Origin of the sequence: Methylobacterium sp. yr668, from assembly GCF_900116245.1 — a bacterium.
GTDB lineage: Bacteria > Pseudomonadota > Alphaproteobacteria > Rhizobiales > Beijerinckiaceae > Methylobacterium.
In genome coordinates this window covers 1-53,828 of the sequence record NZ_FOZY01000012.1, presented here as the reverse complement: position 1 = coordinate 53,828, position 53,828 = coordinate 1, and the positions used below count along the sequence as shown (strand labels likewise).

General features: G+C 70.7%; 60 protein-coding genes (1 of these 60 running past the window's edge). 19 read left to right on the top strand and 41 right to left on the bottom strand.

Translation table 11 applies throughout. The features are described 5' to 3' along the window. The 3 genes from secD to BM419_RS16485 all read right to left on the bottom strand — a co-directional run. A protein-coding gene (secD, locus tag BM419_RS16495; protein ID WP_091927054.1) for a protein translocase subunit SecD crosses the window boundary here: on the bottom strand, nt 1-1,421 show its 5' portion. 184 nt of this gene lie to the left of the window's left edge; only the first 1,421 of its 1,605 coding nucleotides appear in the window; the start codon lies at nt 1,419-1,421; the stop codon falls past the left edge of the window. A 56-nt stretch (nt 1,422-1,477) separates the two neighbouring features. Continuing rightward, the gene (gene yajC / locus BM419_RS16490) at nt 1,478-1,810 is read right to left on the bottom strand and encodes a preprotein translocase subunit YajC (RefSeq protein WP_020094208.1); all 333 of its coding nucleotides are present in this window, start codon (nt 1,808-1,810) and stop codon (nt 1,478-1,480) included. 131 nt (nt 1,811-1,941) lie between these two features. Then, nucleotides 1,942-2,823 carry an alpha/beta fold hydrolase gene (locus BM419_RS16485; RefSeq protein ID WP_091927053.1) on the bottom strand — a complete coding sequence of 294 codons (882 nt, stop codon included), beginning with the start codon at nt 2,821-2,823 and terminating at the stop codon, nt 1,942-1,944. Between the two features lie 126 nt (nt 2,824-2,949). On the opposite strand from BM419_RS16485, the gene BM419_RS16480 reads away from it, so the two are divergent. Further along, nucleotides 2,950-3,342, top strand: coding sequence for a YidB family protein (locus BM419_RS16480; RefSeq protein WP_091927052.1), 393 nt, complete (start codon nt 2,950-2,952; stop codon nt 3,340-3,342). Between the two features lie 9 nt (nt 3,343-3,351). Here the strand turns inward: BM419_RS16480 and BM419_RS16475 are convergent, their stop codons facing one another. After that, a complete protein-coding gene (locus BM419_RS16475) occupies nt 3,352-3,624 on the bottom strand; it encodes a hypothetical protein (RefSeq protein WP_091927051.1) in 273 nt (90 codons plus the stop codon). A gap of 163 nt (nt 3,625-3,787) precedes the next feature. Here BM419_RS16475 and BM419_RS16470 point away from each other — a divergent pair, with 163 nt between their 5' ends. Beyond that, nucleotides 3,788-4,129, top strand: coding sequence for a YidB family protein (locus BM419_RS16470; protein ID WP_091681175.1), 342 nt, complete (start codon nt 3,788-3,790; stop codon nt 4,127-4,129). A gap of 137 nt (nt 4,130-4,266) precedes the next feature. Here BM419_RS16470 and BM419_RS16465 read toward each other — a convergent pair whose 3' ends face one another. Then, nucleotides 4,267-5,760: a peptidoglycan DD-metalloendopeptidase family protein gene (locus BM419_RS16465; protein WP_091927050.1), complete on the bottom strand. Its 1,494-nt coding sequence runs from the start codon at nt 5,758-5,760 to the stop codon at nt 4,267-4,269. A gap of 191 nt (nt 5,761-5,951) precedes the next feature. Between BM419_RS16465 and BM419_RS16460 the strand changes: the two genes are divergently transcribed. Next, nucleotides 5,952-6,491: a GNAT family N-acetyltransferase gene (locus BM419_RS16460; RefSeq protein ID WP_091927049.1), complete on the top strand. Its 540-nt coding sequence runs from the start codon at nt 5,952-5,954 to the stop codon at nt 6,489-6,491. A 108-nt stretch (nt 6,492-6,599) separates the two neighbouring features. On the opposite strand, the gene BM419_RS16455 is transcribed toward BM419_RS16460, so the two are convergent. The 5 genes from BM419_RS16455 to BM419_RS16435 form a co-directional block, all read right to left on the bottom strand. Beyond that, nucleotides 6,600-7,877, bottom strand: coding sequence for a porin (locus BM419_RS16455; RefSeq protein ID WP_020094215.1), 1,278 nt, complete (start codon nt 7,875-7,877; stop codon nt 6,600-6,602). A gap of 223 nt (nt 7,878-8,100) precedes the next feature. Next, entirely contained in the window at nt 8,101-8,949 is an 849-nt protein-coding gene (gene rlmJ / locus BM419_RS16450) for a 23S rRNA (adenine(2030)-N(6))-methyltransferase RlmJ (protein ID WP_091927048.1), read from the bottom strand. A gap of 66 nt (nt 8,950-9,015) precedes the next feature. Further along, the gene (locus tag BM419_RS16445) at nt 9,016-9,690 is read right to left on the bottom strand and encodes a ribonuclease T2 family protein (RefSeq protein WP_091927047.1); all 675 of its coding nucleotides are present in this window, start codon (nt 9,688-9,690) and stop codon (nt 9,016-9,018) included. Between the two features lie 2 nt (nt 9,691-9,692). Next, the gene (locus BM419_RS16440; protein ID WP_020094218.1) at nt 9,693-10,154 is read right to left on the bottom strand and encodes a hypothetical protein; all 462 of its coding nucleotides are present in this window, start codon (nt 10,152-10,154) and stop codon (nt 9,693-9,695) included. Nucleotides 10,155-10,339: 185 nt separating this feature from the next. Continuing rightward, nucleotides 10,340-11,335, bottom strand: coding sequence for an extensin-like domain-containing protein (locus BM419_RS16435; protein WP_091681218.1), 996 nt, complete (start codon nt 11,333-11,335; stop codon nt 10,340-10,342). 111 nt (nt 11,336-11,446) lie between these two features. Between BM419_RS16435 and BM419_RS16430 the strand changes: the two genes are divergently transcribed. Next, nucleotides 11,447-12,679, top strand: a complete 1,233-nt coding sequence (locus tag BM419_RS16430; RefSeq protein WP_091927046.1) for an amidase — start codon at nt 11,447-11,449, stop codon at nt 12,677-12,679. Between the two features lie 42 nt (nt 12,680-12,721). On the opposite strand, the gene BM419_RS16425 is transcribed toward BM419_RS16430, so the two are convergent. Both BM419_RS16425 and BM419_RS16420 read right to left on the bottom strand, forming a co-directional pair. Continuing rightward, nucleotides 12,722-13,867: an AI-2E family transporter gene (locus BM419_RS16425; RefSeq protein ID WP_175556317.1), complete on the bottom strand. Its 1,146-nt coding sequence runs from the start codon at nt 13,865-13,867 to the stop codon at nt 12,722-12,724. 317 nt (nt 13,868-14,184) lie between these two features. Then, nucleotides 14,185-14,652 (bottom strand): molybdenum cofactor biosynthesis protein MoaE, encoded by a 468-nt coding sequence (locus tag BM419_RS16420; protein ID WP_020094223.1) that lies wholly within the window; start codon nt 14,650-14,652, stop codon nt 14,185-14,187. 167 nt (nt 14,653-14,819) lie between these two features. Between BM419_RS16420 and BM419_RS16415 the strand changes: the two genes are divergently transcribed. Further along, nucleotides 14,820-15,839 carry a gamma carbonic anhydrase family protein gene (locus BM419_RS16415; protein WP_091927045.1) on the top strand — a complete coding sequence of 340 codons (1,020 nt, stop codon included), beginning with the start codon at nt 14,820-14,822 and terminating at the stop codon, nt 15,837-15,839. Between the two features lie 10 nt (nt 15,840-15,849). On the opposite strand, the gene BM419_RS16410 is transcribed toward BM419_RS16415, so the two are convergent. The 10 genes from BM419_RS16410 to BM419_RS16365 all read right to left on the bottom strand — a co-directional run bounded on the left by BM419_RS16410 (nt 15,850) and on the right by BM419_RS16365 (nt 25,314). Then, entirely contained in the window at nt 15,850-16,578 is a 729-nt protein-coding gene (locus BM419_RS16410) for an amino acid ABC transporter ATP-binding protein (protein WP_091927120.1), read from the bottom strand. A gap of 152 nt (nt 16,579-16,730) precedes the next feature. Then, complete coding sequence (locus tag BM419_RS16405) at nt 16,731-17,423, bottom strand: amino acid ABC transporter permease (RefSeq protein WP_056533906.1); 693 nt, start codon at nt 17,421-17,423, stop codon at nt 16,731-16,733. Between the two features lie 56 nt (nt 17,424-17,479). Then, nucleotides 17,480-18,202, bottom strand: a complete 723-nt coding sequence (locus BM419_RS16400) for an amino acid ABC transporter permease (RefSeq protein WP_059409257.1) — start codon at nt 18,200-18,202, stop codon at nt 17,480-17,482. Nucleotides 18,203-18,291: 89 nt separating this feature from the next. Continuing rightward, nucleotides 18,292-19,215, bottom strand: coding sequence for an amino acid ABC transporter substrate-binding protein (locus BM419_RS16395; RefSeq protein ID WP_020094228.1), 924 nt, complete (start codon nt 19,213-19,215; stop codon nt 18,292-18,294). Nucleotides 19,216-19,606: 391 nt separating this feature from the next. Next, on the bottom strand, nt 19,607-20,728 hold the full coding sequence (locus BM419_RS16390; RefSeq protein WP_091927044.1) for a branched-chain amino acid ABC transporter substrate-binding protein: 1,122 nt from the start codon (nt 20,726-20,728) through the stop codon (nt 19,607-19,609). Between the two features lie 49 nt (nt 20,729-20,777). Beyond that, the gene (locus BM419_RS16385; protein WP_026605095.1) at nt 20,778-21,146 is read right to left on the bottom strand and encodes a DUF6867 family protein; all 369 of its coding nucleotides are present in this window, start codon (nt 21,144-21,146) and stop codon (nt 20,778-20,780) included. A 172-nt stretch (nt 21,147-21,318) separates the two neighbouring features. Beyond that, entirely contained in the window at nt 21,319-22,116 is a 798-nt protein-coding gene (locus tag BM419_RS16380; protein ID WP_091927043.1) for an ABC transporter ATP-binding protein, read from the bottom strand. After that, nucleotides 22,113-23,003, bottom strand: a complete 891-nt coding sequence (locus BM419_RS16375) for an ABC transporter ATP-binding protein (protein WP_020094232.1) — start codon at nt 23,001-23,003, stop codon at nt 22,113-22,115. The genes BM419_RS16380 and BM419_RS16375 overlap by 4 nt, the downstream gene beginning before the upstream one ends. Then, nucleotides 23,003-24,397, bottom strand: coding sequence for a high-affinity branched-chain amino acid ABC transporter permease LivM (gene livM, locus BM419_RS16370; protein WP_056533896.1), 1,395 nt, complete (start codon nt 24,395-24,397; stop codon nt 23,003-23,005). The genes BM419_RS16375 and livM overlap by 1 nt, the downstream gene beginning before the upstream one ends. Then, nucleotides 24,397-25,314: a branched-chain amino acid ABC transporter permease gene (locus BM419_RS16365; protein ID WP_020094234.1), complete on the bottom strand. Its 918-nt coding sequence runs from the start codon at nt 25,312-25,314 to the stop codon at nt 24,397-24,399. Before BM419_RS16365 ends, livM begins: the two co-directional genes overlap by 1 nt. Nucleotides 25,315-25,556: 242 nt before the next feature. Between BM419_RS16365 and BM419_RS16360 the strand changes: the two genes are divergently transcribed. From BM419_RS16360 to BM419_RS16340, 5 genes are all read left to right on the top strand, one after another. Further along, nucleotides 25,557-26,837, top strand: a complete 1,281-nt coding sequence (locus BM419_RS16360; RefSeq protein WP_026605096.1) for a dicarboxylate/amino acid:cation symporter — start codon at nt 25,557-25,559, stop codon at nt 26,835-26,837. 124 nt (nt 26,838-26,961) lie between these two features. Next, nucleotides 26,962-27,867 (top strand): amino acid ABC transporter substrate-binding protein, encoded by a 906-nt coding sequence (locus BM419_RS16355; protein ID WP_091927042.1) that lies wholly within the window; start codon nt 26,962-26,964, stop codon nt 27,865-27,867. 111 nt (nt 27,868-27,978) lie between these two features. Further along, a complete protein-coding gene (locus BM419_RS16350; RefSeq protein WP_091927041.1) occupies nt 27,979-28,653 on the top strand; it encodes a DUF1007 family protein in 675 nt (224 codons plus the stop codon). Further along, nucleotides 28,644-29,636: a nickel/cobalt transporter gene (locus BM419_RS16345; RefSeq protein ID WP_091927040.1), complete on the top strand. Its 993-nt coding sequence runs from the start codon at nt 28,644-28,646 to the stop codon at nt 29,634-29,636. The genes BM419_RS16350 and BM419_RS16345 overlap by 10 nt, the downstream gene beginning before the upstream one ends. 61 nt (nt 29,637-29,697) lie before the next feature. After that, the gene (locus tag BM419_RS16340; RefSeq protein WP_091927039.1) at nt 29,698-30,414 is read left to right on the top strand and encodes a hypothetical protein; all 717 of its coding nucleotides are present in this window, start codon (nt 29,698-29,700) and stop codon (nt 30,412-30,414) included. On the opposite strand, the gene BM419_RS16335 is transcribed toward BM419_RS16340, so the two are convergent. Both BM419_RS16335 and BM419_RS16330 read right to left on the bottom strand, forming a co-directional pair. Beyond that, nucleotides 30,415-31,002, bottom strand: coding sequence for a histidine phosphatase family protein (locus BM419_RS16335; protein ID WP_091927038.1), 588 nt, complete (start codon nt 31,000-31,002; stop codon nt 30,415-30,417). Nucleotides 31,003-31,046: 44 nt separating this feature from the next. Then, the gene (locus tag BM419_RS16330; protein ID WP_020094241.1) at nt 31,047-31,442 is read right to left on the bottom strand and encodes a VOC family protein; all 396 of its coding nucleotides are present in this window, start codon (nt 31,440-31,442) and stop codon (nt 31,047-31,049) included. Between the two features lie 399 nt (nt 31,443-31,841). On the opposite strand from BM419_RS16330, the gene BM419_RS16325 reads away from it, so the two are divergent. Further along, complete coding sequence (locus BM419_RS16325) at nt 31,842-33,533, top strand: methyl-accepting chemotaxis protein (protein WP_091927037.1); 1,692 nt, start codon at nt 31,842-31,844, stop codon at nt 33,531-33,533. Between the two features lie 6 nt (nt 33,534-33,539). Here BM419_RS16325 and recF read toward each other — a convergent pair whose 3' ends face one another. Then, nucleotides 33,540-34,694, bottom strand: coding sequence for a DNA replication/repair protein RecF (recF, locus tag BM419_RS16320; RefSeq protein ID WP_091927036.1), 1,155 nt, complete (start codon nt 34,692-34,694; stop codon nt 33,540-33,542). A gap of 220 nt (nt 34,695-34,914) precedes the next feature. Further along, nucleotides 34,915-36,036, bottom strand: a complete 1,122-nt coding sequence (gene dnaN, locus BM419_RS16315) for a DNA polymerase III subunit beta (protein WP_012319207.1) — start codon at nt 36,034-36,036, stop codon at nt 34,915-34,917. Nucleotides 36,037-36,255: 219 nt separating this feature from the next. On the opposite strand from dnaN, the gene BM419_RS16310 reads away from it, so the two are divergent. After that, nucleotides 36,256-37,584 (top strand): MFS transporter, encoded by a 1,329-nt coding sequence (locus BM419_RS16310; RefSeq protein WP_020094244.1) that lies wholly within the window; start codon nt 36,256-36,258, stop codon nt 37,582-37,584. A gap of 24 nt (nt 37,585-37,608) precedes the next feature. Here the strand turns inward: BM419_RS16310 and BM419_RS16305 are convergent, their stop codons facing one another. Then, entirely contained in the window at nt 37,609-37,845 is a 237-nt protein-coding gene (locus BM419_RS16305; RefSeq protein ID WP_020094245.1) for a hypothetical protein, read from the bottom strand. Nucleotides 37,846-37,958: 113 nt separating this feature from the next. Then, a complete protein-coding gene (locus BM419_RS16300) occupies nt 37,959-39,224 on the bottom strand; it encodes a hypothetical protein (RefSeq protein ID WP_091927035.1) in 1,266 nt (421 codons plus the stop codon). 332 nt (nt 39,225-39,556) lie between these two features. On the opposite strand from BM419_RS16300, the gene flgB reads away from it, so the two are divergent. The 7 genes from flgB (at nt 39,557) to BM419_RS16265 (ending at nt 46,014) form a co-directional block, all read left to right on the top strand. After that, on the top strand, nt 39,557-39,958 hold the full coding sequence (gene flgB, locus BM419_RS16295) for a flagellar basal body rod protein FlgB (RefSeq protein ID WP_056533882.1): 402 nt from the start codon (nt 39,557-39,559) through the stop codon (nt 39,956-39,958). Between the two features lie 65 nt (nt 39,959-40,023). After that, nucleotides 40,024-40,431 carry a flagellar basal body rod protein FlgC gene (gene flgC / locus BM419_RS16290; protein ID WP_020094248.1) on the top strand — a complete coding sequence of 136 codons (408 nt, stop codon included), beginning with the start codon at nt 40,024-40,026 and terminating at the stop codon, nt 40,429-40,431. Nucleotides 40,432-40,475: 44 nt separating this feature from the next. After that, nucleotides 40,476-40,790 carry a flagellar hook-basal body complex protein FliE gene (gene fliE, locus BM419_RS16285; RefSeq protein ID WP_012319201.1) on the top strand — a complete coding sequence of 105 codons (315 nt, stop codon included), beginning with the start codon at nt 40,476-40,478 and terminating at the stop codon, nt 40,788-40,790. 48 nt (nt 40,791-40,838) lie between these two features. Further along, nucleotides 40,839-41,105 (top strand): flagellar biosynthesis protein FliQ, encoded by a 267-nt coding sequence (gene fliQ, locus BM419_RS16280; protein WP_012319200.1) that lies wholly within the window; start codon nt 40,839-40,841, stop codon nt 41,103-41,105. 51 nt (nt 41,106-41,156) lie between these two features. After that, nucleotides 41,157-41,918 (top strand): flagellar biosynthetic protein FliR, encoded by a 762-nt coding sequence (gene fliR, locus BM419_RS16275; RefSeq protein WP_042675345.1) that lies wholly within the window; start codon nt 41,157-41,159, stop codon nt 41,916-41,918. Nucleotides 41,919-41,971: 53 nt separating this feature from the next. Then, on the top strand, nt 41,972-43,039 hold the full coding sequence (flhB, locus tag BM419_RS16270) for a flagellar biosynthesis protein FlhB (RefSeq protein ID WP_091927034.1): 1,068 nt from the start codon (nt 41,972-41,974) through the stop codon (nt 43,037-43,039). A gap of 179 nt (nt 43,040-43,218) precedes the next feature. Beyond that, nucleotides 43,219-46,014: a hybrid sensor histidine kinase/response regulator gene (locus BM419_RS16265; protein WP_091927119.1), complete on the top strand. Its 2,796-nt coding sequence runs from the start codon at nt 43,219-43,221 to the stop codon at nt 46,012-46,014. 123 nt (nt 46,015-46,137) lie between these two features. Here BM419_RS16265 and recA read toward each other — a convergent pair whose 3' ends face one another. The 13 genes from recA to BM419_RS16200 form a co-directional block, all read right to left on the bottom strand. Then, a complete protein-coding gene (recA, locus tag BM419_RS16260) occupies nt 46,138-47,229 on the bottom strand; it encodes a recombinase RecA (RefSeq protein WP_026605101.1) in 1,092 nt (363 codons plus the stop codon). A 486-nt stretch (nt 47,230-47,715) separates the two neighbouring features. Beyond that, nucleotides 47,716-47,979 (bottom strand): 30S ribosomal protein S17, encoded by a 264-nt coding sequence (gene rpsQ / locus BM419_RS16255; protein WP_020094254.1) that lies wholly within the window; start codon nt 47,977-47,979, stop codon nt 47,716-47,718. Between the two features lie 21 nt (nt 47,980-48,000). Beyond that, entirely contained in the window at nt 48,001-48,216 is a 216-nt protein-coding gene (gene rpmC / locus BM419_RS16250) for a 50S ribosomal protein L29 (RefSeq protein WP_020094255.1), read from the bottom strand. A gap of 12 nt (nt 48,217-48,228) precedes the next feature. Beyond that, on the bottom strand, nt 48,229-48,642 hold the full coding sequence (gene rplP, locus BM419_RS16245; protein WP_012319193.1) for a 50S ribosomal protein L16: 414 nt from the start codon (nt 48,640-48,642) through the stop codon (nt 48,229-48,231). An 11-nt stretch (nt 48,643-48,653) separates the two neighbouring features. Next, nucleotides 48,654-49,400 carry a 30S ribosomal protein S3 gene (gene rpsC, locus BM419_RS16240; protein WP_012319192.1) on the bottom strand — a complete coding sequence of 249 codons (747 nt, stop codon included), beginning with the start codon at nt 49,398-49,400 and terminating at the stop codon, nt 48,654-48,656. A 10-nt stretch (nt 49,401-49,410) separates the two neighbouring features. Beyond that, nucleotides 49,411-49,797, bottom strand: coding sequence for a 50S ribosomal protein L22 (gene rplV / locus BM419_RS16235; protein WP_012319191.1), 387 nt, complete (start codon nt 49,795-49,797; stop codon nt 49,411-49,413). A 1-nt stretch (nt 49,798) separates the two neighbouring features. Then, nucleotides 49,799-50,077: a 30S ribosomal protein S19 gene (rpsS, locus tag BM419_RS16230; RefSeq protein ID WP_012319190.1), complete on the bottom strand. Its 279-nt coding sequence runs from the start codon at nt 50,075-50,077 to the stop codon at nt 49,799-49,801. A 5-nt stretch (nt 50,078-50,082) separates the two neighbouring features. After that, nucleotides 50,083-50,919, bottom strand: a complete 837-nt coding sequence (gene rplB / locus BM419_RS16225) for a 50S ribosomal protein L2 (RefSeq protein WP_020094256.1) — start codon at nt 50,917-50,919, stop codon at nt 50,083-50,085. A 25-nt stretch (nt 50,920-50,944) separates the two neighbouring features. Further along, entirely contained in the window at nt 50,945-51,241 is a 297-nt protein-coding gene (locus tag BM419_RS16220; protein WP_020094257.1) for a 50S ribosomal protein L23, read from the bottom strand. Then, nucleotides 51,238-51,858, bottom strand: coding sequence for a 50S ribosomal protein L4 (rplD, locus tag BM419_RS16215; RefSeq protein ID WP_020094258.1), 621 nt, complete (start codon nt 51,856-51,858; stop codon nt 51,238-51,240). Before rplD ends, BM419_RS16220 begins: the two co-directional genes overlap by 4 nt. Further along, nucleotides 51,858-52,583 (bottom strand): 50S ribosomal protein L3, encoded by a 726-nt coding sequence (gene rplC / locus BM419_RS16210; protein ID WP_020094259.1) that lies wholly within the window; start codon nt 52,581-52,583, stop codon nt 51,858-51,860. The genes rplD and rplC overlap by 1 nt, the downstream gene beginning before the upstream one ends. Before the next feature lie 51 nt (nt 52,584-52,634). Then, a complete protein-coding gene (rpsJ, locus tag BM419_RS16205) occupies nt 52,635-52,943 on the bottom strand; it encodes a 30S ribosomal protein S10 (protein ID WP_007569268.1) in 309 nt (102 codons plus the stop codon). Between the two features lie 80 nt (nt 52,944-53,023). After that, a partial coding sequence (locus BM419_RS16200; protein ID WP_091927033.1) for an elongation factor Tu occupies nt 53,024-53,828 on the bottom strand: 805 nt, incomplete at its 5' end.

Below are 53,828 nucleotides of genomic sequence, written 5' to 3'. Positions count from 1 at the left end.
TCGATGATGGTGGCGAAGGCCCGGTCGAAGCCCGCCTGCAGCGCCGAGATCAGCGAGCGGCCGGCCCGCTGCTCCTCGCGCATGCGCTCGTAGATCAGCACGTTCGAATCCACCGCGGTGCCGATGGTGAGCACGATGCCGGCGATGCCCGGGAGCGTCATGGTCGCCTCCAGCACCGACATCAGGCCGAGGATCAGCCCGACGTGGACGATGAGGGCGATGTTGGCGATGAAGCCGAAGGTCCCGTAGGTCGCGAACATGAAGGTCACGACGAGGGCCGCCGCCACCAGGGTCGCGAGCTTGCCGGCCTCGATGGAGTCGCGGCCGAGGCCCGGGCCGACGACGCGGCGCTCGACCACGGTGAACTTCGCGGGCAGCGCGCCGGCGCGCAGCAGGACCGCCAGATCGTTGGCCTGCTGCACGGTGAAGTTGCCGGTGATCTGGCCCGAGCCGCCGGTGATCGCCGAGCGGATCACCGGGGCCGACACGACCTCGTTGTCGAGCACGATCGCCATGCGCCGGCCGATATTCTCCGAGGTCGCCTGTCCGAAGCGCTGCGCGCCGCGCAGGTTGAACTTGAAGCTCACCATCGGCTCGTGGGACTGCTGGTCGAAGGACGGCTGCGCGTCGGTCAGCTCGCCGCCGTCGGCCATGACCCGGCGCTCCACCGGGACCTTGGCGCCCTTCTCGTCCTTGGAGGGCAGCATGTCGACGTCGCCCGAGGGGCTGTCGGCGAGCATGCGGAACTCGAGCTTGGCGGTGGAGCCGAGCAGCTTCTCGAGCCGCTCCGGGTTCTGCTCGCCGGGCACCTGGATCAGGATCCGGTCCGCGCCCTGCTGCTGGATCGACGGCTCGGTGGTTCCGGTCGAGTCGAGGCGGCGCCGGATGACCTCGATGCCCTGGCTCACGGCCCGGCGGGTGCGGTCGGTGATGCCGGCATCGGTGAGGGTCAAGCGGATCACCCCGCCCGGCTGCTCGGCGATGTCGAGGGTGCGGGCCGCCGTCTGGCCGATCGAGGTGGTGATCGGCTGCGACAGCTCCTGGAGCTTCGGCAGGACCTTGGCCCGGGCGGCGGAGTCGTCGATCTTCACCTGCACGCCGCGCGGCAGCAGGCCGATGCCGCCGTCGGCGCGGACGTTCTCCTGCTGGAGCACGCGGCGCACGTCGTCGCGCAGGGCCTTCGCCTGCGAGGCGATCAGCTCGTTCTGGTCCACCTCGAGCAGCAGCTGCGAGCCGCCCTGCAGGTCGAGGCCGAGCACGATCGCGCGCGTCGGAACCACCCAGCTGGGGAACCAGGGGGGCAGGCTGGCGACGAAGCTCTTGCGCTGCTCGGGCGAGAAGAAGCTCGGCACGGCGAGCATCAGCCCCACCAGGATCAGGCCCAGTGTCGCGATGATCTTCGCACGGGAGAAGCGCAGCATCGGCCGTCTTTTTCTCTTTTGGGCCGGCGCGCGGCGCCGGCCGGTTCAACCGGGAATCAGGCGGCCTTCACCGTGCCCTTGGCGCGGACCTCGGAGATCATCGACCGGACCACCCGCACGCGCACGTTCGGGGCGATCTCGACCTCGATCTCGGCCTGGTCGTCCGAAGCCTTGGTCACGCGGCCGACGAGGCCGCCGTTGGTGACGACCGTGTCGTCCCGGCGCACGGACTTGAGCAGCGCTTGGTGGTCCTTGACCCGCTTCTGCTGCGGTCGCAGGATCAGAAAGTACATGATCACGAATATCAGGACGAACGGGACCACCTGAAAGGCGATCTCCGCTCCGCCAGCGGCCGCACCGGCCCCTTGCGCGAAGGCGGGGGTGATCAACGAGCGTCTCCTGCGAATGGCGCGCAGGCCTGCCGCCGGATGTGGCGCCCGCAGACCTGTCGAAAAGCGCGCGGACTATAGCCAGGGGCTTCCCGAAAGCAACGCCGAACCGCCGGGCATCGGCGGCGCGCTCATAGCAGGGCGCGTATCGCCGCCGCGAAGGCGTCCGGCGCCTCCTGGGGAAAGTTGTGGCCGACCCCCGCGACGATCTCACGCCGGTACGGGCCGGTGAAACGGCGGGCGTCGGTATCCGTGGCGGTCGGCGGCCCGACGCCGTCATCGCCGCCGAGCAGGACGATCGACGGCACGGCGATCGCCGGCTGGGCCGCCAGCCGCGCCTCGATCGCCACCAGCGCCGGATCGCTCGGAACGAGGCCGAAGCGGTGTCGGTAGGAATGCACCACCACGTCGACGAAGTCGGGATTGTCGAAGGCGCGGGCGGTCCGCGCGAAAGTCTCCGCGTCGAAGGCCCAGGTCGGCGACCAGAGCTGCCAGAGCAGGCGGCAGAAGGCGTCCCGGTTCTCCGCGAGGCCGGCGCGGCCGCGCTCGCCGTGGAGATAGTACTGATACCAGAGGCGGTGCTCGGTCTCCGGCGCGGCCGGCCGCCCGGCGGCCGGGATGTTCTGGATGTTGTAGCCGACGCCGCAGCTGACGAGGCCCCGGGCCCGGTCCGGCCAGAGCGCCGCCACCACGCAGGCGGCCCGGCCGCCCCAATCGTAGCCGGCGAGCACGGCGCTCCCGACGCCGAGGGCGTCGAGGAAGGCGAGCAGGTCGGCCCCGAGCGCCGCCTGCTCGCCGGAGCGCGGCGTGGCGGCATCCAGGAAGCGCGTCGGCCCATAGCCGCGCAGGTACGGCACGAGACAGCGCACGCCGTCGGCGGCGAGCTGCGCGGCCGCGGCCGCGCAGGCGTGGACGTCGTAGGGGAAGCCGTGGAGCAGCACCGCCGTCGGCCCGCCGGCCGGACCGAGCTCGAGATAGGCGACCTCCAGGACGCCGGCCCGCACGCGCTTCATCGATGGCTCCCGGGTTCGCGATGCCGGGATCCTAGCCGGTTCGCCGCGCAATTGCCGCACGCGCTTGCCGTCGCCGGTTCGCGCCCGACTTCACCCTGCGACGAAGAAGCGCGACGGTGGAGAACCATGGGCCTGCTCGACGGTGCGAAGACCCTGATCGGCGATGTGGTTGCGGCGGCCGACCGGGCCCTCGAGGAGACCGGCAGCGGCAAGCTCGCCCTGTCGCTGGCGAAGTTCTATCCCGGCGGCCTCCCGTCCTTCCTCGACCGCCTGCGGGAGACCGGGCACAGGGAAGCGGTGGCATCCTGGCTCGGCTCGGGCGCGCGGCAGTCGGTGCCGGAGAGCGCCATCGCGGCCTGCCTGCCGCAGGGCGTGACCGAGCGCCTCGCGTACGATCTCGGCGTTCCGGAGGCGCGGGTCCCCACAGTGCTGGCGGAGTTCCTGCCCGCGGCGGTCGCCGACCAGAGCGAGAACGGCACGCTGAAGCCGCAGCCGAATTTCAGCACCCAGGTCCGCTGATCGCCCACCTCACGGGGCGGCGCACTTCATCTGCGGCGGCGCGGTCGCGCAGCTCAGGTGGCAGCTCTGCCTGGCGAAGCAGAACCACGACAGTTCGCCGCTCTTCAGGCAGGAGCCGCCACAATGGCGGTACGTGCCATAGAGCGGCCGAACGAAGACGGCATCCGCCAGAGAGCGCTCCTGAGCAAAGCGCTCCTGCACCGGACGCGTCGCTTCCGCGTCCGGCAGGGCCGCGGAGACGGACGCGACCGCGAGCACGCATGACAGCGCCAGGGATCTCATGAGAGCCGACCGCGGACCGATGTCCCGGCCGGCATTCCGGACCGAAAGCCGATCGCTGTCGACTAAATTGCGGTTCACACCGGCGCGTCGCGGACCACCGGCCTCTCCCGCTTCGCGAAGATTGCTCTAGACTCCCGCCACTGACCATTCGACGGGGGTCCACATGAGTCTGCTCAACACTCTCGGCGGCTCGCTGGGGCAGATCGTGCTGAAGGCATTGCCGGGCGTGATCCAGCAGGTGCTGCCCGGCGGACTGAACGCGCTGCTCGATCAGCTCCGACGCTCCGGCTACGAGAGCCAGGTCAATTCCTGGCTCGGCCGCGGCCCGAACGAGCCGATCACGGCCGAGGATCTGCGCAAGGTCCTCGACAACGAGCAGGTGCGCCAGATGGCGGAGAAGCTCGGCGTTCCGATGGACCAGCTGTTCCCGACCCTGGCGCAGGCCCTGCCCGAGACCGTCGACCGTCACAGCCCCGAGGGGACGCTGCAGGCGCCGAAGGCTTAGGACAGCCGGCGCGGGTCGCGAGCCGGGGCGGCCGGACGGCGGACGACGCGAAACGGCGGCCCCGTCCGGGACCGCCGCCGCATCTTGCCGTCTCGTTCGGTGCCGCGCGGGCCGGCCTCGGCCCCGCGCGGTCCGTCTCAGTTGCTGGCGAGCTGGGACATCGGATCCACGGGCGCGCCGCCCTTGCGGATCTCGAAGTGCAGCTGCGGCGAGGTCACGTTTCCGGAGGCGCCGGACTTCGCGATGGTCTGTCCGCGCTTGACCTTCTCGCCGGGCTTCACGTCGATCTCGCCGTTATGGGCGTAGGCCGAGACGTAGCCGTTGGCGTGGCGCACGAGGACCAGCTTGCCGTAGCCCTTCACGTCGGAGCCGGCATAGGCGACCGTGCCCTCCTCGGCGGCCTTGACCGGGGTCCCCTCCGGCACGGCGATGTTGATGCCCTCGTTGCCGGAGGTGCCGTAGCCGGAGATCACCCGGCCCTTGGCGGGCCAGCGGAAGTTCTCCGTCGCCTCGGCCACGGAGCCGGTGGCGGCGGGCTCGGGCTTGGCCGGCGCGGCAGCGACCGGGGCCGCCTTCGGCGCCTCCTTGGCAGCGACCTTCTCGACCTTCTCGGCGGCGGCGGCCTCCTTGGCGGCCTTCTGGGCAGCTTCCTTGGCGGCCTTCGCCTCGGCGAGCTTCTGGGCGGCCTCCGCCTTCGCGGCGGCCTTCGCCTCGGCCTTGGCCTCCTGAGCCTTCGCCTCGGCCTTCGCCTTGGCCTCGGCCTTCGGATCCGCCTTCTTCTCGTCGGCCTTCTTCTCGTCCGCCTTGGCGACCTGTCCCGGGCGCACGTGCTTCGGCTTCTCGCCCTCCTTCAGGGCAACGTCCTTGCGGGTCTTCGCGTCGGCGACCTTGCGGGCGGCGGCGTCGCGGGCGAGTGCCTCCTTGCGCTCCGCCTCCTTCTCGGCGGCGGCGGCCTTCTGCGCGGCCTCCTTGGCGGCCTTCGCCTCGGCCAGCTTCTGGGCGGCCTCCTTGGCGGCTTCCTTGGCCTCCTCGCGCTTGGTCGCGATCTTGTTCTCGACCTGCTTGGCGTCCTCGCGCTTCTCCTCGGCGGCCCGGGCCGGCCGGGCGGTCATCGGGGACGCGGCGGGGTTCAGCCCGGAGGCGTTGTAGACCGGGATCACGATCTGGCGGCCGGGCGTGATCTGGTTCGCGTTGCTCAGGCCGTTGGCGGCCAGGATCGCCGAAGCGGGCACGCCGAACCGCGTCGACATCTGGTTCAGGCTGTCGTTGCGCGACACGGTGATCTGGGTGCCGCCCTCGGCGCTCCAGCCGACCTTGCCGGTCGATGCGACGCGGGTCGCGGGGGGGGCGGCGTTGGTCTGGACCGGCGTCGCGGCGGCGGACGGCCGCGCGGCGGCGGGGGCGCCGAGCGCCTCCGACTGGATGCGGCCCGTCCGAACCGGCGGGACGGACTTGAGGCTCCCGTCCGGCAGGCTGCCGGTCGCGGAGGGTTCCGAATCGAACGGGTTCGAGAACGGGTTCGTCAGACGCGACGCGTCCGACGAACAGGCGGCAGCCGCACCGCCGATGATGCCGATGAGCGCGACGCGCGACAGCGTCCGCAACATCTGACCCGTACCGCGCACCCGCATCGACGCACCCGTTTGCCTGACGCAACCTGATGCGCCAATGAAGACGGATTCAGGTTAAGCAACCGTTCCCGTTCCGGCGGTCTGCGACCCTGGAGCGAAGGTAGGTGCAAGGTTTTCGCGCGGCCCCGAGGATGATTCCCGCTCGCGGGATCGTCCCTTTTCGTAACCGGCCGGCACCCCACATCGCATCCATGTTTACCATCCGCGGCGCGCGCGACACCCTGGCCGACCTGCCGGCGCTCGAGACGGCGCGCCTCGCGATCGCCGCCCTCCGGCCTGCCGACGCGCCGGCCGTCCGCGCGCTCACCGACGATCCGGCCATCACCGCGGCGGTGGATTTCCTGCCGACGCCGTTCACCCTGCAGGATGCCGAGGACCTGATTCGCAGCTGCGCGCGGGGCCGGGACTGCTTCCTCGGCGCCTGGACGCGGGACGGCGCGCCCGATCCGGCCGGGCGCGCGCTCGTCGGCGTCTTCGGCACCCATCTGCGCGGCGCCGGCACGATCGAGATCGGGTACTGGGTAGGCGGCGCCGCCCGCGGGCGCGGCTACGCCTACGAGGCCGTCTCGGCGATCCTCGATCTCCTCGGGGGGCGCTTCCCGGCGCGCGTCGTCGTGGCGGAGTGCCGCCCCGCCAACGTCGCCTCCTGGGGCCTGCTGGAGAAGCTCGGCTTCCGCGACACCGGCGAGGAAGGCCACCGGCCGGGCCGGCGCCTGCTCAGGCGGGACTGACGCCCGGGATCGGGCCGGCACCGACGTGCGCGGCCACGAGAAAGCCCCCGGACCAGAGGCCGGGGGCTCGAGGACGACCCGTTTCCTGAAGCGGACCGGGCGGTCCGATCAGAAGGTGATGCCGGTCTCGACCATGTAGCGGTCCTGCGAGGTGCGGTTGCCGGTGCGGCCGAAGCCGGTGCCGAGCGTGCCTTCCGCGAGGTTGCCGCGGGTGATCCCGCCGAGCTCGACGTGGGCGTACTCCACCCGGAAGAAGTAGCGGTCGAAGGTGAAGGTCGGTGTGACGGTCACCGAGAAGGCGTTGCTGCCGGCGCCGAAGCCCAGCAGGTTGGTGCCGCCCGACCCGCGGACGCCCGTCTGCTCGGTGTACTCGACGCGGCCGGCCAGGGCGAAGTTGTCGGTGAAGGAGTAGGCCGCCAGCAGCGCCCCGCCGTAGGTCGAGGCCGAGTTGGCGATGCCGACGCGCAGGTCACGCTCGACGTTGGTGAACTGGAAGTACGGCGAGATGATCCACGGACCGTTCGCGTAAGTGTAGTTGATGTTGAAGATGCCGCTGTTCTGCTGGAGGTTCGGCGTCGCGAACTGGTAGCGCGGGCTGCGGTCGAGGGCGTTGGTCCGGCCGAGGTTCAGGCCGCCGTTGACGCCGATCGTGTTGTAGTCGTCGAGCTTGTAGGCGACGTTGCCGGTGAACCACGAGATCTCGTTGGAGAAGAACCCGTCCGTGCCGGCGACCGACACCGAGAGCGGCCCGCTGCTGTAGTTGACCTGCACGCCCTGATTGATGAAGTTCTCCTGCACGAACAGGAGGCCGCGGTTGATGTTCAGGTTCTGGTAGGTGAACAGCAGCTCGGTGCCGATCATGGTGAACATCCGGCCGCCCTGGACCGACCATTCATCGTTGATCTGGATCTTGCCGTAGGCGACCGGGACCGGGCCGAACAGGAGGTCGGTCTGGGTGAAGGTGCTGAGGGTGGGGAAGCCGAGCTGCGGGATCGAGTAGCCGCCGGCCTGGATGTAGAACTGGAACGCGCCCTCGGGCTTCTGGATGATGCCCTGCACGTTCGAGAAGTCGAACCGGGCCGCGCGGTCGCGGTCGTTGGGCGCCGCCGGGGTCGAGAACGACGCGAACGGGTTCGACTGGGTGTAGCCGTAGCCGGTGATGGCGCCGCCCACGTAGAGGTCGCCGAGCGGTCCGGCCGAGAAGCAGCTCGGATTCGGGTTGGCCTTGATCACGCCGCCGTAGGCCGGGCCGAGGAGCGTGGCCTTGCAGGGCTCGGCGGGGGGCGCGACTGGAACCGGCGCCGGGGCCGACAGGTCGGCCGCGAGGATGCTGGTCGAGGACAGCAGCACGGTGGCCAGGCCGGCCAGGGTGGATCGCTTCAGCATGGTGTCGCAGCTCGTTCGGGTTCGTCGACGGCCAAGCTGACATCGCGGTGCGATTGACACAAAATCAAACATAGAGCAGTTGCATAATTTTTGGGCAGTTCCGTATCGCTGATCACGTTCGATGCGGAAATGTGACTTTGCCGCCACAATTGTATCGGAACCCCGGCCTTTTCCTTCCGCGCAGGCCCGGAGGTCTTCCGCGCGGCGGCCCAATTCTACCGAGTCAGGCGGCCGGGCCGATCGGATCGCAGCGAAACCCTCCGAAGTCCTGCCGGGCCAGACGTTCTGCGAGCGCCGGCAGGAACAGCATCGCCTCATCGGCGAGGCGCCAGGGCGGATTGACGACGATCAGGCCGCTTCCGGTCAGCCGCGTCGGGTCGTCCGGCCGGTCGATCAGCAGGTCGAGCCGCAGGGCGGGGCGGGGCAGGGCGGCCCCGAGATCGCGGACCATCCGGTCGAGGGCCGCGGCGTCCTTGATCGGGTACCAGGCCAGGAACAGGCCGGTCGGCCACTTCGCCACCGCGCGGGCGAGATGGGCGCCGAGGCGCTCGATCTCGCCGGGCACCTCGTAGGGCGGGTCGATCAGCACGAGGCCGCGCCGCTCCGGCGGCGGGATCTGCGCGTTGATCGCGGTCCAGCCGTCGAGGTTCATCACCTTGGTGCGGGGATCGCGGGCGTAGCGGTCCTGCAGGGTCGCGGCGTCCGCCGGGTGCAGCTCGACGAACACGCCCTTGTCGCCGGGGCGGAGCGCCTCGCGGATCACGGCCGGCGAGCCCGGATAGGCGGTGGTGCCGTGTCGAGCGCGCACCGCCGCCACCGCGGCCCGGTAGGGCTCCAGCAGCGCTTCCACCTCCGGCGCGAAGGGCGCCGCCATCCGGCCCCAGCCGTCCCGCCACTCTCCGGTCCGGGCCGCCTCGTCGGCCTCGAGATCGTAGACGCCGAGGCCCGCGAAGGCGTCCAGCGCCCGGAACGGCTTGTCCTTGAGGCGCAGGTGGTCGAGCACCCGCGCCAGGACGAGGTGCTTGAGGACGTCGGCGTGGTTGCCGGCGTGGAAGGCGTGCCGATAGTTCATGGCAGCGCGCTGAAGCCGATCCCGGGCGCCGGGTCCAGGGGCCGGCGTGCGAAAGGCGGAAAAAACTCAGCGCGCGGCGTCGAGGCTCACCTCGGGCGCCCGGCAATTGCCGCGGGCGACCTCGGGACAGGGGGTGAAGCCGCGCAGGTCCTTGCCGAAGCAGATCCGGACCTCCTGCAGCTGCCCGCGGGTGCAGGTGACCGCCATCATGTCGGGGCGCAGGCCGCGATTGGCCGCCACGAACTGCCGGGCGATCTCGATCGGCGCGAGGGTCTGCGGCGGGGAGCCGCCCTTGAGCCCGTCGGGGATCGTCACCGCGAGCCGCGCCGTGCGGGCGGCCGCGAAATAGGCGGCGGGATCGAGACCCGAGCAGGTGCCGTGCTTGCGCCACTCGTACCGCGCGAGGCCCTCGCTCGGGTAGACCTGCCCGGCGACCTCCATGGCCTGCCGGGTCGGGGCGCGGTTCACCGCCGAGCAGTTCTGCGGATACCCGCTCACGTATTGCGGCCACAGGCCGTGGACGACGAAGCCCAGGCCGCGCCCGGGGGCGCACTGGACGTCGTCCCGGCGGGCGCCCGGCCCCGCGCAGTAGGTCGGCGACCACGACAGGGCGAGGACGTAGAAGTCGAAGTCGCCGGGCGCGCCGCGCCGGGCGAAGCCGCCGTAATCCTGGGCGGCGGCCGGGGCGGCGGCCGACCCGGCGAGGAGCAGGCCCGCGAGGCCGGCGGCGCGCCCGCGCATGGTCAGGGACGCGCCATCCGGCAGGCGGTGGCGTAGGCGTAGGAGAGGTCCCGGTCGAGGCCGTGGATGCAGAACTCGACGCCCCAGGTCGCGCCGATGATGCCGAGGCTCTCGCGCACCGAGTAGTCGACCTTGCGGCGGACCCCGTCGGAGGTGGTCACGGTCGCGGTGCAGAACCGGCGCGGATAGGTGTCGAGGCCCCAGGGCCGCCACGCCGTGCGCTCGATCGTGTCGAAGGACAGGATCGTCATCGACGAGTTCCAGAACTTCGCCTCCTTCTCGGCGAAGTTGGTCGAGACCCGCTCCAGCACCGACGGGTCCTGGCAGCCCGGGATCTGCGCGTCGAACGGGAAGATCCGCTCCTCGGCGGGCTCGATGTCCTCCCGGGCCGACCGGGCGAGCGCCGGCTGGGCCAGGGCGAGAAGGGCCAGCCCGAGGGCGAAGCCGTGAAGAACCGGGCGCATGGCGCGTGCCTCGACGGATGTGCGATCCTGCATCCGCGAACGATGGCTTCGCCGCGCCGCCAGTCAAGCTCCGGCAGTCCCGCCCCGGCGCTTTGCCAGCCTGTGCGGCGCGGCCGCTACAGTCCCGCTTGGGGCGCGGCGCGGGAGCGGCGCCCGGCGCGAGTGCCGCGGGTCGCGCCCGTCTCTCAGTAGATCGGCTCCGCGCTCGGCGGCGCGCCGAGCTGCAGCGGCTCGTCGTACTCCTGCGCGGGCTCGTCGTGGGCGGCGGCGACCCGCGGTGCCGGCCGCACGGGCGCCGTCGCGGTGTAGGCCGAGGCCGCGGCCGGACGGTCGAGGGGCCGGGCGGGCGCACGGGCGACCTGGGTCGCGCTCCCGGCCTTCGACATCGGCGACACGCCGTAGGGATCGTCCTCCTCGACGTCCACCGGCGCCTGAGGGCCGGCGGGCTGGCGCTGCGGCGGGATCGGGCGGCTCAGCGGCCGCTCGGCCCCGGTGCCGAGCTGCGGCGTGAACTTGATCAGCGGCTTGCAGATCCGGCGCAGACCGCGCGGGTCGTGCCGTGCGAGATCGACGTGGATGTGATCGTAGTGGAACACGTTCGAGCCGGGCGCCAGCACGGTGGTGAAGCGCTGGCAGGCGCCCAGGAAGATCTCGCGCAGGAAGCCCTGCTCGGCCTCCGTGCCGCGCCAGCCGCCCTTGACGGTGATCACGTGGCCGTCGGCGAGCTTGATCGACATGACGTCGATCGCGTTCCCGAAGCCGTGCTCGGAGAGCTTGGCGCCGGGCTGGTTGTTGCGGCCGCGGCAGGAATAGGAGCCGGCGTTGATCTCGGCCACCGGCACGCCGAAGTAGAGGTTGGCGGCCGGCTGGATCGTGTCGGCGAGCCACGCCTCGGCCTCGGCCAGCGCCGGGCAGCCCAGCGTCATCCGCTGCTTCAGCAGGACGGAGCCGCCGCCGAGCCGCGTCACCCGGAAGGGCTGCTGCATGCCGCACGGCCCCGGGCCATCCATCGCCGCGATGGGCGTGATGTACTCCGAGGGCTCGACGAGCTTCTTGGCCAGGCAGACCTGCTCCGCCTGATCGCGCCACGGTTCACGTCGCTCGAAATGATTGATCGAGCACGCGGTGAGGCCCGCACCGAACAGCGCAAGGGCCGAGAACAGGGATACGCCACGCCACATGACCCGGACGATGCGCACGGTCGCGTAAAGCGTTCGTCAACGGCGTTTCGGGAATGCCGTCGGCTGTGGCGTCTCGGTTGACAGCGCCGCGGACCGCGGACTGAATGCATTATGCTCTCGCTTCTCGACCTCCGCGCCCGCATCGAAGCCGGCACCCTGACGCCCGCGGGCGCGATCGACCTGTGCCGCGCCGCGATCGCCGCGCGGGAGCCGGACCTGCGCGCGCTGGTCACCCTCGACGCGGCGCCGGCGATCCCCGAGACCGGGCCGCTCGCCGGCATCGCGGTCGGCGTGAAGGACATCATCGACAGCGCGGGCCTGCCGACCCAGATGGGCTCGCCGATCTACGCGGGCTGGAAGCCCCGGGGCGACGCCGCGGTCGTGAGCCGGCTGAAGCAGCTCGGTGCCGTCGCCCTCGCCAAGACCACCACCACGGCCTTCGCCAGCAGCGATCCGACCGAGACGGTCAACCCGCACGATCCCGGCCACACGCCGGGGGGCTCCTCGGCGGGCTCGGCCGCCGCCGTCGGCGCCGGGATGCTGCCGCTGGCCCTGGGCACGCAGACGGCGGGCTCGGTGATCCGGCCCGCGAGCTTCTGCGGCTGCGCGGCGGTGAAGCCGTCGTTCCGGCTGATCCCCACGGTCGGCGTGAAGACCTACTCGTGGGCCCTCGACACGGTCGGGCTGTTCGCCGCCGGGGTCGCGGACGTCGCCCACGCCCTCGCGCTCGTCACCGGGCGGCCGGAGATCGAGCGGGCGGAGGGGGGCTCGGCGCCGCGCATCGCCGTGGTGCGGCAGGATTTCGCCGGCACCCCCGAGCCGGAGGCCGAGGCGGCGCTCACCCGCGCCCGGCAGGCGGCCGAGCGGTCCGGGGCGCGGGTGAGCGACCTCGCCCTGCCGACCGAGCTGGCGCAGGCCTGGGAACGCCACCGCCTCATCCAGAACTACGAGGGTCGGCTGGCGCTGGCCTGGGAGTACGACACGCAGGCCGACGCGCTGCCGCCGCGCACCCGCGCCCATCTCGATGACGGGGCGACGATCAGCCCGGCCCAGTACGATGACGGGCGCCGCCACGGCCATCACGCCCGCCGGGTGCTGAAGGGCCTCTTCGCCGATTACGACGCGATCCTGACCTTCTCGGCGCCGGGCCCGGCGCCCGCGACCCTGGCCTCGACGGGCGACCCGCGCTTCAACCAGCTGTGGACGCTGATGGGCGTGCCCTGCGTGAACGTGCCGGTGCCCGGCCACCGCCTGCCGGTGGGCGTCCAGGTGATCGGCCGCTTCGGCGACGACGGCCGGGCCCTGGCGGTCGCCCGGATGATCGAGGCCGCGCTGCGCGGCTGACCGGCCGCCCGCGCCCGTCGACGGCGCGGGCGCCCGGGGCGCTCAGCTGCTCGGCTGCTCGTGGAGCGTGTCCTCCACGTAGAGCTGCTCCAGCAGGACCTTGATCACCGCCATCAGCGGCAGGGCGAGGGCGATGCCCCAGAGCCCGAAGATCACGCCCAGGATCAGCTGGCCGGCGAAGATCGTGGCCGGCGGGATGTCGAGCGCCCGCTTCTGGATGAACGGCGTCAGGCCGTAGCTCTCCAGGCACTGGACCGCGAGATAGACGCCGATCGCGCCGATCACCGCTTTCGTGCCCGAGGCCAGGGCGGCCAGGACGATGACGAGGCCCGCCACCAGCGGCCCGACCGTGGGCACGAAAGCGAGCAGGCCCGCCTGCAGGCCGAGGATCAGCGCGCCGCCGATGCCCAGGAAGGCGAGGCCGGCCCAGGTGCACAGGAAGATTACCGCCATGATGATCAGCTGGCCGAACAGCCAGTGGCGGAGGGTCTCGCCGGCCCCGTCGAGGACCTGGCTGGCCCGCCAACGCTTCGCCGGCGGCACGAACCGGACCACCCCGTCCCGGTAGGCCTTCGGGTCGGCCGCGAAGGCGAGCCCCAGGAAGGCGATCACCAGCACGTTGCCGAGGGCGTCGAACAGGCCGAGGATCACGGCCGCGGCCGGTCCGAGGACGCTGCCGGCATCCGAGACGATCGAGCTGCTGCCCTTCAGGAGTCCGTTCGCGAGGCCGCCGAGCCCCCCCTCACGCTGGCCCGAATCGGTCGAGCCGTCCTTGCCACCGCCCTGCGGTGCGAGGCTCGGCACGTCGATGCCGCGCTCCGACAACCAGCCCGTGACGGTTCCGGCCTGATCCTTGATCGTCGTCCCGAGGTCCCGGCCCTGCTGGACGATGGTGGCGCCGCCGTAGCTCCCGAAGCCGATCACCGCGACCGCGACCGCCACGCTGGCGAGGGACAGCCGCAAGCCGCGCGGGAGCGGCAGGACGCGGCCGAGCCCGCGGGTCAGGCCGTCGAGGAACACGCCGAGGAGCACTCCGGCGAAGATGAGCAGGAGCGTGCCGGCCGACATCCAGGCCAGGGCCAGCGCCGCCACGAAGCACACGACGGCGATCCCGGAGGCCGCGAGCGGTGCGGCCCCGCGCCAGGGCCCGACGGGACCGTCCAGTTCCTGAAGGCTGCTGTCCGACATCGTCGCTCCTAAACCGCGGGCTCACGAACGCCGTGGGCTCTCAGGGGTCAAGTCCGACGGCCGGCTTCTGTGCAATCCGGGGTGGGGATGCGCGTCCGCGCGTCGTCCGCGCGTCGTCCGCGCAAGTCGCCGGACCGCAGGCTCCGGCCGCCGGGAGCCGCACCGTCGGCACAGACGGCGACCGACAGGGTCCGCCCCTCGGCCCGGCGGCGTGGTCCGTCCCGGACTCGCGCGTCGGCGCCGCGGGCGCGGCCCCGATCATTGCGCCGATCGTCGAGCGCCCTGGGGCAGCCTGAGCGCGACCCCGGGCACGGCCATCAAGCCCAGCGGCCGGCCGCGGCCTCGTCGTGGGCCGCCGCCTCGACCCAGCCGCCGGTCGTGCCGTCGGCGAGGTGCTCCCGCTTCCAGAACGGGGCGCGGGTCTTGAGGTAGTCCATCAGGAAGTCCGCGGCCTCGAACGCCGCGACCCGGTGGCTGGCGGCGGTGACCACCAGCACGATGCCGTCGCCCGGACGGACCAGGCCGTGCCGGTGGATCACCCGCAGGGCCTGGAGCGGCCAGCGCGCCATCGCCTCGTCGGCGACGCGCCGGATCTCGGCCTCGGCCATGCCGGGGTAGTGCTCCAGCTCGAGGGCGGTCAGCCGCCCGCCCTCGTCGCGGCACAGGCCGGTGAAGGTCACGACGGCGCCGGCCCGGCCGCCCAGCGCGGCGCTCAGGCCGGCGATCTCGGCCGCGGTGTCGAAGGGCTCGGCCTGGATGCCGACGCTCGGGACGGGGGCGCTCATGGCCCGATCCATAGGAGTCCCCGGCTTCGCGGACCAGCCCCGTCCCTGTCACACCCGGTCCCGCCTCTATATGACACGGTCCGTCGCGCCCTGCCGGCCCGGCGCGCGGCCCGCCATCGTCCGGATGTCCCCGCGCGCTCCGGACGGCGCTGGAGAAGGATACCCGCGTGACCCCCGACCTGATCCTGCCCTACGAAGGCGAGCAGCCGGACTTCACCAGTCGCCCCGTCTGGTGCGGCCGCGGCAGCACGGTGATCGGCGCCGCCCGGATCGGCGCGCAGGCCTGGATCGGCGACGAGGCGGTGATTCGCGCGGACGGCCAGACCGTCACCCTCGGCGACCGCTTCTGGCTCGGCCACCGCTCGACGGTGCACATCGCCACCGCGACGCACGGCACCCGGTGCGGCGACCGGGTCACGGTCGGGCGCAACAGCGTGGTCCACGCCTGCACGCTCGGCTCCGACGTCGTCGTCGAGGACGACGTGGTGATCCTCGACGGCGCCGAGGTCGGCGACGGCGCGGTCCTCGAGGCCGGCGCGACGGTCTTCCCCCGGGCGACGCTGCCCGGCGGCTTCGCCTACGCGGGCAGCCCGGCCCGCCCCAGCCGCGCGATCGGATCCGACGAGGTCGCCGAGCGGGCCGAGCGGTTGCGCGAGCGGATGGGCGACGGGCCCGCGCTCCCGGCCGGGGAGGCGCTGGAGGTCGAGGACAGCGTCTTCGTGGCGCGCACCGCCCGCCTGCGCGGACGGGTGAGCCTCGGCGCCGGCGCGAGCGTGCTGTTCTGCTGCGACCTCAACGCGGAAGTCGGACCGATCGTGGTCGGCGCGGACACCAACATCCAGGACAACACGGTCATCCGCACCCGGGCGGACGGGGTGGTGATCGGGCGGGACACGACCATCGCCCACAATGTCCGGATCGCCGATTGCCGGATCGGGGCGCGGGCGCTGATCGGCATCGGCGCGACGATCGCGGCCGGCACCCTCATCGCCGACGACGTCATGCTGGCGGCCGGGGCCACCACCGATCCCGGGCAGATCCTGGAGGCCGGCTACCTCTGGGGCGGCCGCCCCGCCCGCATCCTGGGGCCCCTCGACGCCGAGAAGCGGGCCATGATGATCCGCATCGTCGAGGGCTACTGCCGGCACGGCCGGGAATACCGGGCCGCGCAGGAGGCGCTGGCCTGACAGCCCGCCGTCAGTGCTGCAGGATCTTCGACAGGAAGGTCTGCGCACGCTCGGAGCGGGGGCTGCCGAAGAACTCGTCCTTCCGGGCGTCCTCGACGATCTCGCCGCGATCCATGAAGATCACCCGGTCGGCGACCTTGCGGGCGAAGCCCATCTCGTGGGTCACGACCATCATGGTCATGCCCTCCTTGGCGAGCTCCACCATCACGTCGAGCACCTCGCCGACCATCTCGGGGTCCAGCGCCGAGGTCGGCTCGTCGAACAGCATCACCACCGGGTTCATGGCGAGCGCCCGGGCGATGGCGACGCGCTGCTGCTGCCCGCCCGAGAGCTGGCCCGGGAACTTGTTCGCGTGGGCGCCCAGGCCGACGCGGGCGAGCAGGTCGAGGCCGCGCTTCTTCGCGTCCTCGCCGCTGCGGCCCAGAACCTTGCGCTGGGCGATGGTGAGGTTCTCGGTGGTCGACGGGTGCGGGAACAGCTCGAAGTGCTGGAACACCATGCCGACCCGCGAGCGGAGCTTCGGCAGGTTGGTGGCCTTGTCGGCGACCTTCGTGCCGGCCACCGTGATCTGGCCCTTCTGGAAGGGCTCCAGGGCGTTGACGCACTTGATCAGGGTCGACTTGCCCGAGCCCGAGGGACCGCAGACGACCACGACCTCGCCCTTGGCGACCTGGGTGCTGCAGTTCGTCAGCACCTGGAAGTCGCCGTACCATTTGCTGATGTTGTCGATGGCGATCATCGTCTCGCCGGGGGCCACCGCCTGGGCGCCGGAGATCAGGCTGCCCGGCTGCAGGCCGGCATCCTTCGGCGCGTGGCTGGCATCGGCGACGGGTTCGGCGGCGGTGGGGGCCGGCATCGGGGACGAGGTCATGACACGGTCTCCAGTGTCGGTCAGCGGATGATGGCCACGCGGCGCTGCAGGCGGCGCACGAGGTACGAGGCCGAGAAGCAGATCGCGAAATAGACCACGGCGGCGAAGACATACATCTCGACGAGGCGGCCGTCGCGCTGGGCGACCTTCGAGGCGGCGCCCATGAAGTCGGTGAGCGAGAGCACGTAGACCAGCGACGTGTCCTGGAACAGGATGATGGTCTGGGTCAGCAGCAGCGGCAGCATGTTGCGGAAGGCCTGGGGCAGGATCACGTTGCCCATGGTCTGCCAGTAGTTCATCCCGAGGGCCTGGGCGGCGGCCGTCTGACCCTTCGGGATCGACTGGATGCCGGCGCGCATGATCTCCGAGAAGTAGGCCGCCTCGAAGGCCATGAAGGTGATCAGGGCCGACGGGAAGGCGCCGACCTGGATCGGCGTCGAGGATCCGGTCAGGTAGGCGCCGATATACGGCACCAGGAAGTAGAACCAGAAGATCACCAGAACCAGCGGCAGCGAGCGGCAGAGCTCGACGTAGGCCTTGGCGAGGTGCCACAGGCCGGGAATGCCCGACAGGCGCGCCATGGCCAGCAGCGTGCCGATGATGACGCCGCCCACGGCGGCCATGGCGGTGAGCGTCACGGTGAAGACCATGCCCTGACCGAACAGGTAGGGCAGGGACGAGGCGATGACGGAGAAGTCGAAATTCGAGAGCATCGGGGCCTGTTACCGGTGGCCGTCGGGCGGGGTGGCGGAGCGGAAGCGGGCGGCCCTCAGCGCTGGCCGGGGATGGCGACCGCCTTCTCCAGGAAGGTCGCCGCCGTGACGACCACGAGGTTGATGATCACGTAGAGGATCGTCGCGGCCGTGAAGGCCTCGAACACCTGGAACGAGAATTCCTGCATCGAGCGGGCCCGGGCGGTCAGTTCCAGCAGGCCGATGGTCAGCGCCACCGACGTGTTCTTGAGATTGTTGAGGAATTCCGAGGTCATCGGCGGCAGGATGATCCGGTAGGCGTTGGGCAGCAGCACGTAGCGGTAGGTCTGATAGGTGGTGAAGCCCATGGCGGTGCCGGCCATGCGCTGGCCCCGCGGCAGCGACTGGATGCCGGCGCGGACCTGCTCGGCCACGCGCGACGCGGTGAAGAAGCCGAGGCAGACCACCGCCGTGTAGAACGGCGCGTCCGGCAATTGCTTGATCGCGTCGCCGATCCGGGTCGGGACCACTTCGGGCAGCACGAAGTACCAGAGGAACATCTGGACCAGCAGCGGCACGTTGCGGAACAGCTCGACATAGGCCGTGCCGATCGCGTTCGCGGGCTTCGACGGCAGGGTGCGCAGCACGCCGACCAGGGAGCCCAGGAAGAAGGCGATCACCCAGGAGCAGAGCGCGGTCGTGATCGTCCACATGAGCCCCGAGAGCAGCATGTCGAGATACGTGCCGTTGCCCTCCGGCGAGGCGTCGAAGAAGATCCGCCAGTTCCAGTTGTAGTTCATCGCGCCGCTTCTACTGTGAACTTACAGAGACGCACCGCGGGCCGGAGCCCGCGGTGCGCATCATGGCATGAAACCGGACCGAACGGGTCTCAGTAGGCCGCCGGATCGGGGCTCGAGATCGGGGTCGTGAACTGCTTCTTCATCTCCGCGCTCATCGGCAGGTTGAGGTTGATGTTGCGCGGCGGGATCGGCTGGGTGAACCACTTGTCGTAGAGGGCCTTGCCCTCGGGGCTCGTGTAGAGCTTGGCGGTGGCGTCGTCCGCGACCTTCTTGAACTCGGTGTCGTCCTTGCGGAGCATGATGCCGTAGGGCTCGGGCTTCGACAGGGCCTCGGTGGAGATCTCGTAGGCGGAGGGGTCCTTCGACGAGGCGGCGAGCGAGGCGAGCAGCACGTCGTCCATCACGAAGGCGGCGGCGCGGCCGGTCTCGACCATCAGGAACGCCTCGGCGTGGTCCTTGGCCGGCAGGATCGTCAGGCCGAGCTTGCGCTCCGTGTTGGCCTCGTTGATCTGCTTGATGTTCGTGGTGCCCGAGGTCGACACGACGGTCTTGCCCTTCAGGTCCTCGATCGTGTGCAGGTTGGCCGACTTCTTCGAGACGTAGCGGGTCGCGGTCAGGAAGTGCGAGTTGGTGAACCACACCTGCTTCTCGCGCTCGGCGTTGTTGGTGGTCGAGCCGCACTCGAGGTCGATCGTGCCGTTCGCCATCAGCGGGATGCGGGTGGCGGAGGTGACCGGGTTGAGCTTCACCTCGAGGTTCGGGAGGTTGAGCTTGGCCTTCACCGCGTCGGCGATCTTGTAGCAGATGTCCATCGCGTAGCCGATCGGCTTCTGATCGGCGCCGAGATACGAGAACGGCACGGAGGCGTCGCGGTAGCCGATGACGATGGCGTTGGCGTCCTTCACCTTCTTGAGGGTGCCGGTCAGCTCCTGCGCCCCGACGCTCATCGGAGCGAGGGCGAGGGTCAGGCCCAGCGCCGCGGCGGCGCCGCGGCGAGCGATATCAGACTGCATCGGTACGGAACTCCTGGATCGGGCCGAACGACATCGGCCGGCGGCGGGGTACGCGGGCCCGCCCGCTCGGGCGACGCCTTTGCAATGATGGTGCCGGGAGAAGGGGCGAAGCGCCGCGCGAGCCTGCGGCTGAGTACGGACAAGTTGCGGCCAAGCCTCTGCGCACGTCCGCAGATGCGGTCCCTGCCGTCCTCATGGCCTCCTCCCAAGCGCTGAGCCGGCCTCACGCTCGCGCCGGCGGCATCATGCACACTTCTTAGGCGTACGCACGCGGTGCGGAGGACGGATCCGCCCGGAAAGCTGACGAATCCACGGTATAGAAAACGACGACGCCGCCCCCCGCGGTATCGGGAGGCGGCGTCGGACTGAAAACCCGGCTCGTGGCCGCGGCTTACTTCGTCAGCTCATTGCCGCTGTAGTCGATCTTGCCGTCGGGTCCCTTCTTCCACTCGTACATGACGTAGTCGGGCCGGGTGATGTCGCCCTTCTTGTCGTAGGCGATCGGGCCGACCACCGTGTCCACCGGCTTGCCCTGATGCAGCCAGTCGGCGAGCTTCTTGCCGTCGCTGGAGCCGGTCTCGGCCATCGCCTTGGCCAGGACCTGCACGGCCGCGTAGGAGTAGAGCGTGTAGCCCTCGGGATCGATGTTCTTGGCCTTGAAGGCGGCGAGCGCCGCCTTGGCGTTCGGGTTCTTGCGGGCGTCCGGCGGGAAGGTGGTCAGCGTGCCCTCGGCCGCGGGACCGGCGATCGCCACCAGCTCGCGGTCGACCATGCCGTCGCCGCCCATCATCGGCGCCTTCAGACCCTGATCGCGCATCTGGCGCAGGATCAGCCCGGCCTCGGTGTAGTAGCCGCCGAAATAGACGACGTCGACGTTGGCGGACTTCAGCTTGGAGACGAGCGCCGAGTAGTCCTTCTCGCCCGGATTGATACCCTCGGACATGACCTCCTTGCCGCCCTTGGCCTTGAAGGCCTTCAGCGTCTCGTCGGCCAGCCCCTTGCCGTAGGGGGTCTTGTCGTGGACGAAGGCGACCTTCTTGCCCTTGAAGTGATCGGCCAGGTAGTTGCCGGCGACGGCACCCTGCTGGTCGTCGCGGCCGCAGGTGCGGAACGTGTTCCACATCCCGCGCTCGGTGAACTTCACGTTCGTGGAGGCCGGCGTGACCTGGATGATGCCGGCGTCCAGGTAGACGTCGGAGGCCGGGATCGACACGCCCGAGTTGTAGTCGCCGACGACCATCTTCACGCCGTCGCTGGCGAACTTGTTGGCCACCGAGACGCCCTGCTTCGGGTCGGAGGCGTCGTCGCCGACCGTCACGGTCAGCGTCGTGCCCTTCAGCGTGCCGGCCTTGTTGAGGTCCTCGACCGCCTGGCTCGCGCCGTTCTTGAGCTGCGCGCCGATGGCGGCGCTGTTGCCGGTGATCGGCGCGGCGACGCCGAGCTTCACCTCGGCGGCCTGGGCGGCCGCCGCCATCGCGCCGAGGGCGAGCCCGGCCAGCAGAATCGATCTCATCGCGTACTTCCCCTAAGTGTCAGGACCGCACGTGCGGATCCGGCCGCACTCATCGGACCTCGCCGGCCGCGGGCGCCCGTGCGCGCCATGTCAGCGGTGAGGTCTTCTCGTAGAGCCAGCGGTACTGGCTCGTCATCTGGCGCGTCCGCGTGTAGCGGAAGCCCGCAGCGCCGATGATCATGACGATGACCGCGTCGACCGCATAGTAGTGCAGCGACAGCAGGGTGCCCGAAAACAGGGCGTAGTGAATGAAGCGCACGGCTGCTGCCACCAGAAGCAGCGCCAGGGCGCATTGCCAGAAGGGCCGCCAGCCCCGGGCGATGCCGCGGGCGGCCATCCATCCGGCCCACCCGCCCATCACGACGGTCACCAGCAGGAACAGCCAGGCCGACGGCTCCTCGTACAGGATCCCCTGCAGCACGCTCATGTGATGTCCGGTCGATTGCTTCGGTTAACGCGCTCCTCGCCGTCATCGCGAGCGCAGCGAGGTGACCTGGGGCAGCGCAACCTCGAAAGGTGGGGCGCCGCCCTGGATTGCTTCGCTCCGCTCGCAAAGACGGGGATGCCAATGGCATCAACCGAAAACGGCATCATGCCCCGACCGGGCCGGCATGGCCCCCCTCCAGGTAGGCGGCCTGGACGTTCGGGTCGTCGAGCAGCGCCCGACCCGTCCCGCTGATCGTGACCCGACCGTTGACCAGCACGTAGCCGCGATGGGCGAGCTTGAGGGCGTGGTAGGCGTTCTGCTCGACGAGGAAGATCGTCATGCCGTCAGTCCGGTTCAGCTCCCGGATCGCGTCGAAGATGCCCTTCACCACGAGCGGCGCGAGGCCGAGCGACGGCTCGTCGAGCAGCAGCAGCCGCGGACGGCTCATCAGCGCCCGGGCGATGGCCAGCATCTGCTGCTCGCCGCCCGACATGGTGCCGGCGCGCTGGTTGAGGCGCTCCTTGACCCGCGGGAACAGGGCGCAGACCTTCTCCAGATCCTCGGCGAAGAAGCGCCCGTCATGGAGCGCGGCGCCCATCTGGAGGTTCTCGTAGACGGTCATGCGCGGGAAGACCCGGCGCCCCTCCGGCGACTGGGCGATGCCGAGCCGGGCGATGGCGTGGGTCGGCAGCCGGGTGATGTCGCGGCCGTCGTAGGTGATCGTCCCCGAGCGCGCCTGGGGGCTGCCGAAGATCGTCATCATCAGGGTCGACTTGCCGGCGCCGTTGGCGCCGATCAGCGTGACGATCTCGCCCTCGGCCACGTCGAGATCGACCCCGCGCAGGGCCGCGACGCTGCCGTAATAGGTCGAGACGTCGCGCACCGCGAGGAGCGGCGGCTTCCGTCCCGCCTGGATCGCCCGCGTCTCCTCGACGAGGACGTTGATGCCGGCGACGCTCATGCCGACGCTCCCGTGTGCGCCGCGTCCCCGTGCGGCACGGTGATCCCGACCTCGGCCTCCACGGCCTCGACCTCCTCGTCCTCGACGCCGAGATAGGCGGCGATCACCTTCGGGTCGGCCCGCACATCGGCGGGGGACCCGTCGGCGATCTTCACGCCGTAATCGAGCACGACCACGTGGTCGGAGATCTCCATCACCACCGACATGTCGTGCTCGATCAGCAGCACCGAGGTGTCGTGCGCGTCGCGGATGTGGCGCAGGAGGCCGTTCAGCTCGGCCGATTCCCGCGGGTTGAGGCCGGCCGCCGGCTCGTCGAGGCAGAGCAGCACCGGGTCGGTGCACATCGCCCGGGCGATCTCCAGGCGCCGCTGCGCGCCGTAGGGCAGGGCGCCCGCCGGATCATCCGCCCGCTTCATCAGGTCGATGCGCTCGAGCCAGGCCTTGGCCCGCTCGATCGCCGCGGCCTGCGCGTCCCGGTAGGTCTTGAGGCCGAGCAGCCCGAGGATCGTGTAGCCCGAGGCCCGCATCAGCGGCGCGTGCTGGGCGACGAGCAGGTTCTCCAGGACGGTCATGCCCTGGAACAGGCGGATGTTCTGGAAGGTGCGGGCGACCCGCGCAGTGCGGTTCACCTTGTGGTTCGGAAGCCGCTCCAGCAGGTGCGCCGTGCCGTCGGCGTGCGCCAGCGTCAGCATGCCCTCGGTGGGCTTGTAGAAGCCGGTGATGCAGTTGAACACCGTGGTCTTGCCGGCCCCGTTCGGGCCGATCAGCGCGGTGATATCGCCGCGGCGAGCCTCGAACGACAGGTCGGAGACGGCGGTGAGCCCGCCGAACCGCATGGTCAGGTGCTCGACCGTGAGCACCGGCGGGGGGAGGGGGGACGTCGCCATCAGCCGTGCCCCTCGCTGACATGGGCGCCCGAGACCGCGCGCCGCTGGCCGAGCGACACGGACGGCATCCGCTCCGAGATCAGCCCGCGCGGCCGCCAGACCATCATGGCGACCATGGCGAGCCCGAACAGCAGCAGCCGGTACTCGCTGGGGTCGAAGCCCTCGCCGAACACGGCCTTCAGGAACCCGAGATTGCGCAGCATCTCCGGCCCGCCGACCATCGCCACCGCGGCGATCGCGACGCCGACCTGGCTGCCCATGCCGCCGAGGACGACGATCGCCAGGATGATGGCGCTCTCCAGGAAGTTGAAGCTCTCCGGGCTGATGAAGCCCTGGCGCACGGCGAAGAACGAGCCGGCGAAGCCCCCGAAGGCCGCGCCCAGCGCGAAGGCCGTGAGCTTCGTGGCGGTGGTGTCGATGCCGAGCGAGCGGCAGGCGATCTCGTCCTCGCGCAGGGCCTCCCAGGCCCGCCCGATGGGCAGGCGGCGCAGGCGCAGGGTGACGAAGTTGGTGATCAGGGCCAGCCCGAGGATCAGGTAGTACAGGAAGATCAGCCGGTGCATCGAATCGTACGGGATGCCGAAGGTGGCGGCGAACCCGCCCTCGCCCGCCGTGAACGGGATGCCGAAGAAGGTCGCCCGCGGGATCGACGAGATGCCGGCCCCGCCGCCGGTGACGTCGGTCCAGTTGATCAGGACCAGGCGGATGATCTCGCCGAAGGCCAGGGTGACGATGGCGAGGTAGTCGCCGCGCAGGCGCAGCACCGGGAAGCCGAGGATCATGCCCCACAGGCCGGCGAACAGGCCCGCCAGCGGCAGGCAGACCCAGAACGACAGGCCGAAGGTCGTCGACAGCAGCGCGTAGGAATAGGCCCCGACCGCGTAGAAGGCGACGTAGCCGAGGTCGAGCAGGCCCGCGAGGCCGACCACGATGTTCAGGCCCCAGCCGAGCATGACGTAGGTCAGGATCAGGATGCCGAGGTCGATCCAGTAGCGGGCCGAGGACAGGCCGCCGGTCGCCAGCGCGGAGATCATCGGCAGGGTCAGCGCGACGAAGATGAACAGCCAGAGGCCGACCTTCGAGGTCTTCTGCCCGGCATCGGGCTCGCCGTGCACGGCCTCGGTGGCCTGGGCCGGGGAAGGGGTCAGCGCCCGCCGCGCGTCGCGGCGCAGCAGCACGAGGCGCTGGACGAGGCGCAGCGCGAAGATCGCCGCGCAGAGCGCCGCCACCAGCCCCCAGCGCGGCACGAGCACCAGCTCGCTCCCGGGCCCGGGATCGGTCCGGTAGGCGATGATCGGGACACAGAGGCCGAAGGTGACGAGGGCGTAGAGGGCGGCGTCGCGCAGGATGCCGGCCATCGCGGAGCCGGGGAGAGCGTTCTGCGAGGCGGCCATCAGACTTTCTCGACCTCGGGCCGGCCCAGGATGCCCGACGGCATGAAGATCAGCACGATCGCCAGGATCGAGAAGGCGGCGACGTCCTTGTACTCGATGGAGAAATAGGCCGACCAGAAGGTCTCGATCAGGCCGATGATCAGGCCGCCGAGCACGGCGCCGGGCAGCGAGCCGATGCCGCCGAGCACCGCCGCCGTGAACGCCTTCACGCCGGGCACGAACCCATCCGAGAAGGACACGACGCCGTAGTACATGAGGTAGAGGACGCCCGCGACGGCCGCGAGCGCGGCGCCGAGCACGAAGGTCAGCGAGATCGTGCGGTCCACGTCGATGCCGAGCAGCGCCGCCATCTTGCGGTCCTGCTCGCAGGCGCGCTGCGCCCGGCCGAAGGGCGTGCGCTGCACGAGGTACCAGAAGCCGGTGAGCAGCACGGCGGTCACCGCCATGATCAGCACCTGCTTCCAGGCCAGGAACACCGCGTAGCCGTCGCGCTCGAACAGCGTGATGCCGCCCGACAGCATCGGCGGGGTCGGCTTGTTGCGCGCGCCCTGCACGACCTGCACGAAGTTCGACAGGAAGATCGAGACGCCGATCGCCGAGATCAGCGGCGCGAGGCGGAACGAGCCGCGCAGCGGCCGGTAGGCCACCCGCTCGATCGCCCAGCCCCACAGGGCGGTCAGCACCATGGCGACCACCAGCACCACCAGGAAGGCCAGCGCGATGGAGCTGACCCCGAGCCAGACCGTCAGCAGCAGGAAGGTGATGAGCGCGATGAAGCAGGAGACCATGAAGACGTCGCCGTGGGCGAAGTTCACCATGCCGATGATGCCGAACACCATCGTGTAGCCGATCGCGATCAGGCCGTAGATCGAGCCGAGCGTCAGCCCGTTGATGAGCTGCTGTACGAAGACGTCCATGAACTCTCGCGCGCAGGTTGCTTGGGCCGCCTACGGAGAGCGCAGGCAGCTTGGCGGGGCAAGTCTCGTACCGCAGCCGTAGCACACCGGCCACCGGTTTCATCGCCGCCCGAGCGTCGCGTGAAAACAGTCGACCACGCCAGTAACGCCCCCTGGCCGGGCTTGCGTGTGGCGCAGTTCCTGCGACACGTTAACGAATTGCAATGCTCGATCATCCCGGGCCCAGGCGAGGAGCAGTACCGATGGCAGGGTCGCGACTCACGACGATGATCTTCATCGGCATGCTCCTCGGAATCGCCGTGGGCTACGCCTGCAGCATCACCTGGCCCGATCCGCAGACCGCCAAGGAGATCGCCGGCTACATCGCGCTGGTCTCCGACGTGTTCCTCCGCCTGATCAAGATGATCATCGCGCCGCTGGTCTTCTCCACGCTGGTCGTCGGCATCGCCCATCTCGGGGATACCGCCTCCGTCGGCCGGGTCGGCGGCAAGGCGCTGCTCTGGTTCGTCGGCGCCTCGTTCTGCTCTCTGATGCTCGGCCTCATCATGGTCAACCTGATGCAGCCCGGCCACAACCTGAACCTGCCGCTGCCCGATGCCGGGGCCGGCACCGGGCTCAAGGCGGCCTCGCTCTCGCTCAAGGAGTTCGTGACGCACCTCGTGCCGAAGAGCGCCGTCGAGGCCATGGCCAACAACGAGATCCTGCAGATCGTGGTCTTCTCGATCTTCTTCGGCGTGGGCCTCGCCGCCCTCGGCGAGAAGGGCCGCCTGCTCGCGCAGGGCATCGAGGGCATCGCCGACGTCATGCTCAAGGTGACGGGCTACGTGATGATGTTCGCCCCCGTGGCGGTGTTCGCCGCCATCGCGGCGACGATCACCACGCAGGGCATCGGCGTGCTCGTGACCTACGGCAAGTTCCTCGTGGAGTTCTACATCAGCCTCGGCGTGCTCTGGACGCTGCTGATGGGCGTCGGCTTCCTGCTGCTCGGCGGCGGCGGCATCATGCGCCTGTTCAACCTGATCAAGGAGCCCTTCGTGCTGGCCTTCTCGACGGCGTCGAGCGAGGCCGCCTACCCCAAGATGCTCTCGAACCTGGAGAAGTTCGGGGTGCCGAACCGGATCACCTCGTTCGTGCTGCCGATGGGCTACTCGTTCAATCTCGACGGCTCGATGATGTACTGCACCTTCGCGGTGATGTTCATCGCGCAGGCCTACAACATCCCGCTGAGCTGGGGCCAGCAGCTCACGATGCTGCTCCTGCTGATGGTGACCTCGAAGGGCATGGCCGGCGTGCCGCGCGCCTCGCTGGTGGTGATCTCGGCGACGCTGTCGCACTTCAACATCCCGGAGGCCGGGCTGCTGCTGATCATCGGGATCGACCAGTTCCTCGACATGGGCCGGTCGGCCACCAACGTGCTCGGCAACAGCGTCGCCACCGTGGCGGTCGCCAAGTGGGAGGGCCAGCTCAGCACCACCGACCAGCGCCTCGACCATGTCGGCACGGTGGCCTCGCCCGCGGAGTAGGGGTCGGTCCGGCGAAATCTGCGCGCGCCGCGATGGCGGGCGCAGGACGGCCGCTCTCATGAGCGCTCTCACGGGTGCCCTGAATCGCGGCGTGGCTTGTTCGGTGCCCTTCGGAGGCGGAGTGATGACGATGCGGCTCGTCGCGGTTCTGGCGCTGGCGCTGGCGGCGACGCCCGCCTCCGCCGTCGAGGTGCTCACCGGGACGCTCAGGAGCGTCGCCGAGCGCGGGGAGATCGTCCTCGGCTACCGGGAGAGCTCGGTGCCGTTCTCCTTCGTGGAGGGCAAGCAGTCGGACGGGAGCCCCCGACCGATCGGCTACGCCATCGACCTCTGCGGCGAGATCGCCGACGACGTCCAGGCGGCGATCGGCCGGCCGGTGAAGATCCGCTACGCACCGGTCACCGCCGAGACGCGCATCGCGGCGGTGACCTCCGGCAAGATCGACCTCGAGTGCGGCTCGACCACCGCCAATGCCGAGCGCCGCAAGCAGGTCGCCTTCTCGCCGGTGGACTACATCAGCGCGACGCAGCTGCTGGTGAAGCGCGGATCGGGCATCGCCTCCTACCGGGATCTCGGCGGGAAGACCGTGGTGGTCACGGCCGGCACCACCAACGAGAAGGCCGTGCGCGACCAGTTCGCCCGCCTGAAGATCGACGCGCAGGTGGTGACGGCGCCCGACCACGCCGCCTCCTACGCGATGGTCAAGGCCGGCAAGGCCGACGCCTTCGCCACCGACGACGTGCTGCTCTACGGGCTGATCGCCACGGACGCGAAGGACGGGGCGAACTACACGGTGCTGCCCGACAAGCTCTCCTACGAGCCCTACGGCATCATGTTCCGCAAGGACGATCCGGAACTCGCCGGCCTCGTGCAGCAGACCTTCACGCGGCTCGCCGAGTCGCGGGCGCTGCGCTGGACCTACGAGCGCTGGTTCCTCAAGCGCCTGCCCAACGGCGAACGCCTCGACATCCCGATGTCGAACGACCTGCGGGTCAGCTTCCAGCTGATGGGCCTCGACGGGGGCGAGTGACCGGCGCGGGGACAGGCGCGACGACCGGACGGCGCCTCGCTTTCGCCCAACCGGCACGCGAGGAAGACGCGACCTGATCGCTTCCCTCCCGCCGCGAGCGTGCCACCGTCCATGCTGATCGCCGCGCCCTGCCCGAAACCGCTCGCCCTGGCGCTGGCCGCCGCCCTCGGCTGCGCCGCCTCGGCGGCCTCCGCCCACCCGCACGTCTGGGTGACCGCCAAGGCGCAGCTCGTCTACGCGGACGGCAAGCTCGTCGGCGTCCGCGACACGTGGAGCTTCGATCCCGAGTACACGGCCTTCGTCACGCAGGGCCTCGACACCAACAAGGACGGCAAGCTCAGCCCGGAGGAACTCGCCGGGCTCGCCGCCGAGAACACCGCCAACCTCGCCGAGTTCGGCTACTTCACGAAGCTGAAGGTCGGCGGCAAGGAGCAGGCCTTCGGCGATCCGAAGGAGCCGGCGGCGCACATGGACGACCGGGCGCTGGTCATGACCTTCCTGCTGCCCCTGAAGACCCCGGTCCAGCAGGGGCGGGGGGTCGCCGCGCTGGAGGTCTACGACCCGACCTACTTCGTCGCCTTCTCGTTCGCCGAGGGCGCGGACGCCGCCACCCTCGCGGGTGCGCCCCAGGGCTGCGCCGCCACGGTCACCCGGCCGAAGACCGAGCAGCCGAAGACGGCCGATGCCGGGTCGCCGGGCATGACCGAGGCCTTCTTCGAGGCGCTCACCGCCGCCTCGACCTACGGGGTGCAGTTCGCCAGCCGGGTTCTCGTGGCATGTCCGTAGGCATCGGGATCGTCGCCCCCGCCGGGGCGGGACGGCTGGGGCTGAGGCTCGGCCTCATGGCCGCGGCCATCGCGCTGGCCACGCTGCTCGCGGCCGCGATCGCGTGGCTCGTCGCGCCCGGCCTCGCCGCGCCGCCGCCGCGCTCGCCCTTCGGGATCGGCTTCCGCGAGGCCGCGCCGGCCGCCACGGGTCTGGGCGGCGTCATCCTGGCGCTGCAGGCGAGCTTCTCCCGCAGCCTCAACGCCGCGGTGAGCGCGCTGCGGGGCGGCGGCAGCTGGACCCCGCTGATCGGCCTCGCCTTCGCGTACGGCGTGTTCCACGCCGCCGGCCCGGGCCACGGCAAGGCGGTGATCGCCGGCTACATCCTGGCTGGGGAGCGGGCGCTCCGGCGCGGCGCCGCGCTGAGCGTCTGCGCCGCGCTGCTCCAGGCCTGCGTGGCCGGGGCGATCGTCGGCCTCGGCACGCTGGTCCTCAACGCCACGGCGGCGAGCATCACCCGGGCCGGCACCCTGATCGAGACCGTGAGCTTCGCCCTCGTCGCCCTGATCGGGCTGGTCCTGACGTGGCGCAAAGCCGGTCGCCTCGCCAATCTCGGCGCGGGCTGCGGCCCGGGCTGCAGCCACCTGCCGGAACCGCAGGCCCTCGACACCCTCGACACGTGGCGCGAGCGGGCCGGGGTGGTGCTGGCGGCCGGGACACGCCCCTGCGCCGGCGCCGTGCTGGTCCTCGTCTTCGCGGTGTCGCAGGGCGTGCCCGGCGCGGGCGTGCTGGCGGTCCTGGCGATGGCGCTCGGCACCGCGCTGACCACGACGGCCCTGGCCTGCCTCGCGGTCTTCGCCAAGCGGATGGCGCTGCGCCTCGCGGGCGGACGGGGACAGGCCGGCCTCCTGGCGCTCGGTGGCCTCGAACTCGTCGCTGCCGCCTTCGTGCTGGTCCTGGGCGCCGCGATGCTCTCGGGCCTCGCCCCGGGCCTCGGCGGCTGAAGGGCCTCGCCTTCCGGGGCGCGGCGTGCCACGCTGCGCGACCGAGACGGAGCGCGCGCCGATGCATCCCGACTTCGCGACGATCCTGAACTGGCGTCTGCTCGCCGGATCGCACCCCTTCCCCGGGCCAGACGGCGGGACCTGCATCAACGAGGCCGCGATGGTGGCCGCGGGCCTGCCCTACCGGGCGATCCGCTCCAGCGCGGACTGCCCACCCTGCTTCTCGCGGCCGGCCGCCGCCTACGCCCTCGGGCTCAACGACGCCATGCCGGACGAGGTGCGGCCGCAGCTGATGGCCTTCGTCCTGCGCCTGTCGGGCAGCGCCGACACGGCGGAGATCGAGGCCGCCCGCACCCGGCAGCTGGCGCTGGAGAGCGTCCGCCGCATCCTGGCGCCGATCTGCGCGGTCGCCGGGATGGTCGAGGACGCGGAAGCCTGCTCCGGCGCGCCGGACTGGCCCGCGGCCCTGGCGGCGGCCCGCGCGGCCGCGTGGCGGGGCGGGGCGCGCGCGCAGGCGGCGGCCCAGGCGCGGCGCTGGCGGGAAGGCGCGCTGACCGCGGCGGTGTCCCGCACCGCGACGGCGGCGGAACGCGCCGGCGAGGACGCGCGCTGCGCCGCCGAGGTGGCCGAGGGGGCGGCGCCGTTCCTGACCGGAACCTGGGCCGAGGCCTGCAAGATCCTCGCGGAGACCCTCGCCACCGGCCGGCAGGCGCCGGAGATCGCCGTCGCCGGCGCCCGACAGCGCATGGACGCGGCGCGCGCCCGGGTGCCGGCCTGATCAGGCCGCCGCGGGCGCGGCGTCGAGATCGAAATCGATGGTGCCGCAATTCTCCAGGAACGTGCCGGTGAGGTGGTAGAAGAACGTCCCGTGGCCGACCACCGCGATGGTGGTCTCCGGCCGGGCCCGCAGCCAGTCGCGGAACGCCGCGACCCGGGCGTCGAACAGGGGGCGGGGCTCCACCGGGTAGCCGCCGACCTCGCAGCCCGGCTCCGCGTGCCACCAGACCTCGGGCAGGTGCCCGACATCGAGGTGGGGGAATTCCGCGGCGATCTCCGAGGCGGCCCGGCCGACATCGCAGCTGCTCTCCTGGCACTCGCGGTGCAGCACCTCGACCAGCACCCGCGGCCGGCTCGGATGCTCGCCGAACAGGATCGCCGCGGTCTCGATGGCGCGGGTCAGGGGCGAGACCACCACGAGGTCGAAGGGGATCGGCCGGAGCCGCTCCCGCGCGGCCCGGGCCTGGGCTTGGCCCAGCTCGGTCAGGCGGGCGTCGGGCAGGCCGGGATCGCCGCCCCCGTGCCGGTGGGCGGCGTTGAAGGTCGACTGCCCGTGGCGGATGCAGACGATGCGGGTCTTGTCCTGCATGGATCTCGAAGACGTTCCGGAGAGGGAATGGCGGACCGGACCGGTCACGCGAAGCGGCCGCCGCGCTGGATGACCTCGATCTTGTAGCCGTCCGGGTCGGTGGCGAAGAAGAACCGCGCGAGCACGTCGTCCCCGTGCTTGAGGGTCTTGACGTCGGTGGCCGTGAAGCCCTCGCGCCGGTGCCGGGCGTGCTCGGCCTCCACGTCGTCGACCACGAAGGCGATGTGCCCGTAGCCGTCGCCGAGATCGTAGGGCTTGTCGCGGCCCTTGTTCACCGTGAGCTCCAGCTCGAACGGCGAATCCGGATCCCGCATGTAGACGAGGGTGAAGTCCGGGAAGTCGAACCGGCCGGACACCGCGAGACCGAAGGCACGGGCATAGTAGTCGCGCGCGCGCTCTTCCTCGAGGACGCGGATCATGGCGTGGACGGGCTTGGACATGCGCGCGGAGTTCCGTGGGCACGCCGGCGGCGTGCAGCGCCCACTATGTGGCGCGATCCGCAGCCGCGAAAAGGCCGGTGGCGCGGCGCCGGGGTCGCGCCCCGGGACGTCGGCCACGATCTGTCGAAGAACCCGGCCCGTATAGACCGATTCCATATTGCATATCCTAGATCAATATCTGTTTTTTAAATCGTTCCAGGGTGTGTATTGGAGTCAATATATGAGTAGCCATGCTGATATAAGATATCGCAAAAGGCTCGGAGACTCAAAATCAAACCGCAAAATGATATTTCTCATTGACACAATCGCGCTTCCAACGCTTTATCGCCCTCGACGACCAAAGTGAATCCCATGAGATCATGAGGCCGATCATCGATCGAGTGAAGGGATTTCAAGACAGTGATACGCTTATCCAATATCAATATACTTCCAAAAATTGCTGCCGTCATCGCGCTGATATGCGTGATTGTCGGCGGATGTATCTGGTACGCTCAGGCGCGGATGACGGTCATCGACGACCGCTACAGCGAGTTCCTCGCCCGCGAGGCGACGGCGGTGGCGGAGGCACGCAGGCTGAACCGCCTGGTGATCGAGTTGAACTACTGGGTCTACCGGATCATCGCGGAGACCGATCAGGGCCAGATGCAGGCCGCCAACAGCGGCTTCGAGGCCGCGCTGCCCGCGGTGAGGGCGCTCCTTCCGAGCCTCCGATCGCACGCGCCGACCTTCGCCGCGCGCATCGATGAGCAGGCCGCGCGGATCGAGCGCTATCTCAGGGACGTGAGCGAGGTCCGCCGGCTGGGCACCGCCAATCAGAACGAGCAAGCCATCGCGCTGATCCACACGGCGATCGATCCGACGTTCTCCGGCTTGCTGACCGACGGCAACCGGATGGCCGAGGACATCGATGCGTACATGCAGAAGGGCTCGGGCGACCTGACCGATCAGACCAACGAGACCCGCCGGACGCTGATGATCGTCAGCGGTCTCGGCATGCTGGCGGAGCTGCTGGCGGCGGTGTTCATCGCCACGGTCGGGATCACGCGGCCGCTCGACCGGCTGGTCAAGGTCCTGCAGCGGATGGCGCAGGGCGAGGTCGAGGCCGAGATCACCGAGGCCGCCCGAAGGGACGAGGTGGGCGCCGTCGGCAAGGCCGTCGAGGGCATCAAGGTCATGGTCGCCCGCAAGGCCGCCGAGGAAGCCGAGATGAAGCGCCGCGCCGACGAGGCGGCAGCGGCCGCGCGCAGGCGGACCATGGTGGAACTCGCGGACGGGTTCGAGCGGGCCGTGGGGAGCATCGTCGGGATGGTCTCGTCCTCGGCCACCGAGTTGCAGGCCACGGCGCAGACCATGACGTCGAGCGCGACCGAGACGGCCAGCCAGTCCACCACGGTGGCGGCCGCCGCCGAGCAGGCCTCCGCCAACGTCCAGACCGTGGCGGCCGCCGCCGAGGAGCTGGGCACCTCCGTGCAGGAGATCGGCCGGCAGGTCCTCGGCTCGGCCAACCTCGCGCAGGCGGCGGTCGGCGAGGCGGACGAGACCCAGCACCTCGTTCAGGCGCTCAGCCAGGCGGCGACGCGCATCGGCGATATGGTCGGGCTCATCGCGAACATCGCCGGCCAGACCAACCTGCTGGCGCTGAACGCCACGATCGAGGCGGCGCGGGCCGGCGAGGCCGGCCGCGGATTCGCGGTCGTCGCCGCCGAGGTCAAGGAGCTGGCCGGCCAGACCGCCCGGGCCACCGAGGAGATCAGCCAGCAGATCGGCCAGATCCAGGGTGTGACCGGCCAGGCGGTCTCGGCCATCGACACGATCGCCGCCCGGATCCGCGAGATCGACGCGGTCGCCGCCACCATCGCGGCGGCGGTCGAGGAGCAGGGCGCGGCCACGCAGGAGATCGTCCGCAACGTCTCGCAGGCGGCGGCCGGCACCGACGAGGTGACGAGCAACATCGCCGGCGTGGCGCGGGCCTCGGAAGAGACCGGCGCCGCGGCAGCCCAGGTTCTGGGAGCGGCCGGCGAGCTGTCGCGCCAGTCCGAGCATCTGGGCGTCGAGGTCTCCCGCTTCCTCGGGTCGGTCCGGGCGGCCTGAGGCCGATCAGCCGCCGATCCGCAGGACCTGCGTCCGGGTGCCGGCCTGCGCGAAGGCGTCCGGGTCGGCGCCGGTCATCCAGACCTGCCCTGGCAGGGCCTCGAGGGCCTCGAACAGGCCGACCCGGCGGCGGGGATCGAGGTGGGCCGCCACCTCGTCCAGGAGGATCAGCGGGGCGATGCCGCTCATGGCCCGCACCAGCCGCGCGTGGGCGAGGACGAGGCCGATGAGCAGCGCCTTCTGCTCGCCCGTGGACGCCGTCCCGGCCGGCACGTCCTTCGGGCCGTGGCGGACCACAAGGTCGCTGCTCTGCGGCCCGATCAGCGTGCGGCCGGCGGCCCGGTCCCGGTTGCGGCCGTTGCGGAGCGCCATGCGGTAGCGGTCCTCGGCCTCGAGGGCCGGCCAGACCGCGACCAGATCGTCGAGGTCGCCCTCGAGGCGGATGGCCGCCCAGGGGAAGGGCTGCGCGTCGTCCCGGGTCTCGGCGATCAGCCGGTCGAGGCGCTCGGCGGTCTCGCGCCGGGCGAGCGCCACGGCGACGCCGAGCTCCGCGACCTCCCGCTCCACCGCGTCGAGCCAGCGGTCGTCGTCGGGCCGCTCCTCCAGCAGGCGGTTGCGCGAGCGCAGGGCCCGCTCCAGCGCGGAGACCCGGGCGCCGTGGGCGGCGTCGACCGCCAGCACGAGACGGTCGAGGAACCGTCGCCGGTCTCCGGCCGCCCCGCGGAACAGGCCGTCGAGGTCGGGGGTCAGCCAGACGACCCGCAGGAACTCGCTGAACGCCACCGGCGAGGCCGCGGTGGCGCCGTCGATCCGGCACAGCCGGCTCGCGCGCCCGTCGGGACCCGGCGGCTCGAGCCCGGTGCCGAGCCGGTGCTCGGCGCCGTCGCGGTCGAGGGTGAGCGAGACCGCGAATCCGCCCGGGCCACCGCTGCGCGCCATGGCGGCGAACTCCGCCCGGCGCAGGCCCCGGCCCGGTACGAACAGCGAGAGCGCCTCGAGCAGGTTGGTCTTGCCCGCGCCGTTCTCCCCGACCAGCGCGACGAAGCGGGCCTCGGGCGTCAGTTCGAGGTCCGCGTGGTTGCGGAAATCGCGGGCGATCAGGCGGGTGACGCGCAGGCTCGACCCGTCGGGCTCGTCCCGCGGATCGCGGATGTCGCTCATCGGTGAACCGAGGGGTGAACCGAGGGGCCGAGACGCGCCGCGCTCAACCGTCCCTTGCTGTCTGACATCCCATCCAACCACCTCGCCCCGAGGCGCCCGCGTCAGCGGGCCGCGCGGGCGGGCTCCAGAAACCACATCGCCGTCCGGGGACCTCCCGCGCGGCCCCCGCTGCGCTCCGGCACCTCGGGACGAGGGCGGGACCGGGATCCGCGCGGCCGCCTCACACCCGCATCGGCATCAGCACGTACAGCGCCGGCGCGCCCTCGCGGTCCTGGATCAGGGTCGGCGAGCCGGGATCCGCGAGCTTGAACAGGGCGGTGTCGCCCTCGAGCTGCGCGGTGATGTCGAGGAGGTAGCGGGCGTTGAAGCCGATATCGAGGCCGGCCGCCTCGTAGTCGACGTCGAGTTCCTCGGTGGCACTACCGGAATCCGGGTTGTTCACCGAGAGCGCGAGGCGCCCTTCGGCGAGCCCGAGCTTCACCGCGCGCCCGCGCTCCGACGAGATCGTCGAGACCCGGTCCACGGCCTTCGCGAAGGCGTCGCGCTCGACGGTCAGCCGCTTGTCGTTGTTGGCCGGGATCACCCGCTGGTAATCCGGGAAGGTGCCGTCGATCAGCTTGGAGATCAGCGTCAGGCCGCCGGCGAAGCGCAGGCGGATCTTCGCGGGCGACAGGTCGACCGCGACGGTCTCGCCGCCGTCGTCGAGGAGCTTCTGGATCTCGGCGACCGCCTTGCGGGGCACGATCACGCCCGGCATGCCGACGCTGCCCTGCGGGGCCGGGATCTCGACGCGGGCGAGCCGGTGGCCGTCCGTTGCCACCGCCCGCATCGCCGGGCCGTTCTCGGTCTCCAGCGTGTGCAGGTAGATGCCGTTCAGGTAGTAGCGGGTCTCCTCGGTGGAGATCGCGAACTGGGTCTTCTCGATCAGCCGCTTCAGGTCGGCGGCGGCGATCTCGAAGCCGTGCGGCATCTCGCCGGCGGCGAGGTCCGGGAAGTCGCCCTCCGGCAGGGCGCCCAGGGCGAAGCGCGAGCGTCCGGACCGGATCGTCATCTGGCCGGACTCGCCGCCGGTCTCCAGGGAGACCTGCGCGCCGTCGGGGAGCTTGCGCACGATGTCGTAGATCACGTGCGCCGGCACGGTCGTGGCGCCCGCATCCGCCACGTCCGCCGGCACGCTCTCGGTCACCTCGATGTCGAGATCCGTCGCCCGGAGCTGGAGACCCGACCCTTCCGCGCGCAGGAGCACGTTCGACAGGATCGGGATCGTGTTGCGGCGCTCGACGACCCGGTGCACGTGGCCGAGCGACCTGAGCAGGGCCGCGCGCTCGACAGTGACTCTCATCGCAATACTCAAGTGATAGGGACGGCGCCGCGGCCGGCGACCGTCGCGGAATATGGCCGTTCAGCTTGGCGAAGGGGACAGGGGAACGCAAGGCCGCCGTCGGTGCACCGCACAGCGACCTCCGCGTCCAGGGCGGATGCCCATGTCCGGAGCGGGGTATCGGCCCCCGGCGGCCCGTGCGAAAGCGCCGCGACCGACCCGGATCCCCCCATCCCGATCATGCTGCAGACCATCGACCCCGCAGGCAACACCGCAGACCCCTCGCAGGCCACCCCGAGCGCCCCCCCGAGTGCTCGGCGGATCCTCGCCGCGAGCTTCGTCGGGACGGCGATCGAGTTCTTCGACTTCTACATCTACGCCACCGCCACCGCCCTGGTGATCGGCCCGGTCTTCTTCCCCGCCGGCGCGCCCGGCGTGCAGCAGCTCAGCGCCTTCGCGACCTTCGCCATCGCGTTCATCGCGCGGCCCGTCGGCGCGGCCCTGTTCGGGCATTTCGGCGACCGGGTCGGCCGCAAGGCGACGCTGGTGGCGTCGCTGCTGATCATGGGCATCTCCACGGTGCTGATCGGCTGCCTGCCGACCTACGCGTCGGTCGGCTGGTGGGCGCCGGCGGCGCTGTGCATCCTGCGCTGCGGGCAGGGGATCGGGTTCGGCGGCGAGTGGGGCGGCGCGGCGCTGCTGGCGGTCGAGAACGCGCCGCCGGGCCGGCGCGCGTGGTACGGCATCTTCCCGCAACTCGGGGCGCCGGTCGGCTTCGTCCTGGCCAATCTCGGCTTCCTCGCCCTCAGCTTCGGCCTGACGCCCGAGAGCTTCCAGGCCTGGGGCTGGCGCCTGCCGTTCCTGGCCTCGGCGGCGCTCGTCGGCGTCGGGCTCTACGTGCGCCTGAAACTCACCGAGACGCCGGCCTTCAAGGCGGCGCTCAGCCAGGCCCGGCCGGAGCGCGTGCCCTTCGCCACCATGCTGACCCAGCATGGCCACGCCGTCCTGGTCGGCACCTTCGCGATGGTGGCGGTCTACGCGGTCTTCTATCTCTCGACCGTCTTCGCCCTGGGCTACGGCACCGGCACCCTCGGCTACAGCCGGCCGACCTTCCTGCTGTTCGAGTGCATCGCGGTCTGCTTCATGGCGCTCGGCACCGTCGTGTCGGGGGCCGCGGCCGACCGCTTCGGCCGCCGGCCTGTGCTGCTCTCCGGCATGGCCGTGACGTTCCTGCTGGGCTTCCTCATGGGGCCGATGCTGGGCCACGCCGCCGGCACCGGCACCTGGCCGCCGGTCCTCGGCTTCCTGTGCCTCAGCCTCCTGACAATGGGGTGGGTGTTCGGACCGATGGGCGCCGTCCTGCCCGAGCTGTTCCCGACGCGGGTGCGCTACACGGGCGCCTCGGTGACCTACAACCTCGCGGGGATCCTGGGGGCCTCGGGGGCGCCCTACATCGCGCAGCAGCTCGCGGCCTACGGCGGCATCGGCTTCGTCGGGTTCTACCTAGCGGGGGCCGCGATCCTCAGCTTCCTCGCCGTGCTGGCCATGCCGGAGACTGCCGGCCGCTGACGGGACGGGCGGGCGCCGCCGGCCTCAGCGGCCGGCGCGATCCTGAGCCGCCGCCACGGTGGGCTCGAAGCGCCCGAGGAAGCGCGTCCGCTCCCACAGCTCGATCGCGTCGCGCCCGACCATCGCCCGGGCGCGGCGGCGCGCCTGCGTGTCGTCCTCGGCCGACAGGATCTCGGCCGCGCGGACGCGGCCGGCCCGGTCGAGCCGGAAGGCCCTGTAAGCGCGGCTCCGGTGAGCCGTTCCAGCATCCAGCGCGAGCATAGCGACGTCCTCCGGGCCGGAACGTCCCGGAAGACGGTTAACCGTCGGTAAACCGCGGCTCTCGCGATCGAGGACGCGGTCCCGACGCGCCCGCTCGGCGGGGGCGGAGTTCCTCAGCTCCGCTTGTCGAGCGGGCGACCGAGGAGGCGGGCGAACTCGGCCTCGATCTCCTCCACCGAGAACGGGTTGCCGGATCCCTTCGCGTCGGGCGTGGGCGCGGACGGCGGCGGGGCCGGCACGGGCGGAGGGGGTTCGACCTTGGGCATCGCCGGCGGCGGCACGGGTTTGGCCGGAGGCGGAGGCGGAGGCGGCGGGGCCTCCGGCTCTTCGACCGGGGCGGGGGCGGGCACCGGCTCGACCGGGACGCTCGCCATCGCGGCGGCCAGCGGATCGACGCCCTCGGGCGCCGGCGGGGCGGGCGCGGACTGCGGCGGCGGCGTCACGGCCGAGGACGAGCGCGACAGGGCGGCCTGGAGCTGCCGGGCCATGTCGGACAGGACCACCGGATCGACCGACTTGCGCTCGGAGGGCACCGCGAGGCTCGGGGCCAGACGGGCGGGCTCCGGCTCCGCCGGTGCCGGCTCGGGCTTGCGCTCGGAGGCCGGGTTGGGCCGCGGCTCGATCAGCGGCGGCGCGGTCCGGCTCAGGATCCGCCGCGGGGCGACCGGCTCGCGCGGCGGGGGCGCGGGCGGCTCCACTGCCGGCGGCGCGACCGGCGGCGACACCATCGGCGGCGGCACCACCGGCTCGGGCGCGGGCGGCGCCGGGGGTTGAGGCGCGGGCGGCTGGGGCGGCGCTGCACTCAGAGGTGCGGTGACGTCCTGGCCGGGCTCGTCGCCGCCGAACAGCCCGGGATCGAGGGGCAGAGTCACGGGCGGAGCGGAGGCCGAGCGCGGCACCGGCGACGGCACCACCACCGGCATCGCGAAGCCCGGATCGAACAGCGGTTCCGCGCGCCGGCCGCCAGATTCCGGCAGACCGCGGGGCGGCTCGGGCAGGCGGCCGCCCTGGACGAGGGGGTCCGGGAGCGGCTCGTCCAGCGGCTCCGGCGCCAGCTCCGGCCGGATCGCCGCCTCCGGCAGGGGCCGCTGGCCGCGCTGGATATTGCGCTCGACCACCACGTCGTTGGGGCCGCCCACGAGGAGCAGGTGCTCGACATTGTCCCGGCGCAGCAGGATGAGCTGCCGGGCCCGGTCGAGCTCGTACACGTCGACGATCCCGAGCCGCGGCTGGCGCCCGCGGCTCCCGGACCGCCCCGGCAGGGCGAGGCTCCGGCCGGTGAGCCGGCGCACCGTGAACACGATCGCCGCGAGCGCCGTGAAGATGACGGCGAAGATCACGATATACTGGACGATGGGGGAGCCGTCAGAGCCGAACACGGATTGCAGCCATCGCAAGATTGCGCACTCGCACGTTCCGACCGCCGCGGGTGCGCGCCGGCACGGACTTGATCCATACCACGCCGGAGGGGCGGCAAGGCAAACGACGTTAAGAGTTCGTTAACAGACCTTTTAATTGAGCGCGCGCAAGACAATAGGTCGGGACTGCGCCGCCGGCCCGGCCGAACCGGGGGTTCACTCCCCCCGTGGCGCGAGCTGACGCGGGCACCGGCCGACGCGGAGATCGGGCTTAACGCGCCGTTAACCATGCAGGCGGCAGATTTTGCCGAGCCCGCTCGTCCCGGCGCGGCCACGCCATCCCGGAGGCGACCATGGCCCTCACCGATCTGCCCGTGCTGAGCATGCTGCGCACGCGGATGCAATGGGCGCAGGCGCGCCAGGGCGTGATCGCCGAGAACGTCGCCAACGCCGACATGCCGGGGTTCAAGCCCCGCGACCTCGTGGAGCCGCGCTTCGATCGGGCGACCGGCGCCCTCGCCACCAGCGGCTCCGGCCTGACGCTCACGAGCGCGGGCCACATGGCGCCGCCCGGTCAGACGGTCGGCGCCGACTCCAAGCGCGCCAAGGGCTTCGAGGTCCGGCCCAGCGGCAACGGCGTCAACCTCGAGGACGAGATGATGAAGGCCGGCGAGAACCAGGCGGACTACCAGCTCGCCGCCTCGCTGTACCAGCACAGCCTGACCACCCTGAAGATCGCGATCGGCAAGAGCTGACGCGCGACGGCCGAATGTGGAGCGCCGACGGCCGCGGGGTCGCGGCAGCGGGAGGGTCCTGAGCCATGGAATTCACGAAGTCGCTGGCGGTGGCGGCCGCGGGCCTCAAGGCCCAGTCGGGCCGGATGCGCATCATCGCCGAGAACATCGCCAACGCCGATTCCGCGCCGGCCTCCGCCGGGGCGCAGCCCTACCGCCGCAAGATCCCGACCTTCACCAGCCACCTCGACGACGAGACCGGTGCCAAGCTCGTCGAGGCGGGGCGCGTCAGGCGCGACCCGTCGGCCTTCCGGACCAAGTACGAGCCCGGCAACCCCGCGGCCGACGCCCAGGGCGTGGTGCAGATGCCCAACGTCAACGCACTGATCGAGAACATGGACCTGCGGGAGGCCCAGCGCTCCTACGAGGCGAACCTCAACATGATCAGCGCCACCCGCAAGATGCTGGCGCAGACCCTCGGCATCCTGAAGTGACCCCCGAAGCCCGCGGCAGGACCGCTTAGCAAGGACGCATGGCGATGGCTTCGAGCAACTTCGCGGCGGGTGCCTACGCGGCCGTCCAGGGCCTCGCCGGCGGCCGGCCCGCCCCTCGGGTGCAGCCGACGACCGGCACCGGCACCGACTTCATGCAGATGCTCGGGCAGACCCTGGACAGCGTCGGCGATGCCGGCCGTCGGGCCGATTCCCAGGCCGTCTCCGCGGCCGCCGGCAAGGCCAACGTCGTGGACGTGGTCACCGCGGTCGCCGAGAGCGAGACGGCCCTGCAGACCATGGTGGCGGTGCGCGACCGCATGATCTCCGCCTACGAGGAGATCATGCGGATGCAGATCTGACCGGCCGACCGTTTATCCGCCCGCTCCCCCCGCACTGAGCGCACCCCCATGACCGGCCTCGCCATCCTCGACATCGCCCGCGACGGCATCTTCGTGTTCCTCAAGGTGGCCGGGCCCCTGATGCTGGTCGCGCTCGCGGTCGGCCTCGCCGTGTCCCTGGTCCAGGCCCTGACGCAGATCCAGGAGCAGACGCTGATCTACGTGCCCAAGGTCGTGGCGGTGTTCGCCGCGCTCCTGCTGATGCTGCCCTTCATGGGCGACGCCATGGCCGGCTACATGACCCGCATCGCCGCCCGCATCGCGGCCGGCGGCTGATGCGCCCGCCGGCCGGGACAGGCGCGGCCCCCGCGTGCCATAGGGGCCGCGATGAACCTGCTCCTGCCCGGCATCGCCTCGGCCTACCTGATCACCTTCGCGCGCATAGGCACGCTGATCATGCTGATGCCGGGGATCGGCGAGCAGACGGTGTCGCCGCGCCTGCGCCTCGCCTTCGCGCTGCTCACGTCCCTGGTGCTGTTCCCGACCGTGCGCCCGCTGCTCGGCGGCACGGAGGGCGTGGCCGGCCCGCGGCTGATCGGGCTCCTGTTCGGCGAGACGATCATCGGGCTGGTGCTCGGCCTCACGGTGCGGATGATCCTCGCCGCCCTTCAGACCGCCGGGGTGATCATCTCGGCGCAGGTCGGGCTGTCCTACGCGATGACGGTGGATCCGAGCCAGGGCGGCCAGCAGGTGGCGATCGGCAACTTCCTGTCGTTGCTCGGGATCACGCTGATCTTCGCCGCGGACCTGCACCATCTCGCCATCGAGGGCGTGGCCCGCAGCTACGTGGTGCTGCCCCCCGACGGCGTGCCGTCCTTCTCGGACGCGCTGATGCTGGCCACGAAGGCGCTGGCCCGGGGCTTCACCCTGGCGGTGCAGATCGCCGGCCCGTTCATCGCCTTCGGGATCCTGTTCAACCTGGGTCTCGGCGTGCTGTCGCGGCTGATGCCCCAGATGCAGGTGTTCTTCCTGGCGGTCCCGGCCTCGGTGCTGATCGGCATGCTGCTGCTGATGGGCTGCCTCGGCGTCATGATGGGCGTCTTCCTGGACGACCTGGGCCGGTATCTCGGGGATTACGTCGGCCGCTGAGCGGCCGGATCGCCCATACCCCGACGATGCCCACGCTCTGAGCCCGACGCGCGATGGCCGACGATACCGACGACGAGGACAAGACCGAGGAGCCGTCCCAACGACGGCTCGATCAGGCGATCGAGCGCGGCGACGTCGCGACCAGCACCGAGATCAACACCTTCGCGATACTGGCCGCGTTCACCCTGGCGCTGCTGGTCGCGGCCCCGACCATCGCCACGAACCTGCTGCACGGGCTCAAGGCTTACCTCGCCAACGCCCATACCCTGCCGGACGACGCCACGGCCATGAGGGCGGCCATGACGCGCGGCCTGTGGCTGTGGCTCCAGGCGGTGGCGGTGCCGGTCGGGCTGGCGGTCGTGGCCGGGCTGGCCGCGGGGCTCCTGCAGCACCCGCTGGTCTTCTCCGCCGAGACGCTGATGCCGAAATTCTCGCGCCTCTCGCCGATGGCGGGCGTGAAGCGCCTCCTCGGCGTCGAGGCCCTGTTCCAGTTCGGCAAGGGGCTGGCGAAGATCGCCGCCGTGGGCGTGGTCGGCGCGGTGATGCTGTGGAACGACCGCGACCGGCTGGAAGTGTTCGCCCAGCTGGACCCGGCCGCCTCCATGCCGGCGATCCTGTCCCTCAGCCTGAAGCTGCTCGCCGGCATGCTGTGCATGCACCTCGCGATCACCCTCGGCGACGCGCTCTACGCGCGGTTCCGCTGGCGCAAGCGCCACCGGATGTCGAAGGAGGAGCTCAAGCAGGAGATGAAGGAGTCGGAGGGCAATCCCGAGGTGAAGGGTCGCCTGAAGCAGCTCCGGATGGCCCGGGTGAAGAAGCGCATGATGGCCGCGGTCCCCACCGCCACCGTCGTGGTGACGAACCCCACCCACTACGCGGTGGCGCTGCGCTACGAGACCGGCATGGCCGCGCCGGTCTGCGTCGCCAAGGGCGTCGACGCGCTCGCCCTGCGCATCCGCGCGGTGGCGGCCGAGCACGGCGTCGCGGTGATCGAGAACCCGCCGCTCGCCCGGGCGCTCCACGCCATCGTGGAGATCGACCGGGAGATCCCGGCCGAGCACTACCGCGCGGTGGCGGAGGTCATCGGGTTCGTGCTGCGCCTGCGGAGACGGGCGGCGTAGCCCCGCGCGATCCGCGCGCCGCGCCGTCTCGCCGGACACCCGGGCGGGCGAAAGCCACGCTTCCTCCACCTTTTTTCGCGAGGCTGTGTCAAGGCTTGGCGCGACGAGACTGATGCCGCGCCCCGCATGTCCTGATATGGCCGGCGGACTAACCGGGTGACTGTTCTGGAATGAAGCCGATGGCCGACGTCACTGGACCTCCGGCGCCCGCCGCGGGCCCGCAGAATTCGGGTCCCCCGGTCGCGCAGGCCTCGTCCCTGCTGGGAACGGGCTCGATCGACCGCTCGGAACAGCCGGGCCGGGTCGGCCTGCTCCTCGTGCTCGCCGGCCTGCTGGTCGGCGCGGCCATCGGCCTGTCCTTCGTGGCCAACGAGCAGGCCCAGTCGCTGATCGTCTGGCTGCTGGCCCTGCTGGCCATGGCGGGCGTGTTTTTCCTGTTCGCCCTCGCCATCGGGGCGCTCCAGCTCAGCGGCAGCGCCGCCCGGGACGACATCACCAAGGGCATCGTCGACGCCTCGCCGGACGGCCAGCTGGTCGTCGAGGACGGCGGCCGGCTGATCTACGCCAACGAGGCCTATCTCCGGATCGCCAGCGGCGACACCTTCTCCAACCTCGTGCCGGTGGAGCGCATCCTCGTCGGCTCGCCGGAGGTCTCCGAGGCGGTCTACCGCCTGTCGCAGGCCTCGCGCGACGCCCGGGCGCACACCGAAGAGGTGCGGATGTCGCCGCCCCTCGGCCCAACGGCCGGCGAGCGCGGCTTCGGCTGGTACCGGGTCTCGGTGCGGCCCCTCGCGCGCCCGCGCCGGGCGGCCTCCCTCTGGACGGTGGCCGACATCACCGCCGAGCGGGAGCGGCAGGAGAACGTCTTCCAGGAACTCCAGCACGCCATCGACTACCTCGACCACGCCCCGGCGGGCTTCCTGTCGATCGATCCGGCGGGCGCCATCGTCTACATGAACGCGACCCTGGCGGCCTGGCTCGGCTACGACCTCGCCAGCGTCGGCCCCGGCGGCCCGCACCTCACCGAGATCGCCCCGGAGGCGGACGTGCTGGTGCGCACGGCCGGCCTGCCGGGCGAGGTCCGCACCGACCGCTTCGACCTCGACCTGCGCCGCCGCAACGGTCACACCCTGCCGGTCCGGCTCTACCACCGGGTCGCCTTCGGCAAGGACGGCAAGCCCGGCTCGTCGCGGACCTTCGTGATCAACCGCTCCGCCGGGGCCGAGACCGACGAGCCGCAGCGCGCCGCCGAGGTCCGGCTGGCCCGCTTCCTCAACAACTCGCCGATCGCCATCGCGACCCTCGACAGCGGCGGCCGGATCGCCCGCGCCAACGCCTCGTTCACGCGCCTGTTCGGCACGGTCCCGCGGCAGGCCGACGACGGCGCCCCGGACGGGGAGGGCGTGCCGCGGGTCGAGCCCAACGTCGCCGACTCGGTGGCCGACCGGACCGCCCTGGAGGCCGGGCTCGCCCGCGCCGCGAGCGGGCGGACCGACCCGGAGCCGATCGAGGTCCAGCTCAACGGGCCCGGCGGCCGCTCGGCCCGGGTCTGGCTCAGCCCGGCCGACGGCGGCGATGCCGGCCAGCAGACCGACGAGGCCGAGCGGGTGATCCTCTACGCCCTCGACACGACGGCGCAGCGCCAGCTGGAGCAGCAGGTCGCCCAGGCCCAGAAAATGAACGCGGTCGGCCAGCTCGCCGGCGGCATCGCGCACGACTTCAACAACGTCCTGCAGGCGATCATCGGCTACTCGGACCTGCTGCTCGCGAGCCACCGGCCGACCGACCCGGCCTTCCAGGACATCATGCAGATCAAGCAGAACGCCAACCGGGCGGCGGGCCTCGTCCGCCAGCTCCTGGCGTTCTCCCGCCGGCAGACGCTGCGCCCGGAGGTGATGAATGTCGGGGAGGCGCTCTCCGAGCTGACCCTCCTCCTCAAGCGGCTGCTCGGCGAGCGCGTCGCGCTGGAGCTGAAGCACGGCCGCGAGGTCTGGCCCGTGAAGGCCGACGTCAACCAGTTCGAGCAGGTGATCGTCAATCTGGCGGTCAACGCCCGCGACGCCATGCCGGAGGGCGGCAAGCTGATGATCCGCACCGAGAACGTCTCCGATCCGGGGGCGGCCGCCGAGGCGGAGGGGCGCGGTGGGGCGCCGGCGGGCGACCACGTGCTGATCGAGGTGCGCGACACCGGCCAGGGCATCCCGCCCGAGCTGATGGAGAAGATCTTCGAGCCGTTCTTCACCACCAAGGAGATCGGCAAGGGCACCGGCCTCGGGCTCTCGACGGTGTTCGGCATCGTCAAGCAGTCCGGCGGCACCATCGACGTGCAGTCGAAGGTCGGGGAGGGCACGGCCTTCCGCATCTACCTGCCGCGTCACGTGCCCGTGGCGGAGCCCGAGGAGGTGCCGGTCGCGGCGGCCGAGCCGGCACTGCCGCGCGCGGAGCCGCTCGCGCCGGCTTCCACCACCGCCCATCCCGATTCCGGGTCGGACGCCAAGCCGGTCACCGCGCCGGCCGCGGGCGGCGACGCCGCTGTGCCGAAGGGGGAGACGCCGCCCGCCAAGGTCGACAAGCCGGCGCCGCGCAAGCCCGCCGCCGATCATACGGGGCAGGGGACCATCCTGCTCGTCGAGGACGAGGACCCGGTGCGGGCGGTCAACAGCCGGGCGCTCTCGGCCCGCGGCTACACGGTGCTGGAGGCGGCCTCGGGCCTCGAGGCCCTGGCGATCGTCCGCGAGGGCGCGCAGACCATCGATCTCGTCGTCTCCGACGTGGTCATGCCCGAGATGGACGGCCCGACGCTCCTGCGGGAGGTGCGCAAGCATCAGCCCGACCTGAAGGTGATCTTCGTGTCCGGCTACGCCGAGGACGCGTTCCGCAAGAACCTGCCCGAGGGTGAGACCTTCAACTTCCTGCCCAAGCCCTTCAGCCTGAAGCAGCTCGTCGAGACCGTGAAGAAGACGATGGCGGACTGACCGGCCCGTCGCGTCCGGTCACCGTCGCTCAACGAAGAGCGGCCCCGGAGAGACTCCGGGGCCGCGCATCTTCGAACGTCGCAAGGTCCGCCGCGCGCCGTCGCCGGCCCGCGGCGGCGCGACCTACGCCTCGCCCTCGTCGAGATCGTCCGCCGTCGGGGCGGCGTTCTCCAAGATCTTCTCGGCGACCAGACCGGAATTCTGCCGGATCGAGCCCTCGATCTCGGCGGCGATCTTCGGATTGTCGCGCAGGAAGCCCTTCGAGTTCTCGCGGCCCTGGCCGAGGCGCTGGCTGTTGTACGAGAACCAGGCGCCCGACTTCTCGACGATCCCGGCCTTCACGCCGAGGTCGATCAGCTCGCCGACCTTCGACACGCCCTCGCCGAACATGATGTCGAACTCGACCTGCTTGAAGGGCGGGGCGACCTTGTTCTTCACCACCTTGACGCGGACCTGGTTGCCGATCGCCTCATCGCGGTCCTTGAGCGTCGAGATGCGGCGGATGTCGAGGCGCACCGAGGCGTAGAACTTGAGGGCGTTGCCGCCCGTGGTCGTCTCGGGGCTGCCGTACATGACGCCGATCTTCATCCGGATCTGGTTGATGAAGATGACCATGCAGTTCGAGCGCGAGATCGAGCCGGTCAGCTTGCGCAGGGCCTGGCTCATCAGGCGGGCCTGGAGGCCGGGCTGGCTCTCGCCCATCTCGCCCTCGATCTCGGCCCGCGGGGTCAGCGCGGCCACCGAATCGACCACCAGCACGTCGATGGCGCCGGAGCGCACGAGCGTGTCGGTGATCTCGAGCGCCTGCTCGCCCGTGTCGGGCTGGGAGATCAGCAGGTCGTCGAGGTTCACGCCGAGCTTGCGGGCGTAGACCGGGTCGAGGGCGTGCTCGGCGTCCACGAAGGCGCAGACGCCGCCCTTCTTCTGGGCCTCCGCGATCGTGTGGAGCGCCAGCGTCGTCTTGCCGGACGATTCGGGACCGTAGATCTCGATCACCCGGCCGCGCGGCAGGCCGCCGACGCCGAGCGCGATGTCGAGGCCCAGCGAGCCGGTCGAGACGGTCTCGACCTCCTGGACCTTGTCGTTCTTGCCGAGCCGCATGATCGAGCCCTTGCCGAAGGCGCGCTCGATCTGAGCCAGGGCAGCGTCAATGGCCTTGGACTTGTCCTTGTCCACCGGGGGCATGTCGACCACTTTCAATGCGGGCTGGGCCATCTGGCGGGCTCCTTATGAAGGGGTTGGACGCAGTTCACAACGCGCGTCGCCACCGCCTCCATGTACCCGTTTTGTTCTCAGCCAGCAAGGCCGGAACGCCGTTTTGCTGGACGCAAGTCACGAAATCCCGGCTCGAGCCCCGGATGCCCCGCGACAGCAATCCAATCCGGTAATCGCCCGCGAGGACCCGTACGAACGCCGACACAACGCGCCGGACGGGACGACCGCCAGCCGCAATGGCGACGCCTCCCGCGGTCCCGCAGCAGGCTCGGCCCGCCGGCGACCGGGACCCAACCGCCAGACATGAGGCCGAAAACGACGACGCCCGGCACGAATCCGGCTCTCGCGAGTCGAATTGCGTCCGGGCGTTCGTCGTACCGGTCGCCGGGCATCCCCGGGATGGTCACCCCAGCGGAGGCACCATCCCGCGACGCCGCGGGCCGGGATCTGGCGGACGCGGAGACCGCAGCCGCCGGGATCCCGGGATCAGGCGGCCTCGCCGGCCTCGGCCTGGGCGGCCTCGCCCTCGACCAGCTTCCAGGTCTTGGTCTTGGAGAACGGACGGCACTCCTCGATGAACACCGTCTGCCCGACCTTGGCGACATTGCCCTCGTCGTGCGCGTGGTAGTTCTTCGACCGCCGCACGGTCTTCTTCATCACCGGGTGCGTGAAGCGGCGCTCCACCTTCACCACGATGGTCTTCTCACCCTTGTCGCTGACGACGGTGCCCTGCAGGATGCGCTTCGGCATGGTTGTCTCCTAAAACCCGCCTCAGCCCTTGGCCTGCTGCAGCGTCTTGGAACGCTGCAGAGTCCGGACACGGGCGATGTCGCGACGGACCTCGCGGACGCGGGCGACGTTCTCGAGCTGGCCGGTGGCCCCCTGGAAGCGCAGGTTGAACTGCTCCTTCTTGAGGTTGATCAGCTCGTCATTCAGCTGATCCGGCGACAGCGCCTTCAGATCAGACAGTCTCTGGGTCGACTTCACGATATCCTCCGTTCAGTCGGCGATGCGCTGGACGACCCGCGTGCGGATCGGGAGCTTCGCGGCGCCGAGGCGGAGCGCCTCCTTGGCGATGTTCTCGGCAACGCCGTCGACCTCGAACATGATCCGGCCGGGATGGACCCGGGCCGCCCAGTAATCCGGGGCGCCCTTACCGGAGCCCATGCGGACCTCGGTCGGCTTCGACGACACCGGGACGTCCGGGAACACCCGGATCCAGACGCGGCCCTGGCGCTTCATCTCGCGGGTGATCGCGCGGCGGGCCGCCTCGATCTGGCGGGCGGTGACGCGCTCGGGCTCCACAGCCTTCAGGCCGAACTGGCCGAAGTTCAGCTCGAAGCCGCCCTTGGCCGCACCGTGGATGCGGCCCTTGAACTGCTTGCGGAAGCGGGTCTTTTTCGGTTGCAGCATGGCTTCCTACCTTACGCGTGCTCGCGCTCGCGGCGTCCGCGCTCGCGGCCGCCCTCGCCATCGCGCTCACGGCGTCCGCCAGAGCGGCCGCCCTCTTCCTGGGCCTTCTTGTCTTGGGCCATCGGGTCGTGCTCGAGGATCTCGCCCTTGAACACCCACACCTTGATGCCGCAGGTCCCGTAGGTCGTGAACGCCGTGGCGGTGCCGTAGTCGACGTCGGCGCGCAGCGTGTGCAGCGGGACGCGGCCCTCGCGGTACCATTCCTGGCGGGCGATCTCGGCGCCGCCGAGACGGCCCGAGCAGTTGATCCGGATGCCCTCGGCGCCCAGACGCATGGCCGACTGCACGGCCCGCTTCATGGCGCGCCGGAAGGCGACGCGGCGCTCGAGCTGCTGGGCGATCGAGTCGGCCACCAGGGTGGCGTCGATCTCGGGCTTGCGCACCTCGACGATGTTGATGGTCACGTCGGCCTTCGTCATCGTGCCGACGAGCTTGCGCAGCTTCTCGATGTCCGCGCCCTTCTTGCCGATCACCACGCCCGGACGACCCGAGTGGATGGTGACCCGGCACTTCCGGTGCGGGCGCTCGATGACGATCTTGGAGACCGCCGCCTGCTTGAGCTGCTTCATGAGGGCGGCGCGGATCGCGACGTCCTCGTGCATGAGCTTCGCGTAGTCGCCCTTGTTGGCGAACCAGCGGGAATCCCAGGTCCGGTTGATGCCGAGCCGGAGACCGATCGGGTTGACTTTCTGACCCATCAGATCCTCCTCAAGCCGCTTCGGCTTGGCGGACTTCGCGAACCACGATGGTGAGGTTCGAGAAGGGCTTCAGGATGCGCGCGCCGCGGCCGCGGGCGCGGGCGTGGAAACGCTTGAGAACCAGCGCCTTGCCCACGAAGGCCTGGGAGACGACGAGGTCGTCGACGTCCAGGTCGTGGTTGTTCTCGGCGTTGGCGATGGCGCTCTCGAGGCACTTCTTGACCTCGGTCGAGATCCGCTTGCGCGAGAACTGCAACTCGGCGAGCGCTGTGTCGACCTTCTTGCCGCGGATCATCTGCGCCACGAGGTTGAGCTTCTGCGGGCTGACGCGCAGCATGCGCGCGACGGCCTTCGCCTCGTTCTCGGGGAGCGCGCGGGGGGTGGCTTGCTTGCCCATCTCAGCGCCTCTTCGCCTTCTTGTCGGCCGCGTGGCCCGGGAAGGTGCGGGTCGGCGAGAACTCGCCGAACTTGTGCCCGACCATCTCCTCGGTGACGTAGACCGGGATGTGCTTCTGCCCGTTGTGCACACCGAAGGTGAGCCCGACGAACTGCGGGAGGATCGTGGAGCGGCGGCTCCAGATCTTGATGACCTCGGAGCGCGAGGAGCCCCGCGCCGCCTCGGCCTTCTTGAAGAGGTAGCCGTCGACGAACGGCCCCTTCCAGAGAGAGCGTGCCATAGCGATTACTTCTTGCGGTTGTGGCGGCTGGACAGGATGAACACGTCGGTCCGCTTGTTGGACCGGGTCTTCTTCCCCTTGGTGGGCACGCCCCAGGGCGTGACCGGGTTGCGGCCGCCCGAGGTGCGACCCTCGCCGCCGCCGTGCGGATGGTCGACCGGGTTCATCGCCACACCGCGGTTGTGCGGGCGCTTGCCGAGCCAACGGTTGCGCCCGGCCTTGCCGAGCGAGATGTTCATGTGGTCCGGGTTCGAGACCGCGCCGACGCTGGCGAAGCACTGGCCGTGGACCAGGCGCTGCTCGCCCGAGTTCAGGCGGAGCGTCACGTAGCCCTGGTCGCGGCCGACGATCTGCGCGTAGTTGCCGGCCGAGCGGGCGATCGCGCCGCCCTTGCCGATCTTCAGCTCGACATTGTGGACGATCGTGCCCACCGGCATCGAGCCGACCGGAGCGGCGTTGCCCGGCTTGATGTCGACGCTCTCGCCGGCCACCACCTTGTCGCCCGGCTGCAGGCGCTGCGGGGCCAGAATGTAGCTCTGCTTCCCATCGGGGAAGTTGATCAGCGCGATGAACGCCGTGCGGTTCGGATCGTACTCGATCCGCTCCACCGTGGCGGCGACGCCGAGCTGCTCGCGACGCTTGAAGTCGACGTTGCGCAGCACGCGCTTGTGGCCGCCGCCGCGGAAGCGGACGGTGATGCGGCCGAGATTGTTGCGGCCGCCGGAGGACGACTTGCCCTCCGTCAGCGCCTTCACCGGCTTGCCCTTGTAGAGCTCACGGCGGTCGACGAGCACGAGCTGGCGCAGGCTCGGCGTGACCGGTTTGAATGTCTTCAAGGCCATCGGCTTGGATCCCTAAATCCCGTCCTCAGAGCCCGGTCGTGACGTCGATCGAGTGGCCCTCGGCCAGGGTCACGATCGCCTTCTTCACGTCGGAGCGCTGTCCGCGGAGACCGCGGAAAATCTTCTTCTTACCCTTGGTGACAAGGGTGTTCACGGCCGTGACCTTCACGTCGAACAGCTTCTCGACGGCCTCCTTGATCTGAGGCTTCGTCGCCTTGGGGGCGACGCGGAAGACGACCTTGTTCTGCTCGGTCAGGTTGGTCGCCTTCTCGGTGATGACCGGGGAGACGACGATGTCGTAGTGGCGCGGATCGGCACTCATTTGAAACGCTCCTCCAGCGCGTCGACGGCAGCCTTCGTCAGGACGAGCGTGTCGCGGCGCAGGATGTCGTAGACGTTGATGCCCTGCACGGGCAGCACGTCGATCTGCGGGATCGCGCGGGCGGCCCGGCCGAAATTCACGTCGACCTCGGCACCGCCGATGATCAGCGCGTTCGAGAGGCCCATCTTGCCGAAGCGCTCGATGAGACCCTTGGTCTTGTGATCCTCGATCTTGATGTCGTCGACGACGATCAGGGTCGAGGCCTTGGCCTTGGCCGACAGGGCGTGGCGCAGGGCCAGGGCGCGGACCTTCTTGGGCAGGTCGTGGCTGTGGTCGCGCGGCACGGGGCCGAAGGCGCGCCCGCCGCCGCGGAACTGCGGCGCCGAGGCCGCGCCGTGGCGGGCGTTACCGGTGCCCTTCTGCTTGTAGAGCTTCTTGCGGGTCCGGTTCACGTCCGAGCGGTTCTGCACGGCGTGGGTCCCAGCGCGACGCTTGGCGAGCTGCCAGCGGACCATGCGCTGCAGCAGATCGGCGCGCGGCTCCAGGCCGAAGATCTCTTCGTTCAGCTCGACCGAGCCGGCACCGGCACCGTCGAGGGTTTTGATATCGAGCTTCATCACGCGGTCTCCTCAGCCGCAGGGGCCTCGGTCGCCGGGGCGGAGGCGCCGTTCTCGCGGAACTTGCCCGGCAGCGGAACGTCGGCGGGGAGCTTGCGCTTCACCGCGTCGCGGATCTGGATCCAGCCGCCGGCGACGCCCGGGACCGCGCCCTCGACCAGGATCAGGCCGCGCTCGGGATCGGTGCGCACGACGCGCAGGTTCTGGGTGGTGACCCGCTCGACGCCGAGGTGACCCGGCATCTTCTTGTTCTTGAAGGTCTTGCCCGGGTCCTGGCGGCCGCCGGTCGAACCGATCGAGCGGTGCGAGATCGACACGCCGTGGGTGGCGCGCAGTCCGCCGAAGTTCCAGCGCTTGATACCGCCGGCGAAGCCCTTACCGGTCGTGGTGCCGGTGACATCCACGAACTGGCCGGGGATGAAGTGGTCCGCGGTGATCTCGGCGCCGACCGGGATCAGCGCGTCCTCGGACACGCGGAACTCGGCGAGCTTCTTCTTCGGCTCGACCTTGGCGACCGCGAAGCGACCCCGCTCGGCGGCCGAGACGTTCTTGACCTTGGCCTTGCCGACGCCGACCTGCAGCGCGACGTAGCCGTTCTTCTCGACGGTGCGGTGGGCAACCACCTGGCACTGATCGATCTTGAGCACGGTGACGGGGACATGCTCCCCCGCGTCCGTGAAGACGCGGGTCATGCCGACCTTCTGTGCGATGACGCCTGAGCGCATAGGTTCTCTCCCTCGCGCGATGAAACGGTAAGCTCTAAGTCCTCAGCGGACTCAGAGCTTGATCTCCACGTCCACGCCAGCGGCGAGGTCGAGCTTCATCAGCGCGTCCACGGTCTGAGGCGTCGGATCGACGATATCGAGCACCCGCTTGTGCGTGCGCATCTCGAACTGCTCGCGCGACTTCTTGTCGATGTGGGGCGAGCGGTTCACGGTGAACTTGGCGATGTGCGTCGGGAGCGGGATCGGGCCGCGGATGGTCGCGCCCGTACGCTTGGCCGTGGAGACAATCTCCTTGGTCGACGCATCGAGGATGCGGTGATCGAATGCCTTAAGGCGAATGCGGATGTTCTGACCGTTCATGATCCTGGAACCTTGAGAGGGACGGCGGGGTACGCGAGGCCTTCACCCCGCCGCGCCCTGCTAAGGATGCTTGCTCGAGCTCAGTCGTTGATGGCGGCGACGACGCCGGCGCCGACGGTGCGGCCGCCCTCGCGGATGGCGAAGCGCAGCTTCTCCTCCATGGCCACCGGCACGATCAGCGCCACGTCCATGGTCACGTTGTCGCCCGGCATCACCATCTCGGTGCCCTCCGGCAGCGTGCAGATCCCGGTCACGTCCGTGGTCCGGAAGTAGAACTGCGGCCGGTAGTTGGTGAAGAACGGCGTGTGGCGGCCGCCCTCCTCCTTGGTCAGGATGTACGCCTCGGCCTTGAACTTCGAGTGCGGCTTCACCGAACCCGGCTTGCACACGACCTGGCCGCGCTCCACGTCCTCGCGCTTCGTGCCGCGCAGCAGCACGCCGACGTTGTCGCCCGCCTGCCCCTGGTCGAGCAGCTTGCGGAACATCTCCACGCCCGTCACCGTCGTCTTGGTGGTCGCCCGGATGCCGACGATCTCGACTTCCTCGCCCACCTTCACGATGCCGCGCTCGACGCGACCCGTCACCACCGTGCCGCGGCCCGAGATCGAGAACACGTCCTCGATCGGCATCAGGAACGGCATGTCGATCGGACGCTCCGGCTGCGGGATGTAGCTGTCCACGGTCGCCATCAGCGCCAGCACCGCCTCCTTGCCGATCTTCGGCTCCTTGTCCTCGAGCGCCATCAGCGCCGAGCCCTTGGTGATCGGGATGTCGTCGCCCGGGAAGTCGTACTTCGACAGCAGCTCGCGCACCTCCAGCTCGACCAGCTCCAGGAGCTCCTCGTCGTCGACCATGTCGACCTTGTTGAGGAACACCACCAGCGCC

Excerpts from the sequence above, each read along its gene's own strand:
- BM419_RS16485 (WP_091927053.1), bottom strand. The coding sequence starts at position 2,823 with ATGAAGCGCGTGCGGGCCGGCGTCCTGGAGGTCGCCTATCTCGAGCTC.
- BM419_RS16480 (WP_091927052.1), top strand. The coding sequence starts at position 2,950 with ATGGGCCTGCTCGACGGTGCGAAGACCCTGATCGGCGATGTGGTTGCG.
- BM419_RS16475 (WP_091927051.1), bottom strand. The coding sequence starts at position 3,624 with ATGAGATCCCTGGCGCTGTCATGCGTGCTCGCGGTCGCGTCCGTCTCC.
- BM419_RS16470 (WP_091681175.1), top strand. The coding sequence starts at position 3,788 with ATGAGTCTGCTCAACACTCTCGGCGGCTCGCTGGGGCAGATCGTGCTG.
- BM419_RS16465 (WP_091927050.1), bottom strand. The coding sequence starts at position 5,760 with ATGCGGGTGCGCGGTACGGGTCAGATGTTGCGGACGCTGTCGCGCGTC.
- BM419_RS16460 (WP_091927049.1), top strand. The coding sequence starts at position 5,952 with ATGTTTACCATCCGCGGCGCGCGCGACACCCTGGCCGACCTGCCGGCG.
- BM419_RS16455 (WP_020094215.1), bottom strand. The coding sequence starts at position 7,877 with ATGCTGAAGCGATCCACCCTGGCCGGCCTGGCCACCGTGCTGCTGTCC.
- rlmJ (WP_091927048.1), bottom strand. The coding sequence starts at position 8,949 with ATGAACTATCGGCACGCCTTCCACGCCGGCAACCACGCCGACGTCCTC.
- BM419_RS16445 (WP_091927047.1), bottom strand. The coding sequence starts at position 9,690 with ATGCGCGGGCGCGCCGCCGGCCTCGCGGGCCTGCTCCTCGCCGGGTCG.
- BM419_RS16440 (WP_020094218.1), bottom strand. The coding sequence starts at position 10,154 with ATGCGCCCGGTTCTTCACGGCTTCGCCCTCGGGCTGGCCCTTCTCGCC.
- BM419_RS16435 (WP_091681218.1), bottom strand. The coding sequence starts at position 11,335 with ATGTGGCGTGGCGTATCCCTGTTCTCGGCCCTTGCGCTGTTCGGTGCG.
- BM419_RS16430 (WP_091927046.1), top strand. The coding sequence starts at position 11,447 with ATGCTCTCGCTTCTCGACCTCCGCGCCCGCATCGAAGCCGGCACCCTG.
- BM419_RS16425 (WP_175556317.1), bottom strand. The coding sequence starts at position 13,867 with ATGTCGGACAGCAGCCTTCAGGAACTGGACGGTCCCGTCGGGCCCTGG.
- BM419_RS16420 (WP_020094223.1), bottom strand. The coding sequence starts at position 14,652 with ATGAGCGCCCCCGTCCCGAGCGTCGGCATCCAGGCCGAGCCCTTCGAC.
- BM419_RS16410 (WP_091927120.1), bottom strand. The coding sequence starts at position 16,578 with ATGATCGCCATCGACAACATCAGCAAATGGTACGGCGACTTCCAGGTG.
- BM419_RS16405 (WP_056533906.1), bottom strand. The coding sequence starts at position 17,423 with ATGCTCTCGAATTTCGACTTCTCCGTCATCGCCTCGTCCCTGCCCTAC.
- BM419_RS16400 (WP_059409257.1), bottom strand. The coding sequence starts at position 18,202 with ATGAACTACAACTGGAACTGGCGGATCTTCTTCGACGCCTCGCCGGAG.
- BM419_RS16395 (WP_020094228.1), bottom strand. The coding sequence starts at position 19,215 with ATGCAGTCTGATATCGCTCGCCGCGGCGCCGCCGCGGCGCTGGGCCTG.
- BM419_RS16390 (WP_091927044.1), bottom strand. The coding sequence starts at position 20,728 with ATGAGATCGATTCTGCTGGCCGGGCTCGCCCTCGGCGCGATGGCGGCG.
- BM419_RS16380 (WP_091927043.1), bottom strand. The coding sequence starts at position 22,116 with ATGAGCGTCGCCGGCATCAACGTCCTCGTCGAGGAGACGCGGGCGATC.
- BM419_RS16375 (WP_020094232.1), bottom strand. The coding sequence starts at position 23,003 with ATGGCGACGTCCCCCCTCCCCCCGCCGGTGCTCACGGTCGAGCACCTG.
- livM (WP_056533896.1), bottom strand. The coding sequence starts at position 24,397 with ATGGCCGCCTCGCAGAACGCTCTCCCCGGCTCCGCGATGGCCGGCATC.
- BM419_RS16365 (WP_020094234.1), bottom strand. The coding sequence starts at position 25,314 with ATGGACGTCTTCGTACAGCAGCTCATCAACGGGCTGACGCTCGGCTCG.
- BM419_RS16360 (WP_026605096.1), top strand. The coding sequence starts at position 25,557 with ATGGCAGGGTCGCGACTCACGACGATGATCTTCATCGGCATGCTCCTC.
- BM419_RS16355 (WP_091927042.1), top strand. The coding sequence starts at position 26,962 with ATGACGATGCGGCTCGTCGCGGTTCTGGCGCTGGCGCTGGCGGCGACG.
- BM419_RS16350 (WP_091927041.1), top strand. The coding sequence starts at position 27,979 with ATGCTGATCGCCGCGCCCTGCCCGAAACCGCTCGCCCTGGCGCTGGCC.
- BM419_RS16345 (WP_091927040.1), top strand. The coding sequence starts at position 28,644 with ATGTCCGTAGGCATCGGGATCGTCGCCCCCGCCGGGGCGGGACGGCTG.
- BM419_RS16340 (WP_091927039.1), top strand. The coding sequence starts at position 29,698 with ATGCATCCCGACTTCGCGACGATCCTGAACTGGCGTCTGCTCGCCGGA.
- BM419_RS16335 (WP_091927038.1), bottom strand. The coding sequence starts at position 31,002 with ATGCAGGACAAGACCCGCATCGTCTGCATCCGCCACGGGCAGTCGACC.
- BM419_RS16330 (WP_020094241.1), bottom strand. The coding sequence starts at position 31,442 with ATGTCCAAGCCCGTCCACGCCATGATCCGCGTCCTCGAGGAAGAGCGC.
- recF (WP_091927036.1), bottom strand. The coding sequence starts at position 34,694 with ATGAGCGACATCCGCGATCCGCGGGACGAGCCCGACGGGTCGAGCCTG.
- dnaN (WP_012319207.1), bottom strand. The coding sequence starts at position 36,036 with ATGAGAGTCACTGTCGAGCGCGCGGCCCTGCTCAGGTCGCTCGGCCAC.
- BM419_RS16310 (WP_020094244.1), top strand. The coding sequence starts at position 36,256 with ATGCTGCAGACCATCGACCCCGCAGGCAACACCGCAGACCCCTCGCAG.
- BM419_RS16305 (WP_020094245.1), bottom strand. The coding sequence starts at position 37,845 with ATGCTCGCGCTGGATGCTGGAACGGCTCACCGGAGCCGCGCTTACAGG.
- flgB (WP_056533882.1), top strand. The coding sequence starts at position 39,557 with ATGGCCCTCACCGATCTGCCCGTGCTGAGCATGCTGCGCACGCGGATG.
- flgC (WP_020094248.1), top strand. The coding sequence starts at position 40,024 with ATGGAATTCACGAAGTCGCTGGCGGTGGCGGCCGCGGGCCTCAAGGCC.
- fliE (WP_012319201.1), top strand. The coding sequence starts at position 40,476 with ATGGCTTCGAGCAACTTCGCGGCGGGTGCCTACGCGGCCGTCCAGGGC.
- fliQ (WP_012319200.1), top strand. The coding sequence starts at position 40,839 with ATGACCGGCCTCGCCATCCTCGACATCGCCCGCGACGGCATCTTCGTG.
- fliR (WP_042675345.1), top strand. The coding sequence starts at position 41,157 with ATGAACCTGCTCCTGCCCGGCATCGCCTCGGCCTACCTGATCACCTTC.
- flhB (WP_091927034.1), top strand. The coding sequence starts at position 41,972 with ATGGCCGACGATACCGACGACGAGGACAAGACCGAGGAGCCGTCCCAA.
- BM419_RS16265 (WP_091927119.1), top strand. The coding sequence starts at position 43,219 with ATGGCCGACGTCACTGGACCTCCGGCGCCCGCCGCGGGCCCGCAGAAT.
- recA (WP_026605101.1), bottom strand. The coding sequence starts at position 47,229 with ATGGCCCAGCCCGCATTGAAAGTGGTCGACATGCCCCCGGTGGACAAG.
- rpsQ (WP_020094254.1), bottom strand. The coding sequence starts at position 47,979 with ATGCCGAAGCGCATCCTGCAGGGCACCGTCGTCAGCGACAAGGGTGAG.
- rplP (WP_012319193.1), bottom strand. The coding sequence starts at position 48,642 with ATGCTGCAACCGAAAAAGACCCGCTTCCGCAAGCAGTTCAAGGGCCGC.
- rpsC (WP_012319192.1), bottom strand. The coding sequence starts at position 49,400 with ATGGGTCAGAAAGTCAACCCGATCGGTCTCCGGCTCGGCATCAACCGG.
- rplV (WP_012319191.1), bottom strand. The coding sequence starts at position 49,797 with ATGGGCAAGCAAGCCACCCCCCGCGCGCTCCCCGAGAACGAGGCGAAG.
- rpsS (WP_012319190.1), bottom strand. The coding sequence starts at position 50,077 with ATGGCACGCTCTCTCTGGAAGGGGCCGTTCGTCGACGGCTACCTCTTC.
- rplB (WP_020094256.1), bottom strand. The coding sequence starts at position 50,919 with ATGGCCTTGAAGACATTCAAACCGGTCACGCCGAGCCTGCGCCAGCTC.
- BM419_RS16220 (WP_020094257.1), bottom strand. The coding sequence starts at position 51,241 with ATGAGTGCCGATCCGCGCCACTACGACATCGTCGTCTCCCCGGTCATC.
- rplD (WP_020094258.1), bottom strand. The coding sequence starts at position 51,858 with ATGAAGCTCGATATCAAAACCCTCGACGGTGCCGGTGCCGGCTCGGTC.
- rplC (WP_020094259.1), bottom strand. The coding sequence starts at position 52,583 with ATGCGCTCAGGCGTCATCGCACAGAAGGTCGGCATGACCCGCGTCTTC.
- rpsJ (WP_007569268.1), bottom strand. The coding sequence starts at position 52,943 with ATGAACGGTCAGAACATCCGCATTCGCCTTAAGGCATTCGATCACCGC.